At 71.0% G+C, this 56,185-nt stretch carries 51 protein-coding genes, 2 tRNA genes and 2 pseudogenes (1 of these 55 cut by a window edge); 22 read left to right on the forward strand and 33 right to left on the reverse strand.

Annotation, left to right across the window (positions count from 1 at the left end):
- Positions 1–44: 44 nt before the first annotated feature.
- Complete coding sequence (locus B079_RS0130435; protein ID WP_018549640.1) at positions 45–1,430, reverse strand: DUF445 family protein; 1,386 nt, start codon at positions 1,428–1,430, stop codon at positions 45–47.
- 196 nt (positions 1,431–1,626) lie between these two features.
- On the opposite strand from B079_RS0130435, the gene B079_RS0130440 reads away from it, so the two are divergent.
- Positions 1,627–2,961 carry an SGNH/GDSL hydrolase family protein gene (locus tag B079_RS0130440; RefSeq protein ID WP_018549641.1) on the forward strand — a complete coding sequence of 445 codons (1,335 nt, stop codon included), beginning with the start codon at positions 1,627–1,629 and terminating at the stop codon, positions 2,959–2,961.
- Between the two features lie 147 nt (positions 2,962–3,108).
- Complete coding sequence (gene rdgB / locus B079_RS0130445; protein WP_018549642.1) at positions 3,109–3,711, forward strand: RdgB/HAM1 family non-canonical purine NTP pyrophosphatase; 603 nt, start codon at positions 3,109–3,111, stop codon at positions 3,709–3,711.
- A gap of 49 nt (positions 3,712–3,760) precedes the next feature.
- On the opposite strand, the gene B079_RS0130450 is transcribed toward rdgB, so the two are convergent.
- The 4 genes from B079_RS0130450 to bcp form a co-directional block, all read right to left on the reverse strand.
- Positions 3,761–3,843 (reverse strand) — tRNA-Leu (locus B079_RS0130450).
- Positions 3,844–3,857: 14 nt separating this feature from the next.
- Positions 3,858–4,520: an HNH endonuclease gene (locus B079_RS0130455; RefSeq protein WP_026249234.1), complete on the reverse strand. Its 663-nt coding sequence runs from the start codon at positions 4,518–4,520 to the stop codon at positions 3,858–3,860.
- The gene (locus B079_RS0130460; RefSeq protein ID WP_018549644.1) at positions 4,517–5,170 is read right to left on the reverse strand and encodes an HNH endonuclease signature motif containing protein; all 654 of its coding nucleotides are present in this window, start codon (positions 5,168–5,170) and stop codon (positions 4,517–4,519) included. Before B079_RS0130460 ends, B079_RS0130455 begins: the two co-directional genes overlap by 4 nt.
- 147 nt (positions 5,171–5,317) lie before the next feature.
- A complete protein-coding gene (bcp, locus tag B079_RS0130465) occupies positions 5,318–5,785 on the reverse strand; it encodes a thioredoxin-dependent thiol peroxidase (protein WP_018549645.1) in 468 nt (155 codons plus the stop codon).
- Positions 5,786–5,889: 104 nt separating this feature from the next.
- Here bcp and B079_RS0130470 point away from each other — a divergent pair, with 104 nt between their 5' ends.
- Positions 5,890–6,222, forward strand: a complete 333-nt coding sequence (locus B079_RS0130470) for a DUF3618 domain-containing protein (protein WP_018549646.1) — start codon at positions 5,890–5,892, stop codon at positions 6,220–6,222.
- Between the two features lie 81 nt (positions 6,223–6,303).
- Complete coding sequence (locus B079_RS0130475) at positions 6,304–6,606, forward strand: GroES family chaperonin (RefSeq protein WP_420705810.1); 303 nt, start codon at positions 6,304–6,306, stop codon at positions 6,604–6,606.
- 119 nt (positions 6,607–6,725) lie between these two features.
- On the opposite strand, the gene B079_RS0130480 is transcribed toward B079_RS0130475, so the two are convergent.
- A complete protein-coding gene (locus B079_RS0130480) occupies positions 6,726–9,413 on the reverse strand; it encodes a transglycosylase domain-containing protein (RefSeq protein WP_037802379.1) in 2,688 nt (895 codons plus the stop codon).
- Between the two features lie 1,396 nt (positions 9,414–10,809).
- Here B079_RS0130480 and B079_RS0130485 point away from each other — a divergent pair.
- The 4 genes from B079_RS0130485 to B079_RS33115 are packed head-to-tail and all read left to right on the forward strand — an operon-like array spanning position 10,810 to position 14,194.
- Positions 10,810–11,610, forward strand: a complete 801-nt coding sequence (locus B079_RS0130485; RefSeq protein WP_026249235.1) for an ABC transporter permease — start codon at positions 10,810–10,812, stop codon at positions 11,608–11,610.
- Complete coding sequence (locus tag B079_RS0130490) at positions 11,603–12,448, forward strand: ABC transporter permease (protein WP_018549650.1); 846 nt, start codon at positions 11,603–11,605, stop codon at positions 12,446–12,448. The genes B079_RS0130485 and B079_RS0130490 overlap by 8 nt, the downstream gene beginning before the upstream one ends.
- Before the next feature lie 3 nt (positions 12,449–12,451).
- Positions 12,452–13,420 carry an ABC transporter ATP-binding protein gene (locus B079_RS0130495; RefSeq protein WP_018549651.1) on the forward strand — a complete coding sequence of 323 codons (969 nt, stop codon included), beginning with the start codon at positions 12,452–12,454 and terminating at the stop codon, positions 13,418–13,420.
- Positions 13,421–13,429: 9 nt separating this feature from the next.
- Positions 13,430–14,194, forward strand: a complete 765-nt coding sequence (locus B079_RS33115; RefSeq protein ID WP_018549652.1) for a DUF1707 SHOCT-like domain-containing protein — start codon at positions 13,430–13,432, stop codon at positions 14,192–14,194.
- Between the two features lie 21 nt (positions 14,195–14,215).
- Here B079_RS33115 and B079_RS0130505 read toward each other — a convergent pair whose 3' ends face one another.
- The 3 genes from B079_RS0130505 to B079_RS0130515 form a co-directional block, all read right to left on the reverse strand.
- Positions 14,216–14,611 (reverse strand): hypothetical protein, encoded by a 396-nt coding sequence (locus B079_RS0130505; RefSeq protein ID WP_018549653.1) that lies wholly within the window; start codon positions 14,609–14,611, stop codon positions 14,216–14,218.
- 128 nt (positions 14,612–14,739) lie between these two features.
- Complete coding sequence (gene rph, locus B079_RS0130510) at positions 14,740–15,477, reverse strand: ribonuclease PH (protein WP_018549654.1); 738 nt, start codon at positions 15,475–15,477, stop codon at positions 14,740–14,742.
- Positions 15,478–15,585: 108 nt separating this feature from the next.
- Entirely contained in the window at positions 15,586–15,819 is a 234-nt protein-coding gene (locus tag B079_RS0130515) for a glucose PTS transporter subunit EIIB (RefSeq protein ID WP_018549655.1), read from the reverse strand.
- Positions 15,820–15,995: 176 nt separating this feature from the next.
- On the opposite strand from B079_RS0130515, the gene B079_RS0130520 reads away from it, so the two are divergent.
- Complete coding sequence (locus tag B079_RS0130520; RefSeq protein WP_018549656.1) at positions 15,996–17,243, forward strand: PTS transporter subunit EIIC; 1,248 nt, start codon at positions 15,996–15,998, stop codon at positions 17,241–17,243.
- An 87-nt stretch (positions 17,244–17,330) separates the two neighbouring features.
- On the opposite strand, the gene B079_RS0130525 is transcribed toward B079_RS0130520, so the two are convergent.
- Complete coding sequence (locus B079_RS0130525) at positions 17,331–18,083, reverse strand: MBL fold metallo-hydrolase (protein WP_018549657.1); 753 nt, start codon at positions 18,081–18,083, stop codon at positions 17,331–17,333.
- A 219-nt stretch (positions 18,084–18,302) separates the two neighbouring features.
- On the opposite strand from B079_RS0130525, the gene B079_RS0130530 reads away from it, so the two are divergent.
- Positions 18,303–18,794: a type II toxin-antitoxin system PemK/MazF family toxin gene (locus B079_RS0130530; RefSeq protein ID WP_018549658.1), complete on the forward strand. Its 492-nt coding sequence runs from the start codon at positions 18,303–18,305 to the stop codon at positions 18,792–18,794.
- A gap of 98 nt (positions 18,795–18,892) precedes the next feature.
- Here B079_RS0130530 and B079_RS0130535 read toward each other — a convergent pair whose 3' ends face one another.
- The 8 genes from B079_RS0130535 to clpS form a co-directional block, all read right to left on the reverse strand.
- On the reverse strand, positions 18,893–19,345 hold the full coding sequence (locus B079_RS0130535; protein ID WP_018549659.1) for a hypothetical protein: 453 nt from the start codon (positions 19,343–19,345) through the stop codon (positions 18,893–18,895).
- A 142-nt stretch (positions 19,346–19,487) separates the two neighbouring features.
- Positions 19,488–21,302 (reverse strand): S53 family peptidase, encoded by a 1,815-nt coding sequence (locus B079_RS0130540; RefSeq protein WP_018549660.1) that lies wholly within the window; start codon positions 21,300–21,302, stop codon positions 19,488–19,490.
- 305 nt (positions 21,303–21,607) lie between these two features.
- Positions 21,608–22,558 carry a PLP-dependent cysteine synthase family protein gene (locus B079_RS0130545; protein ID WP_018549661.1) on the reverse strand — a complete coding sequence of 317 codons (951 nt, stop codon included), beginning with the start codon at positions 22,556–22,558 and terminating at the stop codon, positions 21,608–21,610.
- A 16-nt stretch (positions 22,559–22,574) separates the two neighbouring features.
- The gene (locus B079_RS0130550) at positions 22,575–22,853 is read right to left on the reverse strand and encodes a MoaD/ThiS family protein (protein ID WP_018549662.1); all 279 of its coding nucleotides are present in this window, start codon (positions 22,851–22,853) and stop codon (positions 22,575–22,577) included.
- A 175-nt stretch (positions 22,854–23,028) separates the two neighbouring features.
- The gene (locus B079_RS0130555; RefSeq protein ID WP_018549663.1) at positions 23,029–23,451 is read right to left on the reverse strand and encodes a Mov34/MPN/PAD-1 family protein; all 423 of its coding nucleotides are present in this window, start codon (positions 23,449–23,451) and stop codon (positions 23,029–23,031) included.
- Positions 23,452–23,596: 145 nt separating this feature from the next.
- Positions 23,597–25,015, reverse strand: coding sequence for an amino acid permease (locus tag B079_RS0130560; protein WP_018549664.1), 1,419 nt, complete (start codon positions 25,013–25,015; stop codon positions 23,597–23,599).
- Positions 25,016–25,383: 368 nt separating this feature from the next.
- Positions 25,384–25,995, reverse strand: coding sequence for a DUF2017 domain-containing protein (locus B079_RS0130565; protein ID WP_018549665.1), 612 nt, complete (start codon positions 25,993–25,995; stop codon positions 25,384–25,386).
- A 9-nt stretch (positions 25,996–26,004) separates the two neighbouring features.
- A complete protein-coding gene (gene clpS, locus B079_RS0130570) occupies positions 26,005–26,370 on the reverse strand; it encodes an ATP-dependent Clp protease adapter ClpS (RefSeq protein ID WP_051095398.1) in 366 nt (121 codons plus the stop codon).
- Positions 26,371–26,378: 8 nt separating this feature from the next.
- On the opposite strand from clpS, the gene B079_RS0130575 reads away from it, so the two are divergent.
- Positions 26,379–27,725, forward strand: coding sequence for a nicotinate phosphoribosyltransferase (locus B079_RS0130575; RefSeq protein ID WP_018549667.1), 1,347 nt, complete (start codon positions 26,379–26,381; stop codon positions 27,723–27,725).
- Positions 27,726–27,820: 95 nt separating this feature from the next.
- Positions 27,821–28,414 (forward strand): isochorismatase family protein, encoded by a 594-nt coding sequence (locus tag B079_RS0130580; RefSeq protein ID WP_018549668.1) that lies wholly within the window; start codon positions 27,821–27,823, stop codon positions 28,412–28,414.
- A gap of 186 nt (positions 28,415–28,600) precedes the next feature.
- On the opposite strand, the gene B079_RS0130585 is transcribed toward B079_RS0130580, so the two are convergent.
- Together B079_RS0130585 and B079_RS0130590 are read right to left on the reverse strand one after the other, a co-directional pair.
- Complete coding sequence (locus B079_RS0130585; protein ID WP_018549669.1) at positions 28,601–28,921, reverse strand: hypothetical protein; 321 nt, start codon at positions 28,919–28,921, stop codon at positions 28,601–28,603.
- A gap of 121 nt (positions 28,922–29,042) precedes the next feature.
- A complete protein-coding gene (locus B079_RS0130590) occupies positions 29,043–31,388 on the reverse strand; it encodes an immune inhibitor A domain-containing protein (RefSeq protein ID WP_018549670.1) in 2,346 nt (781 codons plus the stop codon).
- A gap of 360 nt (positions 31,389–31,748) precedes the next feature.
- Here B079_RS0130590 and B079_RS0130595 point away from each other — a divergent pair, with 360 nt between their 5' ends.
- Positions 31,749–32,045 (forward strand): hypothetical protein, encoded by a 297-nt coding sequence (locus tag B079_RS0130595; RefSeq protein WP_018549671.1) that lies wholly within the window; start codon positions 31,749–31,751, stop codon positions 32,043–32,045.
- A gap of 118 nt (positions 32,046–32,163) precedes the next feature.
- On the opposite strand, the gene B079_RS34500 is transcribed toward B079_RS0130595, so the two are convergent.
- Together B079_RS34500 and B079_RS34780 are read right to left on the reverse strand one after the other, a co-directional pair.
- Entirely contained in the window at positions 32,164–32,925 is a 762-nt protein-coding gene (locus B079_RS34500) for an RDD family protein (protein ID WP_078496141.1), read from the reverse strand.
- 71 nt (positions 32,926–32,996) lie between these two features.
- Positions 32,997–33,608 (reverse strand): annotated as a pseudogene (locus tag B079_RS34780) (RDD family protein); the annotation flags it as partial.
- Between the two features lie 1,399 nt (positions 33,609–35,007).
- Between B079_RS34780 and B079_RS36240 the strand changes: the two are divergent.
- Positions 35,008–35,199 carry a hypothetical protein gene (locus B079_RS36240; protein WP_018549674.1) on the forward strand — a complete coding sequence of 64 codons (192 nt, stop codon included), beginning with the start codon at positions 35,008–35,010 and terminating at the stop codon, positions 35,197–35,199.
- Here the strand turns inward: B079_RS36240 and B079_RS36245 are convergent.
- Positions 35,187–35,282: pseudogene (locus tag B079_RS36245) on the reverse strand (DUF2510 domain-containing protein); the annotation flags it as partial. The gene B079_RS36240 and the pseudogene B079_RS36245 overlap by 13 nt on opposite strands.
- Before the next feature lie 284 nt (positions 35,283–35,566).
- Between B079_RS36245 and B079_RS0130610 the strand changes: the two are divergent.
- Complete coding sequence (locus tag B079_RS0130610; protein WP_018549675.1) at positions 35,567–35,980, forward strand: SsgA family sporulation/cell division regulator; 414 nt, start codon at positions 35,567–35,569, stop codon at positions 35,978–35,980.
- Positions 35,981–36,003: 23 nt separating this feature from the next.
- Here B079_RS0130610 and B079_RS0130615 read toward each other — a convergent pair whose 3' ends face one another.
- Positions 36,004–37,413 carry an FAD-binding oxidoreductase gene (locus B079_RS0130615; RefSeq protein ID WP_018549676.1) on the reverse strand — a complete coding sequence of 470 codons (1,410 nt, stop codon included), beginning with the start codon at positions 37,411–37,413 and terminating at the stop codon, positions 36,004–36,006.
- A gap of 97 nt (positions 37,414–37,510) precedes the next feature.
- Here B079_RS0130615 and B079_RS0130620 point away from each other — a divergent pair, with 97 nt between their 5' ends.
- Positions 37,511–38,986, forward strand: a complete 1,476-nt coding sequence (locus B079_RS0130620; protein WP_018549677.1) for a tetratricopeptide repeat protein — start codon at positions 37,511–37,513, stop codon at positions 38,984–38,986.
- 58 nt (positions 38,987–39,044) lie between these two features.
- Here B079_RS0130620 and hppD read toward each other — a convergent pair whose 3' ends face one another.
- On the reverse strand, positions 39,045–40,190 hold the full coding sequence (gene hppD, locus B079_RS0130625; protein WP_018549678.1) for a 4-hydroxyphenylpyruvate dioxygenase: 1,146 nt from the start codon (positions 40,188–40,190) through the stop codon (positions 39,045–39,047).
- A 122-nt stretch (positions 40,191–40,312) separates the two neighbouring features.
- Here hppD and B079_RS0130630 point away from each other — a divergent pair, with 122 nt between their 5' ends.
- Complete coding sequence (locus tag B079_RS0130630) at positions 40,313–40,789, forward strand: Lrp/AsnC family transcriptional regulator (RefSeq protein ID WP_018549679.1); 477 nt, start codon at positions 40,313–40,315, stop codon at positions 40,787–40,789.
- Here the strand turns inward: B079_RS0130630 and B079_RS0130635 are convergent.
- From B079_RS0130635 to B079_RS0130650, 4 genes are all read right to left on the reverse strand, one after another.
- The gene (locus B079_RS0130635; RefSeq protein ID WP_026249237.1) at positions 40,786–41,577 is read right to left on the reverse strand and encodes a S16 family serine protease; all 792 of its coding nucleotides are present in this window, start codon (positions 41,575–41,577) and stop codon (positions 40,786–40,788) included. The genes B079_RS0130630 and B079_RS0130635 overlap by 4 nt on opposite strands.
- A 417-nt stretch (positions 41,578–41,994) precedes the next feature.
- Entirely contained in the window at positions 41,995–42,636 is a 642-nt protein-coding gene (locus B079_RS0130640) for an IclR family transcriptional regulator (protein ID WP_018549682.1), read from the reverse strand.
- A 565-nt stretch (positions 42,637–43,201) separates the two neighbouring features.
- On the reverse strand, positions 43,202–44,992 hold the full coding sequence (locus tag B079_RS0130645; RefSeq protein ID WP_018549683.1) for a DEAD/DEAH box helicase: 1,791 nt from the start codon (positions 44,990–44,992) through the stop codon (positions 43,202–43,204).
- Between the two features lie 263 nt (positions 44,993–45,255).
- Positions 45,256–46,683, reverse strand: coding sequence for an MFS transporter (locus B079_RS0130650; protein ID WP_018549684.1), 1,428 nt, complete (start codon positions 46,681–46,683; stop codon positions 45,256–45,258).
- Between the two features lie 234 nt (positions 46,684–46,917).
- Here B079_RS0130650 and B079_RS0130660 point away from each other — a divergent pair.
- A tRNA-Cys gene (locus B079_RS0130660) sits at positions 46,918–46,989 on the forward strand.
- Between the two features lie 131 nt (positions 46,990–47,120).
- On the opposite strand, the gene B079_RS35395 is transcribed toward B079_RS0130660, so the two are convergent.
- On the reverse strand, positions 47,121–48,746 hold the full coding sequence (locus B079_RS35395) for a HEPN domain-containing protein (RefSeq protein WP_158685074.1): 1,626 nt from the start codon (positions 48,744–48,746) through the stop codon (positions 47,121–47,123).
- 479 nt (positions 48,747–49,225) lie between these two features.
- On the opposite strand from B079_RS35395, the gene B079_RS0130675 reads away from it, so the two are divergent.
- The 4 genes from B079_RS0130675 (at position 49,226) to B079_RS35400 (ending at position 51,079) form a co-directional block, all read left to right on the forward strand.
- Complete coding sequence (locus B079_RS0130675) at positions 49,226–49,468, forward strand: hypothetical protein (RefSeq protein ID WP_018549688.1); 243 nt, start codon at positions 49,226–49,228, stop codon at positions 49,466–49,468.
- The gene (locus tag B079_RS0130680) at positions 49,440–49,964 is read left to right on the forward strand and encodes a DUF6879 family protein (protein WP_018549689.1); all 525 of its coding nucleotides are present in this window, start codon (positions 49,440–49,442) and stop codon (positions 49,962–49,964) included. Before B079_RS0130675 ends, B079_RS0130680 begins: the two co-directional genes overlap by 29 nt.
- Positions 49,965–49,979: 15 nt before the next feature.
- Entirely contained in the window at positions 49,980–50,828 is an 849-nt protein-coding gene (locus B079_RS0130685; protein WP_026249238.1) for a helix-turn-helix domain-containing protein, read from the forward strand.
- Between the two features lie 110 nt (positions 50,829–50,938).
- Positions 50,939–51,079 carry a hypothetical protein gene (locus tag B079_RS35400; RefSeq protein WP_018549691.1) on the forward strand — a complete coding sequence of 47 codons (141 nt, stop codon included), beginning with the start codon at positions 50,939–50,941 and terminating at the stop codon, positions 51,077–51,079.
- 144 nt (positions 51,080–51,223) lie between these two features.
- On the opposite strand, the gene B079_RS0130695 is transcribed toward B079_RS35400, so the two are convergent.
- The 3 genes from B079_RS0130695 to B079_RS0130710 form a co-directional block, all read right to left on the reverse strand.
- Positions 51,224–52,402, reverse strand: coding sequence for an SUKH-4 family immunity protein (locus B079_RS0130695; RefSeq protein ID WP_026249239.1), 1,179 nt, complete (start codon positions 52,400–52,402; stop codon positions 51,224–51,226).
- Between the two features lie 354 nt (positions 52,403–52,756).
- Positions 52,757–55,066 carry a xanthine dehydrogenase family protein molybdopterin-binding subunit gene (locus B079_RS0130705; RefSeq protein WP_018549693.1) on the reverse strand — a complete coding sequence of 770 codons (2,310 nt, stop codon included), beginning with the start codon at positions 55,064–55,066 and terminating at the stop codon, positions 52,757–52,759.
- On the reverse strand, positions 55,063–56,185 hold the 3' portion of the coding sequence (locus B079_RS0130710) for a 2Fe-2S iron-sulfur cluster-binding protein (RefSeq protein WP_018549694.1). Its footprint extends 632 nt past the window's final position; only the last 1,123 of its 1,755 coding nucleotides appear in the window; its start codon lies beyond the right edge, outside the window; it ends in the stop codon at positions 55,063–55,065. Before B079_RS0130710 ends, B079_RS0130705 begins: the two co-directional genes overlap by 4 nt.

Here is a 56,185-nt window from a genome sequence, read left to right on the forward strand (position 1 = left end):
CCCCCGTCCCACCGCACCCCCACCCCGCTGAAGCGGCGCAGCCCCTACGCCCCAAACCCCCGCGACACCGCGTAGATCACCAGCCCCGCCAGCGACCCCACCACCGTGCCGTTGATCCGGATGAACTGCAGGTCCCGCCCGATGTGCGCCTCGATCTTCCGGGTCGTGTGCTCCGCGTCCCAGCCCGCCACGGTGTCGGTGATCAGGGAGGTGATCTCGGCGCGGTAGGTGGTGACGACGTGCACCGCCGCGCCCTCCACCCAGCTGTCCACCTTCTCCTGCATCTTCGGCTCGGTCGCCATCCGCGTCCCGAGCGAGATCAGCCCCGCCCGCACCCGCAGCCGCAGCTCGCTGCGCTCGTCCTCCGCCGCCGCGACGATCATGGACCGTACGGCCGTCCACGCGGACGCGATCAGGTCCTGCACCTCGCTGCGGCCAAGGACCTCGCTCTTGAGCCGCTCCACCCGCGCCCGGGTCTCGGTGTCGGACTGGAGGTCGGAGGCGAAGTCGGTGAGGAAACGGTCCAGCGCGCCGCGCGCCGGATGGGTCGGCATCTCCCGCATCTCGGTGACGAAGCGCAGCAGCTCCTTGTAGATCCGCTCACCGACCTTGCGGTCCACGAACCGCGGGGTCCACCCCGGCGCACCGCCCTCCACCGCGACCATGACGTCGTCCCGGTGCCGTACCAGCCAGTCGTGGGCGCGGGAGACCACCAGGTCCACGACCCGCCGGTGACCGCCGTCCTCGACGATCCGGTCGAGCAGCTTGCCCACCGCCGGGGCGATCTCGCGGGAATCGGCCCGACGGGTGATCGCCTCGCCCACCACCGCCTGCACGTCGGAGTCGCGCAGCACGGTCAGCGCGCCGCGCAACGCGGTCGCCAGCTCGGCGGTGACCCGGTCGGCGTTCTCCGGCTCCGCGAGCCACGCGCCCAGCCTGCTGCCGATGCCGACCGCGCGCAGCCGCTGCCGTACGACGTCCTGGGAGAGGAAGTTCTCCCCCACGAACTCGCCCAGCGACACCCCGAGTTGGTCCTTCTTCGTGGGGATGATCGCGGTGTGCGGGATGGGCAGGCCCAGCGGATGGCGGAACAGCGCGGTCACCGCGAACCAGTCCGCCAGCGCGCCCACCATCCCCGCCTCGGCCGCCGCCGCGACATACCCCGACCAGGGGCCCGCGCCCGCGTGCTCCGCCCAGGTGGCCAGGACGTAGACCACCGCGACGAACAGCAGCATCCCGGTCGCGGTGAGCTTCATGCGCCGCACGCCGCGCTGCCGTTCCTCGTCGGCGGGGGTGAAGGCGGTCATGGTGCGGTACGACGCCGCGCCGCCGCCCGGCCGCCGCCGGCCGCCCGCGACAGGCGTACCGCCCGCAGCACCGCCCCTCTCGCCACCCGTGCCGTCCGGCCTGTCCTCTTCCGCGTGTTCCATCTCGCTCCACCCGTCCGGTGATCCCGCACACACATTGTCCCTTCCAGGGGACTTCCGGAACGGAACAGGGGTTCCTCACGTCTGTCTCAGGGGTGGTACGGGCAGGGTCCTGTCAACCCCGTCGGTCCCATGGCCCATCATGGGATCTTTGGAAGCGGAGCCCCCGGCTCCAGGCCCCGAGGAGATCAGCACCAGCGTGACCAAGCGCCACGGTTATGCCCTGCTCAGTGCGCTCGCCGCACTCGTCGTGATCCTGTCCGCCGTCATCTACGTCACGACGACACGCGGTGAGAGCACCGCACGCGGCACGGTCGCCGACAACGGCCCCCACCACGGCTCCACCGTCGCCCCCGCCTCGGCGGGCACCTGGGTCGGAGCCTGGTCCGCCGCGCCCGCGGGCGCCGAGCCGGGCACCGAGACCCTGGGCATGGCGGGCCGCTCGGTGCGCAACGTGATCCACGTGGGCACCGGCGGCACGAGCGCCCGCATCACGCTGTCCAACCTCTACGGCCAGACCCCGCTCACCCTCACGCACGCCTCGCTCGCCGTCTCCGCGGGACAGAACACCGCCGCCGCCCGTGCGGAAACGATGCGGCGGCTCAGCTTCAACGGCGCCGCGAGCGTCGTGATCCCGGCGGGCGAGCAGATCACCAGCGACGCCGTGCGGGTGAACATCCCGCACGACACGGACGTGCTGGTCACCACGTACTCCCCCACCCCGTCCGGTCCCGTCACCTACCACCCGCGCGCACGGCAGCTGTCGTACGTCGCGGCGGGCGACCGGACCGAGGACGCGACGGGTACGCCGTTCACCGCGCAGACCCCCTTCTGGCGGTACCTGACCGCGCTGGACGTGATCAGCCACGAGGCGGACGGCACGGTCGTCGTGTTCGGCGACTCCATCACCGACGGACTGACCTCCACGATCGGCGCCAACCGGCGCTGGCCCGACGTGCTCTCCCAGCGGCTGCGCGCGGCCGTGGAGAGCGGGGACCAGCTGCCCCGGTACACCGTCGTCAACGAGGGCATCAGCGGCAACCAGGTCCTCGCGGACGGCCTCGGACGCCCCGCCGACAACCCCAGCGGCCTCGGGCGCTTCGGGCGGGACGTGCTCGGCCGCCCCAACACCAAGGTCGTGATCATCGACCTCGGCATCAACGACATCCTGCGCAACCCGCGCCGGGCCGACCCCAACAAGATCACCGACGGTCTGCGCACGCTGGTCCGCCAGGCGCACGCCCGCGGCCTGAAGGTCGTCGGCGCCACCCTGATGCCGTTCCAGGGCCACCTCGGCTGGACCCCCTCGCGCGAGATCGTCCGCGAACAGGTCAACGCCCAGATCCGCTCCGGCAACGTCTTCGACGCCGTCGTCGACTTCGACACCGCCCTCCGCGACCCCTACGCCCCCCACCGCCTCCGCCCCGAATACGACTCCGGCGACCACCTCCACCCCAGCGACCTGGGCTTCCACAAGATGGCGGAAGTTTTTGACCTGCGGACGCTGCGGGGGGCGGGGCAGACCGAGCTTTAGCCCTCCGGGCGGTCCGGGGGTTTGAGGGTTCAGGGGGGCTGAGGGTGCGGCTCCGGGTGCAGGCGCCGTCCTACGGCCGTCCAGACGGAGCACCCGAGCCGCAGGGGGCCGGACGGACCTGCCGCCGGGGGCGTGAATACTGGCCCCATGACCCGCTTGATCCTTGCCACCCGTAACGCCGGAAAGATCACCGAGCTGAGGGCGATTCTCGCCGAGGCCGGACTGACTCATGAGCTGATCGGCGCCGATGCCTTTCCCGAGGTGCCGGACGTCAAGGAGACCGGTGTGACGTTCGCCGAGAACGCGCTGCTCAAGGCGCACGCGCTCGCGCAGGCCACCGGTCTGCCCGCCGTCGCGGACGACTCCGGCCTCTGTGTGGACGTACTGAACGGCGCGCCCGGCATCTTCTCCGCCCGCTGGGCAGGACGCCACGGCGACGACCGGGCCAACCTGGACCTGCTCCTCGCCCAGCTCTCCGACATCGCGGACGAACACCGCGGCGCCCACTTCGCCTGCGCCGCCGCCCTCGCCCTGCCGGACGGCACCGAGCGCGTGGTGGAGGGGCAACTCCGCGGCACCCTGCGCCACACCCCGGCCGGCACGAACGGCTTCGGCTACGACCCGATCCTCCAGCCGGAGGGCGAGACGCGGACCTGCGCGGAGCTGTCGGCCGACGAGAAGAACGCGATCAGCCATCGGGGGAAGGCGTTCCGGGCGCTGGTGCCGGTGGTACGGGAGCTGCTGGGCTGAGCACGGCGAAGGGCCGCCTTTTCCAAGGCGGCCCTTCGATTCCCAGACGTGCGGCCGATGGGAGTCGAACCCACATGGGCAAATGCCCCGAGGCACCTAAAACCTCTGCTTATACCATTCAGCAACGGCCGCGTGTCCCGCCCATGCTACCGGGCTGTCCACGGCTTTCGGTCTCCCCCTCGGCACCATGTGCTGGTGGTGGCGTGACAGTTGGGGCACAGCAGCCGCAGGTTCTCGCGCCGGTCGTCGCTCCAGTTCCCGTCGATGTGATCGACCTCCAGCGTCATGGGCAGACCGAGCCATTCCGGACCCACACCGCACTCCGCGCACTCCTCGGGCACCCCCACCTCGCGCAGCGCACGACGGAGCAGATGACTCCGTGTCCGGCGCTTGCCGTCGTGACGCACCAGGATGTCCTCGGCGCGCCTGACCGGGGTGGTGCCCTGCTTCCCTCGCTGATGGGCCTGGCCCAGGAAGTGTGACGTCGTGAGGTGATCCTCGGCTGTCCACCGGCGCAGCAGCGCACGCTGACTGCCGTTGTCCGGGCGGCCGAGTCGACGAAGCACCTCTGCGACGGAGATCGACTCGGCAACCGCCGTACGCAGTTCCTCAGGCGTGGGACGGGGCGGCCTGCCGATGGGCTCGAAGTGCGAGATGTCGATCCCGAAGTGGGCGAAGCGCCTCATCAGGTAGCGATCGAGGTTGTCATACGCGTGGGTGCCGAAGAAGGCGACGACTTCATGGAAGCTGGAGCACTCCCCGGCCGCCCGCGTCAGCAGCTCCCGCGTGTACCGCACACCGCCGCTCATCCGACTCCCCCCTCGGCGCGCCCCTTGCCCCGCCCCCGGTAACTGTCCGTCGTCGAATGGCAGTTGGGGCAGAGGAACCGGAGGTTCTCGATGCGGCTGTCCCGCCAGTCACCGTCGACGTGATCGACCTCCAGCGGGAGAGGGCGCCCCCGCCAGACGGCTTCCGTGCCGCAGAGCGCGCATTGCTCCCGTACGCCCATGGCGACCATCGCCCGTTTGAGCCGGTCCCCCGGGATGCGCCGGGCGGTGCCGACGGGCTGCTGGACGAGCAGCGCCTCCGGGGTCCGGGGGCGCCGGGGCTGCCCTCGCCGTCCCGGCCGCCGGAAGTGCGAGGTGTCGATCCCGTACGCCTTGATCCGGCGGCTGATGTGCGTGTGGTGGCCGCCGACGACCTCCAGGCCGAGGTGCCGCAGCACGTCGCACATGGTCGTGGAGGCCCGGACCGCCTGCTCAAGGATCTCCCGCGTCCACTTCACCCCCTCCCGCTCGAAGTGCGAGACGTCGATCCCCAGCTTCTTCAGCCGTCCCCGCACATACCGCCGAGTCGAACTCGCCGGGTCCACCCCCAGCCGCTCCAGCGCCTCCGACAGGTTCCGCGCGCCCCGAGCCGCCTCCTCCAGTCGCTCTCGGGTGTACACGCTGGCTGGCATCGAACCCCTCCGTCCCGGCCGCACGTTCGTCGCCCGCATGGAGTAACGAACCGGTTATCGGACGGTCACGCGCGGAAAGCGGGGAGCCGGTGAAGGAACGGCCCGCGCCGGAAGGTTCCGGGGCGGGCCGCTCAAGAGCAGAAGGGGTCAGATGCCCAGGTCCTTGATGATCTTGGCTACGTGGCCGGTGGCCTTGACGTTGTAGAGGGCCCGTTCGACCTTGCCCGCTTCGTCGACGATCACCGTGGAGCGGATGACGCCGACGACCGTCTTGCCGTAGAGCTTCTTCTCGCCGTAGGCGCCGTACGCCTCCAGGACCCGCTTGTCGGGGTCGGCCAGGAGGGTGATCTTGAGGGATTCGGCCTCGCGGAACTTCGCCAGTTTCTCCGGCTTGTCGGGGGAGATGCCGATGACGTCGTACCCGGCACCCGCCAGCAGCTCCAGGTTGTCGGTGAAGTCGCACGCCTGCTTGGTGCAGCCGGGGGTAAGCGCCGCGGGGTAGAAGTAGACGATGACCTTGCGGCCCTTGTGGTCCGCCAGGGACACCTCGTTGCCGTCGGCGTCGGGGAGGGTGAAGGCCGGGGCGGTGTCCCCGGGCTGGAGTCGCTCGCTCATCCCGCCAGCCTAATCGGCCGCACCGGGGCCCCTCGCCGTGCGGAGCGGCCAGGAACTGACAGACTGTTCACCACAAAGCATCAGCAGACTTCGGAGGCCGTACGGTGGCGGAGACGTCGGACACCAGAACACCGGCGCAGATCGAGGCGGACATCAAGCGCCGTCGTGAAGTGCTGGCCGAGACGCTCGACGAGATCGGGGTGCGTGTGCACCCCAAGACGATCGTCGGCGATGCCAAGGCGAAGGCCGTCGCCAACCTCGACCATGTCTTCGGCCAGGCCTTCGTCACGGCCAACCGGGTGATGACCGAGGTACGGGACCAGTTCGTGGACGACGACGGCGCCCCCCGCATGGAGCGGATCGTGCCGGCCGCGCTGATCGTGGCGGGCGCGGTGGGTCTCGTGGTCCTCGGCGCGACCCGGCGGCGCAGGCGCTGAGCCCCGGCAGGTAGGTTCGGGGGCGTGAGCGCCAACAGAGACGAGCAGAGCACACCCCACCACGACAAGCTGCCCATCCGGATGCTGCACGACCGGGTGCTCGTGCGGCAGGAGACCGGTGAGGGCGAGCGGCGGTCGGGTGGTGGCATCCTGATCCCCGCCACGGCGGCGGTCGGGCGCAGGCTGGCCTGGGCGGCGGTGGTCGCGGTCGGGCAGAACGTGCGGACCGTGGAGCCGGGCGACCGGGTGCTGTTCGACCCGGAGGACCTGGCCGAGGTCGAGGTGCGGGGCGTGGCGTACGTGCTCATGCGCGAGCGTGATCTGCACGCCGTGGCCGCCGACCGCTTCGAGGGGTCGCAGGACTCCACGGGGCTGTACCTCTGAGACCCCTGAGATCTCCGGGACCTCCGGGACCTCCGGGACCTCCGGGACTTCTGCGGACGATACGGCGAAGGGGCTGGTGACCTGGTCACCAGCCCCTTCGCCGTGTGCGCGGCGGGCCGTCAGTCGCGGCGGCCGTTCAGCGCCGGGCCGCCGAGCCCGGCCGGGAGGCCGCCCCCGTCGGCTCCCCCGCCGCCCGTGGCGTCCCCGCCGGTCGCGCCGCCCGGCGTGCCGCCGGTGGCCGCGCCGCCGTTCGCCCCGCCGGGGGTGCCGCCGGTCGCGGCCCCGCCGGTCGTGGGGGCGCCGCCGGTGGCGGCCCCGCCGTCGGTCGGGGTGCCGCCGGTCGCGCCGCCGTCGGTGGGCGTGCCGGTGGCCGCGCCGCCGTCCTGGCCGCCGTCGGTCGGCGTGGTGCCCTGGCTGGGCGTGCCGGTGGCGGTGCCGCCGTCCTGGCCCGCGTCGGTGCCGGGCTCGGTGGGCGACAGGGTGGCCGGGGCCTCGACCTCGGCGCCCTGCTGCAGCTCCAGGTCGAAGGCGGCGGCGGGCTTCCCGCTGAGCGCGTCCTTGGTGTACTGCGCCCAGATCTGGGTGGGCGGGCCGCCACCGTTCATGCGGGGCTGGCCGAGCGCGCCGTAGAGCGGCTGGTGCTGTGCGGTGACCGGGTCCTGGCCCATGACCGCGACGACGGTGGCCAGGTCGGGGGTGTACCCGGCGAACCAGGCGGCGGTGTCGCGCTCGGCGGTGCCGGTCTTGCCCGCGGCCGGGCGGCCCGCGGCCTTGGCGGCCATGGCGGTACCGGTCTCGACGACGCTCCGCAGCACGGAGGTGGTGGTGTCGGCGGCCTCACGGCTGACGACCTGCTTGGACTGGCCGCCGGGGAGGGTCACCGGGATGCCGCCCTTGGTGACCTTGTCGATGAGGGTGTACCTGCCGTGGCGGCCGTGGTTGGCGAGGGTGGCGTACGCCTCGGTCATCTCCAGGACGCTGGCGTTGGCGGTGCCGAGCGCGATGGACGGGGACGGGTAGAGGTCCGGGGTGTCGGAGGGGATGCCGAGGTCGATCGCGGTCTTCTTGACCTTGTCGGAGCCGACGTCGGCGGCCATCTGCGCGTACACCGAGTTCACGGAGAGGTCGGTGGCCTTGCGGACGGTGATCTTGCCGTACGACTTCTGGTCCTCGTTCTCCGGGGCGTAGGCGCCGCCGCTCCAGCCCTGTACGGGGCGCTTGTTGGTGCCGTCGTAGTAGGTGTTGGGGGAGATCGGCTTGCCGTCCTGGGTGGTGGAGCCGTTCTGGACCGCCGAGGTGAACACGAACGGCTTGAAGGTGGAGCCGACCTGGAAGTCGCCTCGGGTGGCGCCGTTGGTGTACTGCTTCAGGTAGTCGATGCCGCCGTACAGCGCGACGACGCGGCCGGTCTTGGGGTCGATGGACGCGCCGCCCGCGCGGACGTACGTGTCGGCCTTGCGGTTCTTGTCCAGCTTGGAGATCAGCTGGTCGTCGACGGCCTTGACGAAGTCGTCCTGCTTGTCCTTCTGGATGGTGGTCGTGATGCGGTAACCACCGCGCGTCATCTGCTCCTTGGTGAGGATGTGGTTGCCGGTGAGGTAGTCCTTGACCGCCTCGACGAGGTAACCGCGCTGGCCGGACAGGCCGGTGGAGATGGTCTGTTCCTTCGGCATGGGGAACTTCAGGCCGGTGCGCTCGGACTGCGACAGCCAGCCCTTCTTGACCATGCCGTCCAGGACGTAGTTCCAACGGGCCACGGCGGCGGGCTTGTTCTCGGGGTGGGCGACGACGTCGTACTCGCTGGGCGCGTTGACGAGCGCGGCGAGGTAGGCGGCGTGGGCGGCGTCGAGCTTGACGGCGTCCTGGCCGTAGTACGCCTGGGCGGCGGCCTGGATGCCGTAGGCGCCGCGGCCGAAGAAGCTGGTGTTGAGGTAGCCCTGGAGGATCTCGTTCTTGGACTTCTCGCGGCCGAGCTTGACCGAGATGAAGAACTCCTTGGCCTTGCGGGTCAGGGTCTGTTCCTGGGCCAGGTAGTAGTTCTTCACGTACTGCTGGGTGATGGTGGAGCCGGACTGCTTGCCCTTGCCGGTGGCCATGTTCCAGCCCGCGCGGAGCATCGCCTTGGGGTCGACGGCGGGCTCGGTGTAGAAGTCCCGGTCCTCGGCGGCGAGTACGGCGTGCTGGGCCTGCTTGGAGACCTCGGCGAGGTTGACGTTCTCGCGGTTGACCTGGCTGTCGCGGGTGTCGCGGGCGAGCTGGGAGCCGTCGGCGTAGAGGTAGACGTTGCTCTGCTTGGTGGCGAGGGCGTTGGCGGGCGGGATCTTCACCATCGAGTAGCCGAGGAAGAAGAGGCCGATGAGCAGCAGGGCGCCGACGACGACGGTGCCGAGGACGAGACGCCAGCCGGGGACGAAGCGGCGCCAGCCGGTGCGCTTGGGCTTTTTGCCGTTGCCGTTTCCGCCGTTTCCGCTGCCGCTGGCTGTGGCGGTCTCCGGTCCGGTGTCCGAGGTGCGGGGGATGACGCTGGTGGCCGCGGACGCTGCCGTGCTGCCGGTGCCGCTGACGGTCGCGGCGGCGGGGCCGGCCCCCGGCTTGTCGCCCTGCCGGGGCGCGTTGACCCGCCGGAGCACCTGCGTGTGCTCGTCGGCGGGCGGCTCCCCCTTCGGGTCCTTGATCTTCCGCAGCACCTGGGTGCTCTCGGTGGCGGGCGGTTCGCCCTTGGCCCCCTGCGGCGCCTTGATCCTCCGCAACACCTGCGTGCTCTCGGCAGCGGGCGTCTCCTCCGCCCCGGACCGGGGCCCGGGCACGGAGGGCGACTGAGCGGCACCGGGTCCACCGGAGGACGAACGGCCGACCGGGGTCGCACCGCTGGACTGAGCGGCCTGACCACCCTGCCCCGGACGCGACGCACCGCCGGTCTGACCACCCTGACCGGGACGGCCTGCTCCGCCGGACCGGGACGCGGATCCAGCCTGCCCGGAGCGGTCACCACCGGCGCCCTGGGGGGCCTGGCCCTCCTGCGCGGAGCGGGACGCGGCACCGGACGGGCCGGTCTGACCGGGACGGCCTGATCCGCCGGACTGGGATGCCTGACCGCCCTGGCCCGGACGACCCGTACCGGCGCCCTGGGGCGCCTGGCCGGTCTGACCCGGACGGTCGGCGGTACGGCCCGCGTCGGCGGCCTGGCCTACTCGGTCGGGACCGGCTCCCTGCCCCTGCGGGGCCTGCCCACCGGAACGCGCGCGGTCCGCACCGGCGGACTGAGCGGCACCCTGGCCGGGACCACCCGTACCGGGGCCCTGCGGGGCCGCACTGCCCGAAGGCGTACGGCCCGAACGGTCAGCGGTCTGACCACCCTGCGCCGGGCGCCCCGGACCACCGGCTTGAGCACCCTGCCCCGGACGGCCCGCCCCAGATGCCTGACCCGGGCGGTCACCCCCGGCAGCCTGGTTCGGCTGACCACCCCGACCCGCACCAGCGGGCTGACCCGCCTGAGCGGCGCCCTGGCCGGGACCACCCGCACCGGAACCCTGCGGAGCCTGACCGCCCGAAGGCGTACGGCCCTGGCCGTCCCCCGCGCCAGCGGCCTGGCCACTCTGCGCCGGACGCCCCGGGCCACCGGGCTGAGCGCCCTGCCCCGGACGGCCGGAACCAGAAGCCTGACCCGCCTGCCCACCCGAACCCGGACGGCCGGGACCGGAACCCTGGCTCGCCTGACCGCCCGAACCCGGTCGGCCTGCACCGGCCGACCGGCTCGCAGGGGTGGCATCGGGGCTCTGGTCGGGGCGACCCGTCTCCCCCGGTGCGGGGCGACCCGTCTCGCCCCCCGGCGTCGACGCAGTGCCCCCTGGGCCCGGGTCGCGGCGGGAATCGTCGGCGCTCCCGGGGGTCCGGGGGGCCGGCTTCGCCTGGTGGCCCGGGGTTTCGGGCCCCTCAGCCGGCTGCGGTGCGCCAGGCGCCCCGCCCTCGGTCGGCCGATGCGGCTGCTCGTCGCTCATCTCGTGCACGGACTCCTGTTTCGCGTCGTACGTTTCCGTACGCCTCGTACGCCTACCTGCGCCCCCAGTTTGAAGACTCTCGCACCTGGCGTTCCGTTCCCGGATTCAGGCACGCTTCCGGCACGGAAAACGCGTGGCCGGCCGCCGGGCCTCCGGACTAGGCTCCTGCGCTTCGGTGTCGAAGAGTCCGAGGAGGTGGACCGACGTGAGCGCGGGACGGTTGTACGCGGCCGTCGCAGCAGGGGGATTCAGACGGTACGCGACCTACCGGGCCGCCACTGCGGCAGGGGTGTTCACCAACACCGTCTTCGGGATCGTCTTCGTCTCCACCTACCGCGCCCTGTGGGAGGCCCGCCCGCATCTCGGCGGATACGACGAGGCGCAGGCCGTGACCTATGTATGGCTCGGCCAGGCGCTGCTGTCGACGCTGGCGATCGGGGGCGGCGGCGCCGAGGAGGAGCTGATGGAACGCATCCGTACGGGTGACGTGGCCATCGACCTGTACCGGCCAGCGGATCTTCAACTGTGGTGGCTGGCGGCGGACCTGGGCCGGGCGTTCTTCCAGTTGCTGGGCCGCGGGCTGGTGCCGTTCGCCGTGGGCACCCTGTGTTTCCCGGCGTATCTGCCCGAAGATCTCGGCACCTGGCTGGCCTTCTTCGTCGCGGTCGTGCTGGCGATGCTGGTGGGGTTCGGCATCCGCTACCTCGTCGCGCTGAGCGCGTTCTGGCTGATGGACGGGGTCGGCATGGCTCAAATGGCGTGGCTGGCCGGGGTGTTCTGCTCGGGGATGCTGCTGCCGCTGAACGTGTTCCCGGGCGCACTCGGCGAGATCGTCCGCGCGCTGCCGTGGTCCTCGCTGCTCCAGGCCCCGGCGGACGTGCTGCTGGGACAGGCGGACCCGCTGGAGACGTATCTCTTCCAGGGCGCGTGGGCGGTGGCGCTGCTGGGCGCGGGCCGCCTGCTGCAGTCGGCGGCGACGCGGCGGGTGGTGGTCCAGGGTGGCTGAGGACACCAGGGCGGCTGAGGACACCGTGGGCCGGGTGCGCGAGGGCGTCCGCGCCTACCGGCTGGTGGCGGGCATGTGGCTGCGCTCCACGATGGCGTACCGCGCCTCCTTCGCGATGACCGCGTTCGGGAACTTCGCCGCGACCTCCTTCGACTTCGTGGCGATCATGCTGATGTTCTCCCGGGTGGGGAAACTGGGCGGCTGGACGCTGCCCGAGGTGGCGTTCCTGTACGGCCTGTCGGGGCTGTCGTTCGGCCTGGCCGACCTGGCGATCGGCTCGATGGACCGGCTCGGCCGCCGGGTGCGCGACGGCACGCTGGACACCCTCCTGGTGCGCCCGGCGCCGGTCCTCGCCCAGGTGGCGGCGGACAAGTTCGCGCTGCGGCGCCTTGGCCGGGTGACGCAGGGCGCGCTGGTGCTCGGCTGGTCGCTGTCCCGGCTGGACGTGGACTGGACGGCGCCGAAGCTGCTCCTGCTGCCGCTGACGGTGGTGAGCGGGTTCGGGATCTTCTGCGCGGTGTTCGTGGCGGGGGCGGCGTTCCAGTTCGTGGCGCAGGACGCCTCGGAGGTGCAGAACGCGTTCACCTACGGCGGTACGACCCTGCTCCAGTACCCGCCGACGGTGTTCGGGCGGGAGCTGGTGCGCGGGGTGACGTTCGTGCTGCCGCTGGCCTTCGTCAACTGGCTGCCCGCCTGCTATCTGCTCGGCCGGCCGTATCCGCTGCGCCTTCCGGAGTGGGTCGCGTTCGCGCCGCTGCCGGTCGCGGTGGGCTGCTGCGCGCTGGCGGGGCTGGCGTGGCGGGCGGGACTTCGTACGTATCGGAGCACAGGGAGCTAGCGGATGGCGGACGCTGATTTCATCGCGCTGGAGCGGGTCGAGAAGGTCTTCCAGGTGCGCAGGAAGACGGGCTTCCTGAAGCGGGAGCGGCGCGAGGTGCGGGCGGTGGACTCGCTGTCGTTCACCGTGGCGCGCGGCGAGATGGTGGGGTACATCGGGCCGAACGGCGCCGGGAAGTCGACCACGATCAAGATGCTGACCGGCATCTTGACCCCGAGCGCGGGCAGGCTGCGGGTGGCCGGGATCGACCCCTCGCGGGAGCGGACCCGGCTCGCGCACCGGATCGGGGTGGTGTTCGGGCAGCGTACGACGCTGTGGTGGGACCTGCCGCTGATCGACTCGTACCGGCTGGCGCACCGCATGTACCGCGTCCCGGACGCCCGTTACCGCGAGAACCTGGAGCGCTGTGTCGAACTCCTGGAACTTGAGGACCTGTTGGACGTACCGGTGCGCCAACTCTCCCTGGGCCAGCGGATGCGCGGCGACATCGCGGCGGCCCTGCTGCACGACCCCGAGGTGCTGTACCTGGACGAGCCGACGATCGGCCTGGATGTCGTGTCGAAGGCCAAAGTCCGGGGCTTCCTCAAGGAGTTGAACACCGAGCGCGGCACGACGGTCCTGCTGACCACCCATGACCTCCAGGACATCGAGCAGTTGTGCTCGCGGGTGATGGTGATCGACCACGGCCGCCTGATGTACGACGGCCCGCTGGCCGGACTGCACGAGGCGGCGGACGGTGAGCGGACGCTGGTGGTGGACCTGGAGCGGGAGCTGCCGCCGGTGGAGGTGCCCGCCGCACGGGTGATCCGGGTGGAGGGGCCCCGGCAGTGGCTGGCGTTCCCGGCGGGGCAGTCGGCCGCGCCCCTGGTGGCTCATCTGGCGGCGGTCTATCCCCTGGTCGATCTCTCGGTGCGCGAACCCGACATCGAGTCGGTCATCGCCAAGATGTACGCGGGGAAGGTGGTCTCGTAGTCTGCTGTCATGACCGACGACGCTGTTCCGGACCTTCGTTCTTCCGATGCCGTCCCGGATCTCAGGGCCTCCGACGCGGACCGCGAGCGGGTCGCCGAGGTGCTGCGTGACGCCCTGGCCGAAGGGCGCCTGGACATGCAGGAGTTCGAGGAGCGCCTTGAGGGGGCGTACACGGCGCGGACGTACGGCGAGCTGGCCCCGCTGACCCGGGACCTTCCGGCGGCGGGGGTCTCGGCGCCGCCGCCTGTGTCGTTCGTCAAGCAGCCTGTGCAGGACGGGAGTTGGGCGTCGCGGATCACCGGCGGGGAGGGTTCCTCGACGGGTGCGGTGGCGGTGCTGTCCGGCTTCCAGCGCAAGGGGCGCTGGACGATGCCGAAGAAGTTCACCTGCTTCGCGTTCATGGGCGGCGGCGAGATCGATCTGCGCGAGGCGTACTTCGCGGACCGCGAGGTCGAGATCAAGTGCGTCGCGGTCATGGGCGGCATGGAGGTGACCGTGCCGCCGGGCGTCGAGGTGGTGGTGCGCGGCATCGGCGTGATGGGCGGCTTCGAGCATCCCGAGTGGGACGAGCCGGGCGAGCCCGGGGCACCGCGCGTGATCATCAGCGGGTTCGCGTTCTGGGGCGGGGTCGGCGTCGAGCGCAAGGTGACCCGGGCCGAGCGGCTGCGCCTGAAGGAACTGCGCCGCCAGGAGCGGGAGTTGCGCCGTCAGGAACGGCAGGACCGACGCTGCGCCCGCCGCGAGGAGCAGCGGGAGCGCCACCGGGGCCGCTGAGCCCTTGGTGGCCCAACGCCCTTACTGCGTGCAGACCTTGGTGAGTTCGCCCGCCGCGTCGGTGACGGGGGTGACGTCCGGGGTGGCGTCGCCGTCCTTGATGGCCTGGCGGACGCCCGCCACGGCGCGGTCCAGGTGGTCGACGGCCTTGTTGACGTCGGCGTCGTCGGTCTTGTCGCCGATCCGGTCGAGGTCCTTCTGGATGGCGTCCAGGGAGGCGTCGGCCTGGGTCGGGTCGTCGCTCGCGTTCTCCACGGCCTGCTGGAGGCCGGTGACGCTGTCCGCGACGGAGTCGGCGGTGCGCACGCAGTCCAGGGCCTTGTCCACCGTGCTGCAGCCGGTGGCGAGTCCGGCGGTGAGTGCGGTGGCCACCAGTGCGGCGGCGATGGCGGTGGTACGGCGGCGGCCGGCGGCCATGTCGTGCTCCTCCCCTGGTACGGCTGGCCGGGCGCACGGTCTTCCGGCCGTGCGCCCGTACCGTCACAGACGTCGTGGGGCGAGCGGGGGTTGCCTGGGGCGACCCGCTGTTTTGACCGCCGCTTTGCCTACGCGTCCAGGGTGGCTTCGAGCGCGGCCCGCTGCAGCAGGGTCAGTTCGGCGCAGCCGGTGACGGCGAGGTCGAGCAGGGCGTTCAGCTCGTCGCGGGCGAAGGGCTCGGCCTCGGCGGTGCCCTGGACCTCGACGAAGCGGCCGTCGCCGGTGCAGACGACGTTCATGTCGGTCTCGGCGCGCACGTCTTCCTCGTAGCAGAGGTCGAGCAGCGGGACGCCGCCGACGATGCCGACGGAGACGGCGCTGACGGTGCCGGTGAGTGGCTTGCGGCCGGGCTTGACGAGCTTCTTGGCCTGGGCCCAGGCGATCGCGTCGGCGAGGGCGACGTAGGCGCCGGTGATGGCGGCGGTGCGGGTGCCGCCGTCGGCCTGGAGGACGTCGCAGTCGAGGACGATGGTGTTCTCGCCGAGCGCCTTGTAGTCGATGACGGCGCGCAGGGAGCGGCCGATGAGGCGGGAGATCTCGTGGGTGCGACCGCCGATCTTGCCGCGTACGGACTCGCGGTCGCCGCGGGTGTTGGTGGAGCGGGGCAGCATGGAGTACTCGGCGGTCACCCAGCCCTCGCCGCTGCCCTTGCGCCAGCGGGGGACGCCTTCGGTGACGGTGGCGGTGCAGAAGACCTTGGTGTCGCCGAAGGAGACGAGGACGGAGCCCTCGGCGTGCTTGCTCCAGCCGCGTTCGATGGTGACCGGGCGGAGCTGTTCGGGCGTGCGGCCGTCGATGCGAGACATGGGGACGACCCTATCGGGCGCGGGCGGGGTCTCTTTCCCCCGCGGGCGCGACGAAGGGCTCCTTCCCGGTCGGGAGGGAAGGAGCCCCTGCGCGGCGAGCCGGTCGGCTCACATCATGTCCTCGATCTCCGCGGCGATCGGGTCGGCGTCGGTGCCGATGACGACCTGGATGGCGTTGCCCATCTTGACGACACCGTGGGCGCCCGCGGCCTTCAGGGCGGCGTCGTCGACCAGCGAGGCGTCGTGGACCTCGGTCCGCAGCCGGGTGATGCAGCCCTCGATCTCGTCGATGTTCTCGATGCCGCCGAGCCCGGCGACGATCTTCTCAGCCTTGGTGGCCATGTTCCTTCTCCCTGATCGAACCCATCGGAACCGCTGCTGGTCCGCAGACTGGTCTACACCACACTCCGGAGCCCCGCCAAACCCCCCGGATCTCACGGGTTCCTTATATCGACGCCATCGTGCTACAAACAGGTCTACACCACTGAGTGGTGTAGACCATCACCGATGGAGGACGTATGAGCACCGCCACCGCAGAGGCGGCCCCCGCAAAGAAGCGGGGATCGGGCCTGTTCCAGGGCCTGCAGAAGGTCGGCCGGAGCCTGCAGCTCCCGATCGCCGTGCTGCCGGCGGCTGGTCTCCTGCTCCGCTTCGGCCAGGACGACATTCACGACAAGCTGCACCTGCCCGACAAGGTCACGGCGGTCTTCGCCACCGCGGGCGGCGCGATCTTCGACAACCTGCCCCTTCTCTTCTGTGTCGGCGTCGCCATCGGCTTCGCCAAGAAGGCGGACGGCTCCACCGCGCTCGCCGCACTGGTCGGCTTCCTGGTGTACAGCAACGTCCTGAAGGCGTTCCCGGTCACCGAGGCGAAGATCCAGAAGGGCGCGGACATCGCCGCGACCTACAATAACCCCGGCGTTCTCGGCGGCGTCATCATGGGCCTGCTGGCCGCCGTGCTCTGGCAGCGCTACCACCGCAAGCGCCTGGTCGACTGGCTCGGCTTCTTCAACGGCCGCCGTCTGGTGCCGATCATCATGGCCTTCGTCGGCACCCTGGTCGGTGTCGTCTTCGGTCTGATCTGGGAGCCGATCGGCAACGGCATCTCGAACTTCGGCGAGTGGATGACGGGCCTCGGCGCCTTCGGAGCCGGTCTGTTCGGCCTGGTCAACCGTGGTCTGATCCCGGTGGGCATGCACCAGTTCGTGAACGCCGTCGCCTGGCTGCAGCTCGGTGACTTCAAGAACGCCTCCGGCGACATCGTCCACGGCGACCTCACCCGCTTCTTCGCCGGTGACCCGACCGCCGGTCAGTTCATGTCGGGCTTCTTCCCGATCATGATGTTCGGCCTCCCGGCCGCCGCCATCGCCATCGCGCACTCCGCCCGCCCCGAGCGCCGCAAGGCCGTGATGGGCATGATGATCTCCCTCGCCCTCACCTCCTTCGTGACCGGCGTGACGGAGCCCATCGAGTTCTCCTTCATGTTCATCGCGCCGGTGCTCTACGCGATCCACGCGGTGCTGACCGCCCTGTCCATGGCCATCACCTGGGCCCTGGGCGTGCACGCGGGCTTCACCTTCTCCGCCGGTGTCACCGACTACCTGCTGAACTGGCACCTCGCCACCAAGCCCTGGCTGATCATCCCGATCGGCCTGGTGTTCGCCGCGGTCTACTACGTGGTCTTCCGCTTCGCGATCACCAAGTTCAACCTGCCGACCCCGGGCCGTGAGCCCGAGGAGGAGGTGGAGGACCTCACCAAGGCGTGAGTCCTCCCCGCAGACGGCCGAAGGCCCCGGAGACCGCTCAGGTCCCGGGGCCTTCGCCATGCCGAGGGCGCTTCAGGTGCCGTGCGGCTACAGCTCGTACGTCATCCGCGGCACCGCCAGTTCCACCGGCCCCGGGTACGCCGCGCGGGCGTCCGCCAGGTTGACCTGGGGGTCGGTCCACGGGGGGATGTGGGTGAGGAGGAGGAGGCCGGCGTTCGCGCGGGTCGCCGTCTCTCCGGCCTCGCGGCCGTTGAGGTGGAGGTCGGGGATGTTCTCCTTGCCGTGGGTGAAAGCGGCCTCGCACAGGAAGAGGTCGGTGTCCCGGGCCAGCTCGTCCAGCGCGTCGCACACGCCGGTGTCGCCGGAGTACGTCAGGGACTTGCCCTCGTGCTCGATGCGGATGGCGTACGCCTCCACGGGGTGCCGGACCCGCTCGGTGTGCACGGTGAACGGGCCGATCTCGAAGGTGGACGGCTTGACCGTGTGGAAGTCGAAGACCTCGCTCATGGAGGACGCGGACGGGGTGTCGGCGTAGGCCGTGGTCAGGCGGTGCTCGGTGCCCTCGGGGCCGTAGACCGGGATGGGGGCGCAGCGCCCGCCGTCGTGCCGGTAGTAGCGCGCGACGAAGTAGGCGCACATGTCGATGCAGTGGTCGGCGTGCAGATGGCTGAGGAAGATCGCGTCGAGGTCGTACAGACCGATGTGGCGCTGCAGCTCGCCGAGGGCGCCGTTGCCCATGTCGAGAAGCAACCGGAAGCCGTCGGCCTCGACGAGGTAGCTCGAACAGGCCGATTCCGCGGACGGGAACGACCCCGAGCTGCCGACGACGGTGAGCTTCATGAAGCAGAAACCTCCGTTGGCGGGGGACGGATGGGCGGATTACGGAAGGGCGGGGCGTGCGGTTCGTCGAGCGTAAGGCGCGAAAGCACGGGTCGCTCCTCCGCCCGGCGCCGTTGTGGGCGAACTCACCTGCGGTGTCACCGGTTCGGCTGGATCGGGGGCGCGTTGGGATGCGCCAAGGGCGCGCGAGGCGTGGCGCGCGCCGGTAACGTCGTCCTCATGGACACGTCCTGGTGGCTCGCGCTCGCGGCGGTGGTGCTGCTCGCGCTGGTCGCGACGCTGGTGGACGGCTGGGGGCGCGGTCACCGGCCGCGCGGACGACGGCTGCGGCCACCCGGCCGGCCCGCGCCACGGCCCCGGCCGCGACCCCGATCCCGGGGCAGCGCAGGGACTCTGACGGACCGTCCGCAGCCCGGCGACATCTGGTGGGCCGACGTGCCCTACGAGGACCGCCCCGAGTCCAAGGACCGGCCCTGTCTGGTGCTGTCCGTGCGCGGGGACCGGGTCACGGTCGCGAAGATCACCAGCAAGTACCACGACCAGCGCGCCGGGGTCATCCCGCTGCCGCCCGGCTCGGTGGGCGACGCCCAGGGCCGCCCCAGCTTCCTGCGCACCGACGAGCTGCGCGAGGTGCGCGTGCGCGACTTCCGCCGCCGGGTGGGCGTCGTCGACCCGGCCCTGTGGGACCAGGTGCGCCACCTGGCGCGCTAGGCGGAGAACCCGCGCTGGGCGGAGGAACGCGGCCATGTCCCCACCCTTGCGGACCCGGCCGGAGTGCGCCCGGCGACCGCGCCCGGCCCGGTGGCGGACTAGCCGATCCGCACGGTGACCAGGAACTCCTGGATGCCCTTGCAGGAGACGCCGCCCGGCGAGCTGGGCTGCGCGCACAGCGGGCGGCTGGAGGTCAGATGGACGGTGCCGGTGGCGGCGGCGCGGTAGGCGGCGGTGGCGTCGCCGGGCTGAAGGACGATCCCGGCGTTGATCGCGGTCAGCGCGTGCCCGCTGGCCTTGACCGGCTCCCAGGGGCGGGACTTGGTGCCGTCGAGGGTGAGCCGCAGCTCGCCGCCCCGCTCGAGGCACACCGTCTTCCCGGCGTCGGCGGAGGTCAGCCGCAGCTGGTCCGCGCAGCCCGTGGCGCCCGGGGAGCGCGAGGGCACGGGCGACGGCTTGGTGGAGGCCGAGGGCGCGGACTCGCCCCCGCAGCCCGCGAGCAGCAGGAGCAGGGCCGTCGCCGCGAGGGCGCGGGACGTCGTACGGCGCATGGGGTCCGCCTCTCCGTCGGGGCCGGTGCCGCGACGGCACCGCTGGTGATGTGACGTACCACCGGCGCGATCGGCTCCCGGGGAACGCGCGCGTCCCGCGCGCGGACGGCTTCCGCGCGCGGGACGGGGGTGCTGGTGCGGCTCAGCTGGTGGTGACGGCGGTGTCGTCCACGACGAAGCTGGTCTGGAGGGAGGAGTCCTCCACGCCGCTGAACTTCAGGCTGACCGTCTGGCCCGCGAAGGAGGACAGGTCGAAGGTCTTCTGCGCGTACCCGGAGGCGGCGTTGACGTTCGAGTACGTCGCCAGGGTGGTCGAACCGGCGGTCACGGTCAGCTTGTCGTACGCGGTGCTGCCCGTCTCCGCGGTGTCGATGTGCAGGTAGAAGGTGAAGCTGGCCTTGCAGCCGGCGGGGATCGTCACCGACTGGGACAGCGTGTCGGTGTGCGCGGAGCCGTAGCCGTCGAGCCACGCCTTGTACGAACCGGCGTGCGCGGCCTCGCCGCTGTCGGAGTTGATGACCCCGCTGCTGGCGCTCCAGGTGGTGTTGCCGGACTCGAAGCCGGGGTTGCCGAGCAGCTGCGCCGAGGTGCAGGTGCCGCCGCCCCCGCCGCCGCTGGAGCCGCCGGAGGTGAAGGCGGCCGTGCCGTTGGGGGTGCCCCAGCCGGTCGGGCCGTCGTAACCGGCGCGCGCGGTGCAGAAGTACGAGGTGGCGCAGGAGCCGTTGTTGCCGCTGGTGACGTCGTTGAGGTTCGCGGTGTGGTTGTACGGGTACTGCGCCGGGTAGTCCGAGGCGCCCGGGGTGCCCGCAAGGGCGTAGACACCGGCGATGATCGGGGCGGAGGCGCTGGTGCCGCCGTAGACCGCCCAGCCGGAGCCGCCGTAGGTGTCGTAGACGGCGACGCCGGTGGCCGGGTCGGCGACGGCGGAGACGTCGGACTCCATGCGCTTGGCGCAGCCGGTGTCGGTCTGCCAGCTCGGCTTCGGGTCGTAGGCGGAGCAGCCGGAGCCGGTGCCCTCGGTGGAGTTGGTGTGCCAGACGGACTCGCTCCAGCCGCGGGAGTTGGCCGCGGTGGTGAGCGCGGTGCCGCCGACGGCGGTCACGTACTGCGAGGTCGCCGGGTACTCGGCGCCGTACGCCTCGTCACCGGAGGAGACGGTGATGGCGACGCCGGGGTGCTTGAAGTACTGGGTGTCCTCGGTGGTCTGGGAGGACGCCTCGGAGCCGCCCCAGCTGTTGGAGACGAACTTGGCGCCGAGCGCGACGGCCTCGTTCTCGGCCTTGCCGAGGTCGGTGTCGTTCGCGGAGCTGGCCTCGACCAGGATGATGTTGCAGTTGGGGCAGACCGCGCTGACCATGTCGATGTCCAGCGCCTCCTCACCCGCCCAGCCCTTGTCGTTGCTGGGCAGCGAGGTGGTGGAGCCGGTCTGGGAGACCTGCTTGAAGCAGCCGTTGGCCTTGGTGCAGGCGGACAGGCCGTAGGTGGAGCGGTAGGTGGCGAGGTCCGCCTCGGCGTTGGGGTCGTTGTAGGCGTCGACGACCGCGACGGTCAGGCCCGAGCCGCCGGTGGAGGGCAGGGCGTAGGCGCTGTGCAGGTTGGCCGGGGAGAGGCCGGAGGGGGTGGCGGCGGCGACCGCGGAGGCCAGCCGCTGCTTGATGTCGGTGCGCCGCTGGGCGAAGCAGGATGCCTGGCCGGGCTGCGCGGTGGCGCACAGATGGGTGGTCGGGACCTTCTCGCCGGCCTTGCCGGTGGTGTGGAAGGTCTGCCGGTCCGGGTCGGTGAGCGCCTTGTGGTTCTGGGTGACGCGGGACGCCGCCGGGGCCTGGTGGGCCGCGGGGGCGGCTCCGGCCGAGGGCGCCGCGGTCATTCCGGCGACGGAGAGGGCGAGTGCGGGGAGGGCGACGGCGAGGAGTCTGCGCAGACTCCGTCTCCGCCCGCCGGTGCGTGACTCACGCATGGGGAACTGCCTCCATGGGAAGTGGGGTTCTCGCACTGGATTGGCAGGCACGTGACGCGCGTAGCGGCGGCAGAGCGCGCGGTCATGAGCATGACACTCTCAGGCGTCCGTCACGTCGATGAGCGTGACATGACAGGTCGCGGGAGGAACGTAGCCCCGGGGCGCGGACGCCCGGCAGTACCGCACGGAATTCTTTGCCGCGCCATAGAAAGCGGTTGGCCCCCTCATAGGAGGGGGCTGACGCGATCTTGTGAGCTTCCCGGGTTTGACCGGAAGGAGCCTTACGAGGAGCGGCCGGAAAGGGATCAGGCCCAGAGCTGGCCGTGCAGGGCCTCGACCGCCTCTTCGGTGGTCGCGGCGGTGTAGACGCCGGTGGAGAGGTACTTCCAGCCGCCGTCGGCCACCACGAACACGATGTCCGCGCTCTCCCCCGCCTTGACCGCCTTGCGGCCGACCCCGATCGCCGCGTGCAGCACGGCGCCGGTGGAGACGCCCGCGAAGATGCCCTCCTGCTGGAGGAGTTCCCGGGTACGGGCCACCGCGTCCGCCGAGCCGACGGAGAAGCGGGTGGTGAGCACGGAGGCGTCGTACAGCTCGGGGACGAAGCCCTCGTCGAGGTTGCGCAGGCCGTAGACCAGGTCGTCGTAGCGCGGCTCGGCGGCCACGATCTTGACGTCCGGCTTCTGCTCGCGCAGATAGCGGCCGACGCCCATCAGGGTGCCGGTGGTGCCGAGGCCCGCCACGAAGTGGGTGACCGAGGGCAGGTCGGCCAGGATCTCGGGGCCGGTGGTGGCGTAGTGGGCGCCCGCGTTGTCCGGGTTGCCGTACTGGTAGAGCATCACCCAGTCGGGGTGCTCCGCCGCCAGCTCCTTGGCCACGCGCACGGCGGTGTTGGAGCCGCCCGCCGCCGGGGAGGGGATGATCTCCGCGCCCCACATGGCGAGCAGGTCACGGCGCTCCTGCGAGGTGTTCTCGGGCATCACGCAGACCATCCGGTAGCCCTTGAGCCTGGCGGCCATGGCGAGCGAGATGCCGGTGTTGCCGGAGGTGGGCTCCAGGATCGTGCAGCCCGGGGTGAGGCGGCCGTCCTTCTCCGCCTGCTCGATCATGTGCAGCGCGGGGCGGTCCTTGACCGAGCCGGTGGGGTTGCGGTCCTCCAGCTTGGCCCACAGGCGAACGTCGGGGGACGGCGAGAGCCGCGGCAGACGCACCAGAGGGGTGTCGCCCACCGCGGCCAGCGGGGAGTCGTAGCGCATGGAGCCCGACGACCGATCAGACCATCCCGCCGGCGACGGCCGGCAGGATCGTCACGGTGTCGCCGTCGGACAGCTTGGTGTCGATGCCGTCCACGAAGCGCACGTCCTCGTCGTTCAGGTAGACGTTCACGAACCGGCGCAACTGACCGGCGTCGACCACCCGGTCCCGGATGCCCGCGTGCCGGGTCTCCAGGTCGGCGAACAGCTCGGCGAGGGTCGCCCCGGCGCCCTCGACCGCCTTCTGGCCGTCGGTGTACTGGCGGAGGATAGTGGGGATGCGGACCTCGATGGCCATGGTTGCGGGCTCCTGTCGGAAGGGGTCGTCGGGGCTGCGGGCTCGCTACGTCGGCTGTGGACGTCGGCGGTGGGCCCACACCACGGTCAGAACCATGGGCTCATCGTATCGATTCCCGGTCCGCCGTCCGGAAGGCGTTCCCACATGCCGGACATTTTCCGACCACAGGGCGAGATCAGTACGTTTCGACGACCTTGATCTCCTCCTCGGTGACCTCGCCGTCCAGGATGCGGAAGGAACGGAACTGGAAGTCGCCGAGGCCGTCGGCGTCCGCCGTGGAGACCAGGACGTAGTGGGCGCCGGGCTCGTTGGCGTAGCCGATGTCGGTGCGCGAGGGGTACGCCTCGGTCGCGGTGTGGGAGTGGTAGACGATCACCGGTTCCTCGTCGCGGTCGTCCATCTCCCGGTAGAGCTTGAGCAGGTCCTGGGAGTCGAACTCGTAGAACGTGGGCGAGCGGGCCGCGTTCAGCATCGGGATGAAGCGCTCGGGGCGGCCGGTGCCCTCCGGTCCCGCGACCACGCCGCACGCCTCGTCGGGGTGGTCCGCGCGGGCGTGGGCGACGATCTTGTCGTACAGGTCCTGGGTGATGGTCAGCATGGTCGCCAGGATAAAAGCATGGGCCGTCCCGTACCGAGGTGCGGTACGGGACGGCCCACATGGCGGACGCCCTGAGCGGCGGCCGGCGGGAGTGCCACGAGTACTCCCGACGGCCGGGCGTCCTGGATGGTCTTGCGCGGTGGGGTCAGCCCACCTTCTCCAGCGCGGGTTCGTCGCGCTCCCCGGTCTGCGGCGTACGCGACTTCATGACGAACCAGCCGATGCCGAGGGCGACGGCCCAGACCGCCATCACGTACAGGCAGATGCGGGAGTCGGCATCGTACGCGATCAAGCCCGTGACGAAGAGCAGGAAGGCGATCGCGATGTACGAGCAGACCGAGCCGCCCGGCGCCGGGAAGGACGAGGCGGGCAGCTTGCCCGCGACGACCTTGCGGCGGTAGAGCACGTGGCTGATCAGGATCATCAGCCAGGTCCAGATGCCCGCGGCGGTGGCGATGGAGGTGACGTAGCCGAACGCCTTCGCCGGGACGACGTAGTTCAGGACCACGCCGATGCCCATGAAGAGCACCGAGACGGTGACGCCGAGCGCCGGGGTCTTGGAGGACGACAGGCGGGAGAAGATCTTCGGGGCCTCGCCGCTGTCCGCCAGGGTGCGCAGCATGCGGCCCGTGGAGTACATGCCGGAGTTGCAGGAGGAGAGCGCGGCGGTCAGGACGACGAAGTTGACGATGCCCGCACCGGCCGGGATGCCGATCTCCGCGAACGCCTTCACGAAGGGGCTGACACCCGCCGAGAACTCGGTCCACTTGACCACGCACAGGATCACGGTCAGGGCGCCGACGTAGAAGAGGGCGATGCGCCAGGGCAGCGTGTTGATGGCCTTGGGGAGGGTCTTCTCGGGGTCCTCGGACTCGCCCGCGGTCACACCGACCAGCTCGACGGCGAGGTAGGCGAACATGACGCCCTGGAGCGTCATCAGCGAGGAGCCGATGCCCTTGGGGAAGAAGCCGTCGAACGCGTAGAGGTTCGAGACGGAGGCGGTGTCACCGGCGGCGCTGAAGCCGAAGGTCAGCACGCCGAGACCGATCACGATCATGCCGATCAGGGCCGTGACCTTGACCATCGAGAACCAGAACTCCAGCTCGCCGAAGAGCTTCACGGAGATCAGGTTGACGCCGAACAGCACCACCAGGAAGACCAGCGCGGTGACCCACCGCGGGACGCCCGGGAACCAGTAGTCGACGTAGATCGCGGCGGCCGTCAGCTCGGCCATGCCGGTCACCACCCACATCAGCCAGTACGTCCAGCCGGTGAAGTAACCGAAGAAGGGGCCCAGGAACTCGCGCGAGTACTCGGCGAAGGAACCGGAGACCGGGCGGTAGAGCAGCAGCTCACCCAGGGCCCGCATGATGAAGAAGATGATCGCGCCCGCGAGGGCGTACATGAGGATCAGGCTGGGACCGGCCTTGGCGATGTTCGCCCCGGCTCCCAGGAACAGGCCGACGCCGATCGCGCCGCCGATGGCGATCATCTGGACCTGGCGGCTGCCGAGTCCCCGCTCGTACCCCTCCTCAGGGGCTTCGGTGACCTTCTCAGAGGCCATGGTGGTGCGCCTTTCTCCATGCCGATCCGTGGCCGTACAGCGGCCTCGGATCGGGTTTCGATCCCCCCCCCGGAATGATGGAGCTGGGCAGGTTGCGAGCCCGCCCTTGCCTGGCCGGCGGTCGCCGGCTCGGTGGCGCACCCGGTCGAACATGGGTGGTGTTCGCCGGGCGGTCGTGAAGATTTATCACGGCCGCAACAATGATCAAAGAGGGGCCCTGTGGCACACCACACAGGAAGAAGCGGACAAAGAGCACACGAATGGCACAAACCAGGCCGCAACGGTGACGCGATCGTTATCCGGATTTGAGCGTCCTCTGAGCGAACACAACATCCGGCGGATCGTTACAAACCACTACGGCAACGGGGTTACGGCAGCAGGGTGGTGACGAGCGTCTCCTGGAGTCCGCCGAGCCAGAGATAGGCCAGCACCATCGGTTTGCGCGGATCGTGGTCCGGGAGGTGGTAGAGCGGGTCGGTGTCGTCCTCGCCGGTGATCTCCAGGCGGGCGCCGATCGCGAGCCGCAGATCGTTGAGCGCGCTCAGCCACTGCCGGGACTCGTCCGGGGAGAGCTTCAGCACGGCCACGCCTTCGTCGGCCGCCGCCGAGGCGGGGGCGTCCAGGGTGCGGATCACCGCGAGCGCGTTCTCCCGCTTGCCCGCGCGCAGGTCGTTCTCGGTGTAGCGGCGGAACTCGGCCGAGTACTCCTCGCGCTCGGCGGCCTCCGCCGCCGTGTCCGGCTCCCGCTCGGGGTCGGTGTAGGCGTCCGGGAAGAGCCTGCGCAGCACCGGATCGGTGGGCGGCTCGCTCGGGCCCTCGGCGAACAGCCCGGCCAGCGGGTCGGCGGAGGCGTCCTCGGCGGGACCGGGGCCGATCAGCTCCAGGAGCTGGACGGCCAGGGACCGGATGATGGAGATCTCGACGTCGTCGAGCGCGACGGCCGCGCCGCCGCCGGGGAGCGGTTCGAAGTGTCCGGGCATGTGTCTGGGTTACTTCCGGTCCTGCTGGAGGGTGGCCCACAGGCCGTAGCCGTGCATCGCCTGCACGTCGCGTTCCATCTCCTCGCGGCTGCCGCTGGAGACGACCGCCCGGCCCTTGTGGTGGACGTCGAGCATGAGCTTGGTGGCCTTGTCCTTGGGATAGCCGAAGTACGTCTGGAAGACGTACGTCACATAGCTCATGAGGTTGACCGGGTCGTTGTGCACGATGGTGACCCAGGGGACGTCGGGCTCGGGTACGGCGAAGACCTCTTCCGCCGACTCGGTGCGTTCGATCTCTACGGGAGCGGGTGACGTCACACAGCAATGCTGCCACGTGCCCCAGAAATCGTCACACTGACGAAATGGGAGTACCATCGCTCCCCATGAACGCAGCGGACCTTGGGCTGCCGGTCGACGTCCCCTCGACGGCGCTCTTCACGGACCAGTACGAGCTGACCATGCTGCAGGCCGCCCTGCGGGCCGGAACGGCCGAGCGGCGCAGTGTGTTCGAGGTCTTCACCCGGCGCCTGCCGAACGGGCGCCGGTACGGAGTCGTCGCGGGCACCGGGCGGGTGCTGGACGCGGTGACGAACTTCCGGTTCGACGCCGGGATGCTCGATTTCCTGCGCGAGCGGGAGATCGTCGACGCGGCGACCCTGGACTGGCTCGCGGACTACCGCTTCCAGGGCGACATCTGGGGCTACCCGGAGGGCGAGGTCTACTTCCCGGGCTCACCGCTGCTGCGGGTCGAGGGCAGCTTCGCGGAGTGCGTGCTGCTGGAGACGGTGATCCTCTCGATCCTCAACCACGACTCGGCCATCGCGGCGGCGGCCTCCCGGATGTCCTCCGCGGCGGGCGGGCGGCCGCTGATCGAGATGGGCGCCCGGCGCACGCACGAGCTGGCCGCCGTGGCCGCCGCCCGCGCCGCCTACATCGGCGGCTTCGCCACCACCTCCGACCTCGCGGCGGGCTTCCGCTACGGCATCCCGACCGTCGGCACCTCCGCGCACGCCTTCACCCTGCTCCACGACAACGAGCGGGACGCCTTCCGCGCCCAGGTGGACGCGCTGGGGGCGGGGACGACGCTGCTGGTGGACACCTACGACGTCGCCGAGGCGGTGCGTCTGGCGGTGGAGGTGGCCGGGACCGATCTCGGCGCGGTGCGGATCGACTCCGGGGATCTGCTGCTGGTCGCGCACCGGGTGCGGCGGCAGCTGGACGAGCTGGGGGCGACCAGCACGCGGATCGTCGTCACCTCGGACCTGGACGAGTACGCCATCGCCTCGCTCGCGGCGGCCCCTGTGGACGCGTACGGGGTGGGTACGCAGTTGGTGACCGGCTCCGGGCATCCGACCTGCTCGATGGTCTACAAGCTGGTCGCCCGCGCGGAGTCCGCCGATCCGGCTTCGCCGCTGGTGCCGGTGGCGAAGAAGTCCAGCGGCGGCAAGACCTCCATCGGCGGGCGCAAGTGGGCGGCGCGGCGGCTTGACGGCTCCGGGGTCGCGGAGGCCGAGGTCGTGGGCACGGGTCCGGTGCCGGACGACCTCGTTGACCGGCAGCTCCTGGTCGAGCTGGTCAAGGGCGGCGAGGTGATCGCCCGCGAGCCGCTGGACGTGGCCCGCGACCGGCACAGCGCGGCCCGCGCGAACCTGCCGCTGTCGGCGACCCAGCTGTCCCGGGGGGAACCCGTCCTTCCGACGGAGTACGTGCACCTGGGCTCGGGTAGCTAGAGCGGGACCGCCGCAGCCGCTTCGCACGCCCTCTCCCGCCGGAGCCCGGAAGTCTCTAGGCTCGATTCCTTGGACCTCACTCGAAGGACATCACCATGCGCCGCGCCTTGATCGTCGTAGACGTGCAGAACGACTTCTGCGAGGGGGGCAGCCTCGCGGTGGCGGGGGGCGCCGACGTGGCCGCCGCCATCACCGAGCTGATCGGCCAGGCGGCGGGCTCCGGCTACCGCCACGTGGTGGCCACCCGCGACCACCACATCGCCCCCGGCGGCCACTTCGCCGACAACCCCGACTACGTCCACTCCTGGCCCGCCCACTGCGTCGCCGGCACCGAGGGCGTCGGCTTCCACCCCAACTTCGCCCCCGCGGTCGCCTCCGGCGCGGTCGACGCGGTCTTCGACAAGGGCGCCTACTCGGCGGCGTACAGCGGCTTCGAGGGGGCCGACGAAAACGGCACGGGCCTCTCCGAGTGGCTCCGCGAACGGGGCGTGGAGGAGGTGGACGTGGTGGGCATCGCCACGGACCACTGCGTACGGGCTACCGCCCTGGACGCGGCGAGGGAAGGCTTCCAGACCCACGTCCTCCTGGACCTGACAGCCGGCGTCGCCCAGGAAACAACGGACCTGGCCCTGGAGTCCCTGCGAGAAGCCGGAGTAAAGCTGACGGGCAAGCCGGTGGTCAGCGGCTGAGGACTCTGTCCCACGTGCGGGTGCGTGGTGGCTGGTCGCGCAGTTCCCCGCGCCCCTTTGGGGCGGGACCAGTGACGTCGGCCAGCAGGAGGCCCCTCGTTGCCACAGCCGACGGAACCGGTCCCACCTCAGGGGCGCGGGGAACTGCGCGATCGGCCACCACGGGCCCGCAGCCGACGACGGACCTCACCGCCCCGGCAGAGCCGCAGGTCGCAGGAGGGAGCGGATCGGGCGCCACAGGCCGGAGGCCGACGTGCCGTCCAAGGGGGCCGTGCGCCAGACCAGGCCGTCGGGATGGTGCAGGACCGCTGTGATCTCGTCCGGGGTCGGGGGCGCCGTGTTGCCCCGGAGGTACACCGCCCGGAGGCCGAGGTTGCGGAGGCGGGTCAGGGCGCGGGCGCGGTTGCGGGCGTGCACCAGGACGCGGACCCCGGCGGAGCCGTGCGGCAGGTTCAAAGCCACCACCACCGTGCCGTTCGGCAGTCTGCTGAAGCCTCCTGCGGCCATGCGGTCACATCCCCGTTCCGTCCGGTGTCAATAAGCCGTCCACAGGACGCACCTAAACACGATCGGCGGCAACCCGCCAGGGGATTGCCGCCGATACGTCCGTGACCTGCGATGATGCCGACTACTTCACCGCGCGCCCGACCTCCAGCTCGATCGTCGAGCCGTCCTTCGCCTCCTTGGTGATCTTGATCTTGGTGTTGGTGTCAGTGATCTTGACGCCACCGGTGGGGTTCGCCGGGTCGTAGTACGTGTTCGTGTGGTCGTTGAACACCGACACCCCCTTCGACGCCTTGATCTTCGTCGCGACGTCGCTCTTGTGCAGCGTGATCCCGTCCGTGCCGTAGAGGCTGAAGGGCGAGTCGTACGCCTGGATGCGGTTGCGCAGCAGCGTCCCGTCGGACCACTTCAGCGCGGCCGGGTGCGAGTCGACCGGCAGGATGAGACCCGTACCGGGGTGCCCGTTCTCGGAGTTGGTGTTGTTGTCCGCCTGGGAGGTGTCCCACTTCCAGATCAACAGGCCGTTCTGGTACGGGTAGTGCTCCACCCAGCCCGGCTTCGAGGCGAAGCCGAAGTTGTACGGACCGACCTTGAGGGTCTTGTCGTACGACACGTACTGCCGGTTCTCGGCGATGTAGTACTGCTGGTAGTCCTTGGTGAAGGACGCCCCGATCCGGGAGAAGCCGTTCGCGGTCCAACCGGCGTCCGCCGACTCGGCGTTGTCGGAGAAGACGGTGGAACTGTCGGCGGTCACCGCGATCTCGTCGGCCGCGAAGCCCTTCAGCGCGACCCCGCCGTCCGTCTGGTAGCGGAAGCGCAGCTGGATCTTCTGGCCCGCGTAGGCGTCCAGCGGGAACGACAGCTTCTGGTAGGCGTCCACCGTACCGGTGAGCGCGGGCTTGCCGGAGCCGTCCTCCGGGATGGCCGCGCCGTCCGCCGTGCCGTTGATCGCGGTCCAGTTGGCCCCGCCGTCGGTGGACACCTCGGTGTAGAGGTAGTCGTAGCCGGACTCGATGTCGTACCAGCCGTCCAGGCTCAGCGTGGCCGAGGACGTGCCGGTGAGGTCGACGGACCGGGTCAGCGTGTTCTTGAGGTCGTTGCCGCTGCCGCTCCACCACTGGGTCACGCCCTGGGCCGGGGTGACCACCTCGGTGGTGACCTCCTTGTCCGGGAGCGAAACCACCAGCGCCTGACGGTACTTGGTGTTGTACTCGGACAGGCCCAGCTTGTGCCAGGAGGAGACGCCCGCCTTGGCGGTGTCGTAGGTGAGCCAGCCCAGCTGGAGCTTGTCCCAGGCGTTCATGTCGCCGGGCAGGTCACCGATGGACTCCTTGCCGGTGCCCAGCCAGGAGCCGGAGGACATCAGGGTCCAGAAACCGGTGGAGTTGTCGCCCCCGGCGGTGTCGTACTCGTCCGGCAGCCCGAGGTCGTGGCCGTACTCGTGGGCGAAGACGCCGAGTCCGCCGTTCTCCGGCTGGATGGTGTAGTCGCCGACCCAGATGCCGGTGTCGCCGATCTGGGTGCCGCCGAGCTTGTTGTCGGACGGACCGGTCGCGCCGACGTCCGTGCCGAACGCGTACCAGCGGTGCGCCCAGATGGCGTCCTCGCCCTGCGCGCCGCCGCCCGCGGACTCGTCCTCACCGGCGTGCACGATCTGGAAGTGGTCGATGTAGCCGTCGGGCTCGTTGAAGTTGCCGTCGCCGTCGTAGTCGTAACGGTCCCACTGGTCGTACTTGGCAAGCTCGGTGCGGATCTCCTCCGCACTGTCACCGGCGGCCTCACGGTCGGCGACCCAGGCGTTGACGCCGTCCTGGACCGCGTACCAGGCGCCGGTGGAAGCCTTGTTGGAGCCGTAACGGGCCTCGTTGTAGGGGACCTTGACCCAGTCGGTGACCTCGCCGTCGACCGAGTAGCGGCCCGAGGACTGCTTCTCGTAGTACTTCTTCAGCGACTCGGTGTTCTTGCCGGTGCCGAAGTAGAGGTCCTGGTAGTGCTGCTGGTTGTAATCCTTCTGCCAGGCCGTCGAGTTGTCCTTCTTGCGGTCCGGCGCGGCGATCTGGTTGTGCAGCGGCCCGGGGGTGCCGCCGTACCGGGGGTCGGTCTTGTCGCCGAACTCCACCAGGATCGTGAAGATCTTGTCGGTCTTCTCGCGCCCCAGCTCGACGTACTTGCTGTCGCCCTTGCGGCTCTTGAGCTGGACGACCTTGGAGCCGTGGCGGTCCTGCAGCTTGGTCTTGCCCGCGATGAGCTGGGTGAGCGCCTCGCTGCGCTGGGCCTGCTGGGTCTTGCTCAGCGGACCGTCGAGGTCGTGCTCCCGCTGGGCGACGGGAGCCGGGTCGTGCCGGTTCTCGGCCGCCGACCGGGGCGCCGCGCTCGCCTCCGCGACGGCGAACGTCACGAACGTGGCGGAGGCCGCGGCGAGGGCTACCCCTATCGCCGTGGTTCTGAACGTCCAGGATCTGCTGGTCACTTGATTTCCTCCCCCGCGCCGCGCGCACGGCAGGAGGGTTCCGGTTCATGGAAGGTTCCGTGCGCGCACGATCAACGCGTGTAGTCAAGTGCCGTTATTTGACTAGAGGTTTAGGAGAAAAGACAGATCTTGACTTGTACAGGACAGGTGCACTATGCGAAGCGGGGGCCCGCTTTACGGACGGCCGCGTCCCCTCAACGGGCGCGTGCATCCGCCCAGTTGGCGAAGATCATGACTCCGTGCGCCCCCTGTGCACCGGCGCCCCGGGCAAGGCCACGCTTACCTGGCGCGTGACTCGGGCATGGACGCGGGGAGAGTCCGCTGGCACCCCCACATTCATCTTCCGAGGACACGATTGCCATGCCTCGTCCGACCGCCGCACAGCTCGCCTACGGTTCCTGCACCGTGATCTTCTCCACCCTCGCCATGCTGCTGCTGTCACAGACGAGTTCCGGCCCCGGGATCGCCGTGATCTCCCTGGCCGCACTCGCCCTCGGCGTCCTGGTGGCCATGACCGTGCCGCACCCCCGCCGGGCGCGCGCGGCCCGTCCCGAGCCCGCGCCGCAGAGCGTGCCCGCGCCCACCCGGCTGGCGAGCGCGCGGCGCGAGCCGGTGGCCGCCTCGGCCGAGCCGGTGCGGCACCGGACCGCCTCCTGACGGCGGTCCGCCCTCCGCGCCGTACCCGCGTCGTACGCGTACGAGAGGGGCGCGCCGGGGTCTCTTCTCCCCGGCCCGCCCCTCTCGTACGTGAGCGACGCCCTGTGCCCTTCGTCGGCTACCGCGTGCTGACCACCACCGTCTTGGCCGCCTTGTCGTGCAGGCCCTGCTTGTAGGGGCGGTCGAAGTAGCTCCAGCCGCCGCAGATCGCGGTCCAGATGCAGGCGCAGCAGAAGGCGAACGGCAGCCACAGCACCAGCGCGCGGACCAGGGAGGTCTGCGCGGAGGGGGTCGAGCCGTTGTCCAGGTTGGCCACGCGCATGTGGAACCACTTCATGCCGAGCGTCTGGCCGGTCCTGGCGATCAGGATCGTGTCGTAGGCGATGTAGAGGATCGCGGCGATCACCGACTGGGCGAACGACTTCCCGGCGTTCATGTTCTGGCCGTTCACGTCGTACTGGTGCACCCCGAACGCCCAGGTCACCAGCCAGACGACGATACCGACCATGATCATGTCGAGGATGCGGGCGATGGTGCGCTTGCCGCTGTCGGCGAGCGGGGGCATTCCGGCGAGGGGGTCGGCGGGGTAACCGGGCCCTCCCGGGCCACCGGGTCCTCCGTAGGGGCCGCCCTGACCGCCGTACGGGCCGCCGCCGCCCTGACCGCCGTAGGGGTTGCCGCCGGGCTGCTGGGGGCCGCCGGGGGGTGGTTGCTCACCACCGCCCGGGGGCGGGGGCTGCTGACCCCCGGCGGGAGGCTGGCCGCCGCCGTGCGGGGCGTCGTACGGCGAGCCCCACCCCTGCTCCGACGGGGGGCGCTTCCTCAGCGGATCGTCGTCGGGGGGCTGCGGGCCGGAGCCGGAGGGCGGTTCGCTGCTCATGGCCCGAGTGGACCGCGAACGACCCGGCTCCGCACCCGGCGGGCGGCCGTACGGAGTACCGTCCGGCGGCCTCAGTCCGCCACGAAGGTGTGCGCCGCCTTGTCGTGCCAGCACTGGCGCCAGGGGCGGTCGAACAGCCCCCACAGCACACCGACCGCCCCGATGCCGAGGAGTCCGGGCACGCAGTAGACCAGCCAGCGGCGCAGGGCCGCGCCGAACGTGGGCGGCTCGTGCGCCTCGATGTCCCGCACCTGGATCCCGCACAGCCGCTTGCCGAGGGTACGGCCCCACTTCGCGGTGGGCAGCACCTCGTAGGCCACGCCGAAGAGGATCAGTACGGCGAGGACGACGGCGAGGTAGGTGCCGGTGGTGCCGTCGATCAGCCAGACGGTGACGGTACGGCCGGACAGCCGGGCCGCCTCGATCTTGTGCCGGAGGTGGTCGACGGCGCGGACGCCCAGGGGTACGGCCGCGGCGGCGGTGACGGCGCCGACGAAGAGGCTGTCGATGAGCCGGGCGGCGAACCGCTTGCCGAGCCCGGCGGGGCGCCCCGCCGCCTGCCGCCGGGCCGCCGCCAGGAACGGGTCCTCCACCACCGGCTTCCACGGCGCGACCGTCTGCTCCTCCCCTCCCCCGGCCAGCTGCTGCACCTGCTGAGCCCACGACGCCTGCCCGCCCCCCGCCTGCCCACTCCGCGCCCCGGGCACCACTCCCCCGAACCCACCCAGCGGCCCACCGGGCCCAGGAGTGGCGACGACGTCGAACCCCCGAGGAGCGGCGGTCCCTGCGGGGCTTTGCGCACCGGGCCGGTTACCGGCGTCGGCCGGACCCCCTACGGCTGCGCCGGACCCTGCGGGGGCCTGAGGACGGTTACCGCCGTCGGCAGGAGCCTGCCCACCGAAGCCACCAGCAGCTGCGGCGGGGCCGCGTGCCCCTGCGGGGGCCTGAGCACCCGGGCGGTTACCTCCGTCGGCGTGCGCCTGCCCGCCAAAACCCCCTACGGCTGCGCCGGGCCCTGCGGGGGCCTGCACGCCGGGAGCGCCGGGGCCGTTCGCCCCGCCGGGGGCACCGGCTGCGGGGCCGCTTGCCCCGCCCGGGGCACCGGACGGAGCCCAACTCCCCGCCTCCGGGCCACCCGTCCCTGCGGGGGCCTGTGTACCGGGAGTGCCGAAGCCGGTGGCCGCTGCGGCGGGGCTCTGCCCGGCGTGGCTGCGGTTCGCCCCGCTGGGGGCACCGACTGCGGGGTCGCTTGCGCCGCCAGGGGTGCCGGACGGAGCCCAACTCCCCGCCCCCGGGCCACCCGTACCGCCCTGACCCTGCGTGCCCAGGCGGTTGCCGCCGTCGGCGGAAGCCTGCCCGCCGAAGCCACCGGCAGCTGCGCCAGGGCCTCCCGTCCCGGCCGGGGCCTGTGCGCCGGGAGCGCCGAAGCCGGTGGACGCTGCGGCGGGGCTCTGCCCGCCGGGGCCGTTGTTCACCCCGGCCGGGCTCTGAGCGCCGACCCCGCCGGAAGCACCGGGGACACCGGCTGCTGCCGGGCCGCTTGCCCCGCCGGGGGTGCCGGGTGGAGCCCAACTCCCCGCCTCCGGGGCGCCCGTACCGCCCTGGCCCTGTGCGCCGATCCCGCCGGACGCGGCCCCCTGGGCGCCGGGGCCGCCCGCGCCCTGACCGTCCACGCCGCCGCCCGCCCCGGGCGTCCCCCAGCCTCCGGCCCCCTGGGCGGCGAACTGGCCGCCGGAGGCGACGGGAACACCCTCACCCCGCGCACCCGGAACACCCGCACCCCCCTGAGGGGAAGCCCCTACGGGCCCCTGCGCCCCGAACCCGGAGCCGTCCGCGCCCTGCGCACCGCCGCCGAACCCCGAGCCCCCCGCACCGGGGTGGGCAGCCGAACCCGGCGCGCGGCCCGCCGCACCGGCCCCGTGCCCCTGAGCACCCCCCGCATCCGAACCCGCGCCGTGCCCGAACGGGACCGCACCGAACCCGGCACCCCCCACCGCACCCACGCCCTGCGCAGCAGAACCCGAACCCCCCTGCTGAACCGGCGGAGCACTTGGTCCCGGCGTAGGCCGGCGGCTCAAGAACGTGTCCGCCGGGGACGCGGACGTGTCCCAGGCCGGGCTCCCCGTAGGGGGTTCCTCGTCGAAGAAGTGGGGGCCCGTCTCCTCGACCACCGCGGGGGTGGCGGGGCGGGTGCCCGGGGGCGGGGTGAGCGGTTCGCCGTCGGCGGGGGCGGGGCGGCTGGTGCCGGGCATCCAGGCCGCGCCGTTCCAGTAGCGGACGTAACCGGGGATGGACGGGTCCGGGTAGTAGCCCTCGCGGGGCCTGTCGTCACCGTGGGCCGGCGTAGGGGCGCTCATGTCCGTCCCGTATCTGCTCGGAGGTGGGATAGGAACCCCCACATCTATCAGACCCGGGCATCCGGCACCGCCAGTCCGGCCGGACCCACCCTTTCCGGGCGATGCCGGACCCCTGCGCGACGTACCGATGGGGTAGCGGCGACCGTACGGAGGACGCACCGGCGGGGCCCGCGAGAAACCCGGAAAAAAACTTTCCCGAACCCGCGTAATGCCCGGGCCCCTTCCCCCTCTCCCTTCCCGTGGGCCCGCCCAGGAGGCCCCGGTGAAGAGAGGAAACGCAGGTCATGGAGCACACGGTGGTGGAGCGGGAACTGGAGCTCAAGCTCATCCTTTCGCCCGAGCGGAGCATCCCCGTCCCGGCCCGGCTGAGCTACCGCTCGGACGACCCCTACGCGATCCACATCACGTTCCACATCAACTCCGACTTCCCCGTCAACTGGACGTTCGCCCGCGAGCTGCTGGTGGAGGGCGTCTTCCGGCCGTGCGGGCACGGTGACGTGCGGGTGTGGCCGACGAAGGTGAACGGCCGCAGTGTCGTGCTGATGGCGCTCAGCTCGCCCGACGGCGACGCCCTGTTGGAGGCGCCGACGCCGCAGGTCTCGGCGTGGCTGGAGCGGACCCTGCGCGCGGTGGCGCCGGGTGCCGAGGCGGAGCAACTGGGCATCGACGCCGCGCTCGACCAGTTGCTCGCCAGGTGAACGGCCGGGCACCCGACGGGTGTTCAGAAGAGCTTGCCGGGGTTGAGGATGCCGAGCGGGTCGAAGACCCGCTTCACCGCGCGCTGCATCTCGACCCCGACGGGCCCGATCTCCCGCGCCAGCCACTCCTTCTTCAGCACCCCCACCCCGTGCTCCCCGGTGATGGTGCCGCCGAGTTCGAGCCCGAGCGCCATGATCTCGTCGAAGGACTCGCGGGCGCGGCGCGACTCGTCGGGGTCGCGGGCGTCGAAGCAGACGGTGGGGTGGGTGTTGCCGTCGCCCGCGTGCGCGCAGAGCCCGATGGTGAGGTCGTATGTGGCGGCGATCCGCTCGACCCCGGCCAGCATCTCGCCGAGCCGGGAGCGGGGCACGCACACGTCGTCGATCATCGTCGTGCCCTTGACCGCCTCCAGCGCGGTCAGCGAGAGCCGCCGGGCCTGGAGGAGGAGTTCGGACTCGGCGGCGTCCTCGGCGGGCACCACCTGGGTGGCGCCCGCCTCCGCGCACAGCGCGCCGAGGGCGGCGAGGTCGGCGGCCGGGTCCGGGGTGTCGAAGGCGGCGAGCAGCAGCGCCTCGGTGGTCTCGGGCAGGCCCATCCGGGCGAAGTCGTTGACCGCCTTGACGGTCGTACGGTCCATCAGCTCCAGGAGGGACGGCACATGCCCTCCGGCCATGATCCGGCACACCGCGTCGCAGGCGTCGGCCGCCGAGGCGAACTCGGCGGCCAGCACGAGCTGTTGGGGCGGCTTGGGGCGCAGGCCGAGCACGGCCCGGACGACGATGCCGAGCGAGCCCTCGGAGCCGACGAACAGCCGGGTGAGGTCGTATCCGGCGACGCCCTTGGCGGTGCGGCGCCCGGTGGACATGAGGCGCCCGTCGGCGAGGACGACCTCGAGCCCGAGGACGTACTCGGCGGTGACCCCGTACTTGACGCAGCACAGCCCGCCCGAGGCGGTGCCGATGTTGCCGCCGATGGTGCAGGTCTCCCAGCTGGAGGGGTCCGGCGGGTAGTACAGGCCGTGTTCGCCGACCGCGCGGGAGAGCGTGGCGTTGACGACGCCGGGCTCCACGACGGCGACCCGGTCCACGGGGTTGATCTCCAGGATGCGGTCCATCTTGGTGAGGGACAGCACGACGCAGCCCTCGGAGGCGTTGGCCGCGCCGGACAGACCGGTGCGCGCCCCCTGCGGGACGACGGGCACGCGCAGCTCGGTGGCGGTGCGCATGACGTGCTGGACCTGTTCGACGGTCCGGGGCAGGACGACGACGGCGGGTGTCCCGGCCGGGCAGAAGCTCGCCATGTCGTGGGCGTAGGAGACGGTGACCTCGGGGTCGGTCAGCACGGCCTCGGCGGGCAGTCCCGCGAGCAGCCGGTCGACGAGGCTGCTCGCGGTCACGGTCTCGTCGTCGCGGGGCGCTTCGATACGGCTCATGATCCGAGCGTCGCACTCGGGGCCATCGGTGTGAACCCCGCACGCGCCGCCCTTGAGCCACCCGGATGCGCTTGTCATATTGACGCACAGTTGCCGCATGGAGAAGCGACAGTACGGACCGGCCGGGCCCGGTACGTCCCTGGTGGCCGAGTCCACGCCACGCCGTCCCCGGCGCTGGCCCCGGCGGCTGCTGGCCGTCGCGCTGGTGAGCGGGGCGGCGGCGGGCGCGGTCCTCGCCCTGCCGCCCACCGGTCCCCGGCCCCCCGAGCGACGGCCCCCGGCCCCGGCACCGGGCCCGCGCGCGATGGCGCTGACGGCGGTCACCACCGGGCTGCCCGCCGCGCTGCCCCAGCTGACGGAGCTGATCGCCCGCCAGGAGAGCGCGGTGCGGCAGCGGCCCACCGACGCGCGGGCCTGGGCGGCGCTGGGCGCGGCGTATGTGACGCGCGGGCGGCAGACGGCCGACGCGGCGGACTTCCCGAAGGCCGAGCGGGCGCTGACCAGCTCGCTCCAGGCGAAGGCCACGGGCAACGCGGAGGCGCTGGGCGCGCTCACGGCGCTGGCCAACGCGCGCCGGGACTTCCCCGCGGCGAAGCGGTACGGCGAGCAGGCGCTGAAGCTGACGCCGAAGAGCTGGTCGGCGTATCCGCCGCTGATCGACGCGTACAACGGGCTCGGTGACTACACGAAGGCCCGGGCCACCCTCGACAAGCTGATGGCGCTGCGCACGGGACCGGCCGAGCGGCCCGCCGTGATGGCGCGGGCGGCGGCCGTCTACCGGGACCGGGGCTGGCGCGAGGACGCGGTGGCCCAGCTGACGGACGCGGCGGCGGCTGCCGGTACGCCCGCCGAGCAGGCGGCCTGGCTGGCCGGGGTCGGGCAGCTGGCCTGGGAGCGGGGCGACCGGGACGACGCGCTGCGGCACTTCGAGGCGGCGCTGAAGCTCGACCCGGCGCAGGGCGCGGCGGCGACGGGCCGGGCGCGGACGCTGGCCGCGCTGGGCCGCACCGACCAGGCGCTGACGGCGTACGACCAGGCGCTGACCCAACAGCCGGACCCTCGAACCGCCCTGGAACTGGGCGAGTTGTACGAGTCGCTGGGCCGCACGCAGGACGCCGAGAAGCAGTACGCGCGGGTGCGGACGCTGGCCGCGCGGGCCGCCTCCGGCGGGGTCGACGAGGAGTTGCTGCTCGGCCGCCTGGAGGCGGACCACGGTGACCCGGACGAGGCGGTGACCCGGCTGCGCGCGGAGTGGAAGCGCCAGCCCGGCATCGAGGTGGCCGACGCGCTCGGCTGGGCGCTGCACCTGGCGGGCGACGAGGAGGAGGCGCTGAAGTACGCCGTCATCGCGACCGACAAGGCCAAGGGCGGCGGGGTGCGCAGCGCGCTGCATGCCTTCCACCGGGGCATGATCGAGCGGGAGTTGGGCCATGTCGGTCCCGCGCGGCGGCAGCTCTCGGACGCGCTGCTTGTGAACCCGTACTTCTCGCCGGTGTGGGCGCCCGAGGCGCGGGAGGCGGTGGCGGGGCTGGGGGATCCGGAGGACGGGACGCTGCCGGAGGACGCGCTGTAGACAGCTGGGCGGAAACGTCGAAGAGGGGGCCGACCGCTGAAGTCGGCCCCCAACTCACCTACAGGTTCCCGCGCTTGGCCTGCTCCCGCTCGATCGCCTCGAACAGGGCCTTGAAGTTGCCCTTGCCGAAGCCCATCGAGCCGTGCCGCTCGATGAGTTCGAAGAAGACGGTCGGCTTGTCCTGGACCGGCTTGGTGAAGATCTGCAGCAGATAGCCGTCCTCGTCGCGGTCGGCGAGGATCTTCAGCTCGCGCAGGGTCTCGATCGGCACGCGGGTGTCACCGACCCACTCGCCGAGGGTGTCGTAGTAGGAGTCCGGGGTGTCGAGGAACTGGACTCCGGCCTCGCGCATGGTGCGGACGGTGCGCACGATGTCGTTGGTGTTCAGCGCGATGTGCTGGACGCCCGCGCCGCCGTAGAACTCCAGGTACTCGTCGATCTGGGACTTCCGCTTGCCGACGGCGGGCTCGTTGATCGGGAACTTGACCTTGAGGGTGCCGTCCGCGACCACCTTGGACATCAGCGCGCTGTACTCGGTGGCGATGTCGTCGCCCACGAACTCCTTCATGTTCGTGAAGCCCATGACCTTGTTGTAGAACTCCACCCACTCGTTCATACGGCCGAGTTCGACGTTGCCGACGCAGTGGTCCACGGCCTGGAAGGTGCGCTGGGCGGGCGGCGCGACGATGGGCTCGGCGGCGGTGTACCCGGGCAGGTACGGGCCGTCGTAGCCGGTGCGCTCGACCAGGGTGTGGCGGGTCTCGCCGTACGTCGCGATGGCGGCCAGGACGACGGTGCCGTGCTCGTCCTTCACCTCGTACGGCTCGGCCAGCGGGCGGGCGCCGTGCTCGACGGCGTAGGCGAAGGCGGCGCGGGCGTCCGGGACCTCGATGGCGAGGTCGACGACGCCGTCCCCGTGCTCGGCGACGTGCTGGGCCAGGAACTCGCCCCACGGGGTGCTGGGCTTGATGACCGAGGTGAGCACGAAGCGGGCGGAGCCGTTCTCCAGGACGTAACTCGCGGTCTCCCGGCTGCCGTTCTCCGGTCCGGAGTAGGCGACCAGGGTCATGCCGAAGGCGGTGGAGTAGTAGTGCGCGGCCTGCTTGGCGTTGCCCACGGCGAAGACGACCGCGTCCATTCCCTTGACCGGGAAGGGGTCGGCCTGCCGGGCGGTGTCGGGAGTGTGGTCTGTGGTCTGCGTCATAGCCGAAGAGTGGCTCCGCTCCGCAAGGTGCGCAATAGTTCGCGTATTGACTGGGCAGTCTGTTCAGCCGTACGGCCGTACCGGCGGACTTTCTGTACAGGATGACCATCCGGGGAGGTGCCGTGGCGATCGATCAGCTGGACGGCCGGATCATCGTGCTGCTCGCCGAGGAGCCGCGCATCGGTGTGCTGGAGATGTCCCGCCGTCTCGGGGTGGCCCGGGGTACGGCGCAGGCGCGTCTGGACCGGCTGCGGGCGAGCGGGGTGATCCGCGGCTTCGGCCCCCAGGTGGACCCGGCGGCCCTCGGCTACCCGGTCACGGCTTTCGCGACGCTCCAGATCCGCCAGGGCCGGGGGCCGGATGTACGGGCCCACCTCGCGGGCGTGCCCGAGGTCCTGGAGCTGCTGACCACGACGGGCACCGGCGACATGCTGTGCCGCCTGGTCGCCCGCTCCAACGCCGATCTGCAGCGGGTGATCGACCGGGTGGTGGGGTTCGAGGGGATCGAGCGGGCGTCGACGACGATCGTGATGGAGACGCCGGTGCCGCTGCGGATCATTCCGCTGGTGGAGCAGGCGGCGGGGGAAACCCCTGGCTAGCAGCTGGGGATCTTCCCGGTGCCCTTCTCCAGGGCGACCAGGGAGTTCACAGCACCCTTCAGGTCGGTGACCGGGACGAGCCGCAGCCCCTTGGGCAGCTCCGCCTTGGCGTCCGCGCACTCGGCCTTCGGCACCAGGAAGACGGTGGCCCCGTCGCGCTGCGCGGCCCGCGTCTTCAACGGCACCCCGCCGACCGCGCCGACCTTCCCGTCCGCGTCGATGGTGCCGGTGCCCGCGACGGTACGGCCCCCGGTCAGATCCCCGCCGCTCCCGTCACCGTCCAGCTTGTCCACGATGCCGAGTGTGAAGAGCAGTCCGGCGCTGGGTCCGCCGACGTTGGCGAGCCGCAGGTCGACCTTCACGCGGCTGGCGTCCAGGTGCAGATAGTTCAGCGCGGCGTCGGTGGCCGCGTTCTGCGACTCCTGCATCTGCGCGGAGTTGTGCTTCTCGATCTCCTTGAGGGTGTTGCCGGTCGGGTAGACGGAGCCGTACGGCATGACGGCACGATCGGTCCGGAACCAGTTGTCCACGACGTCCCCCAGCGAGACGTGCGCGTTCGGCGCGGTCGCCTCGATGGTGGTCATCCGCAGCTCACCACTGGTCTTCCTGACCGGCGCCCCCGACACCGTGATCACCGGCGTCCCCCGGTTCTCCCCCAGCACATCCGCCGTCATCCCCGGCTGCGCCACCGCGAACGGCAACGGCACGACAGCCACCGTGACCATCAGCCCGACCACGGGCACCGCACACACGGCAACGGCCTGAAAACGCGAGAGACGAGAAAACACGCCCACAATCTAACGCGGCGCCCCGCCGGGGGTGGAGCGGGGAGACCCGAAGCGGATGACGGAACGGGGGCGGGGCGGGGCGGGGCGCGGGCGCGGCGGCCGAGGCCGCTCGGCGGATCTGCCGGGCGGCGGGACACCGGGACGAACGACGCCGGACGCACGCCGCAAGAGCACCCGGACCCGGGGGTGGAAGTCGGCACAGCTCGGCCACCTACCGGGCCGCAGGGCCCCTGGACCGGCAGGCCGGAGCGAAGGACGTGCGGGAGGCTGGAACCGGCGCGTGAATCCGGGACGCTGCGCACACACCTGCCGGGCAGGCGGACTGGATCAGGTGACGCGCGTCCGGGGCGCTCAGTACGTCTGGCAGGCGGACAGGGCCCCGGACGCCACAGGTCGAACCGCGCGGCGCGACCCGCGTCAGCGCAGCGCCTCGGAGATTTCCTGGGCCGCTTCCAGGACGCGGGGGCCGACGCGGTCGGGGATGGCGTCGGTGAGCATGACGACGCCGACGCTGCCTTCCAGGCCGGTGACGCCGACCAGGGGAGCCGCCGCGCCGCTGGCGCCCGCTTCGAGTTCGCCGTGGGTGAGGGTGTAGCCGGGGTCGGCGGCGCGGGAGTGGCGGGCGGCGAGGATGGCCTTGCCTGCGGCGCCTCGGTCCAGGGAGTGGCGGAAGCCCGCGCGGTAGGCGACGTGGTAGTCGGTCCAGGTGGGCTCCACCACGGCGACGGCCAGCGCCTCCGTGCCGTCCACCAGGGTCAGATGGGCCGTCGCCCCGATGTCCTCGGCCAGCGAGCGCAGCGCGGGCAGCGCGGCCTCCCGTACGAGCGGGTGCACCTGGCGGCCGAGACGCAGCACCCCGAGCCCGACCCGGGCCCGGCCGCCGAGGTCGCGCCGTACCAGGGCGTGCTGTTCGAGCGTGGCGAGCAGGCGGTACACCACCGTCCGGTTCACTCCCAGCCGGGTGGACAGCTCGGTGACGGTCAGCCCGTGGTCCGTGTCGGCCAGCAGCTTGAGGACGCGCAGTCCACGGTCGAGCGTCTGGGAGGTCTCCGCGGTCACGACGCCCACTCCTTCGGCGGTGAGGTCGACGCCTCCGCACGGCGACCGGCGCCGGGCGGATCCCGTCGGCGACGCGCTACGAGGGCGCCGATCGGCAGGACGGCCCGGCGGCTCCGGACCCTGTCGCTTTCACGGCTGCGCTCCGCGGCGGCACTGCCACGGGGCGTATGCGTAGCGGGACAGTAGCGAAGCGGGTTCGCTCAGCGGAAGCCTTCGTCCACAATCCGGGCGGGGGGTGGGGGGTTTGCCCGGGTACGGGAGGCGGAGCGGCCGGGAGCGGGGGCGGCAGGGGACTTGGACGGGCCCTACGGGGGCGGGGCGGGAGCGAGACGAGACGGGCCCAGCGGGAGTCCGGTGCGGAGCCCCGCGAGGCCCACTTGCCAGCTGACCGAGACAGGGGCCCCACGGGGTCCAGGGCCGGAGGTGAGACGGAGCCAACGGGGTCCGAGGCGGGAGCAGCACGAGCCGGACCAACGGGGTCCGGGGCAGAGCCCCGTGAGGGTCGCTTGTCAGGTGACCGAGACGGGTGGGCGGGTGGGCGAGTTCGGCTGAACCCAGCGGAGCGTCACCTCATCCGCGTAGCCCACTCCTGCACCTTCTCGATCCGCTGCCTCAGCTGCCCCGCCGTGGCCTCCGCACTCGGCGGCCCCCCGCACACCCGCCGCAGCTCGGTATGGATCACCCCGTGCGGCTTGCCACTCTGGTGCACATACGCGCTCACCATCGTGTTCAGCTTCTTACGGAGCTCCATCATCTCCTTGTGGCTGACCACGGGCCGCCGCTCGGCAGGCAGCTCCAGCAGATCCGCCTCCGCGTCCGGCTTCTTCCGGCTGTGCGCGATCTGCCGGGCCTGCCGCTTCTGGAGCAGCAGCTGCACCTGCTCCGGCTCGAGAAGCCCCGGGATACCGAGGTAGTCCTGCTCCTCCTCGCTCCCCGGATGCGCCTGCATACCGAACTCGGCACCGTCGTACAGCACCCGGTCGAAGACCGCCTCGGACTCCAGCGCCTCGAAGGAGAACTGCTCCTGCTCCCCGGTGTCCTCGTCCTGCTGCTTGTTCGCCTCGTCCATCTCCTTCTCGGACTCGGCGTACGGATCCTCCTCGCCCTGCTTCTTCGGCTTGTCGAGGGCGTGGTCCCGCTCCTTCTCCATCTCGTTGGCGAAGGTCAGCAGATCGGGCACGGTCGGCAGGAACACGGACGCGGTCTCCCCGCGCCGCCGGGACCGTACGAAACGCCCGACGGCCTGCGCGAAGAACAGCGGCGTCGAGATCGTCGTCGCGTACACCCCCACCGCGAGCCGCGGCACGTCGACCCCCTCGGACACCATGCGCACCGCGACCATCCACCGGTCGTCGCTCGCGCTGAAGTCGTCGATCCGCTTCGAGGCGCCGGTGTCGTCCGACAGGACCAGCGTGGCCTTGCTGCCGGTGATCTCGCGGATGAGCTTGGCGTAGGCGCGGGCGGACTCCTGGTCGGAGGCGATGACCAGCGCACCGGCGTCCGGGATGGCCTTCCTGACCTCGGTCAGCCGCTTGTCGGCGGCCTGCAGCACGCTCGGCATCCACTCACCGCGCGGATCGAGCGCGGTGCGCCACGCCTGGCTGACCGCGTCCTTGGTCATCGGCTCGCCGAGCCGGGCCGCGATCTCGTCGCCCGCCTTGGTGCGCCAGCGCATCTGGCCGCTGTAGCTGAGGAAGATCACGGGGCGGACGACATGGTCCGCGAGCGCGTTGCCGTAGCCGTAGGTGTAGTCGGCGGCCGAGCGCCGGATGCCGTCGTTGCCCTCCTCGTACGTCACGAAGGGGATCGGGTTGGTGTCCGAGCGGAACGGCGTACCGGTCAGGGCGAGCCGCCGGGTCGCGGGCTCGAACGCCTCCAGGCACGCCTCGCCCCAGGACTTGGAGTCACCGGCGTGGTGGATCTCGTCCAGGATCACCAGCGTCTTGCGCTGCTCGGAGCGGTTGCGGTGCAGCATGGGGCGCACCCCGACACCGGCGTACGTCACGGCGACGCCGTGGTAGTCCTTGCCGACGGGGCCCGCGCTGTACTCCGGGTCCAGCTTGATCCCTATCCGGGCCGCGGCCTCCGCCCACTGCTTCTTCAGGTGCTCGGTCGGCGCGACGACGGTCACCTGCTGCACGACATGGTGGTGCAGCAGCCAGGAGGCCAGCGTCAGCGCGAAGGTCGTCTTGCCGGCGCCGGGGGTGGCGACGGCGAGGAAGTCACGCGGCTGCTCCTGGATGTACTTGTCCATCGCCCCCTGCTGCCAGGCACGCAGCTTGCTGGCGGTGCCCCAGGGGGCACGGCCGGGAAAGGCCGGGGACAGGTTGTGGGAGGCGGCTGAAGTGGCGGACATAGGCGTGGGCCCGAAGGGCCCTCCGTTGAGGGCGGTGGCGGGCGACGGGCGGGAGGTAGTCACGGTCTCCGGGGTGGGGGCTTGGGGCGGCTCGACTACGAAGAACAACCGGGCCACCCTACCGGCGCGGGACCGCCCGCCGAGGGCGGACGAGGCGGACGCCGGTCCGGTTGGGACCGACGTCACAATCACCTCGCGCAGAGGGCGGAGGACGGCTCACGCTCGGTCACGATCTTGAAGTTTTCGCACGACACATCCCGTTGTCACCCGGTTTTTTCGTGGGCAGAGGCGGCGGATTCCTCGTGGGCGGAGCTGTCGGACTCGGGCTCCCGCACCCGTGTCGTCACCCACGCCCCCACCACCGCCACCCCCGCCATCGGCAGGAAGACGACCGCGAAGGCGGCGGGGTGGGAGACGGTGGCGTGCGCCGCCGCGGAGGCCGCCGTACTGCCGCCGCCCAGCGCCGCGAAGGCCGCGCCCGCCACCGCGAGCAGGACGACGTTGGACAGCGCGTCGGAGATCTGGAGCGCGGCGGAGTTGGCCCCGGCCTCCTCGGGCGCGGAGAGCTGGAGCAGCAGCACGCTGGTGGAGCTGATCACGAGCCCCATCCCGAAGCAGCCGAACCCCCAGGCGACCGCGACGACCCACACCGGCACGGCGGCCACCAGCACGCTCGGCGCGGCGGCGATCGCGCCCGCGACCAGCAGCATCCCGAACGTCATCAGCCGCTCGCGGTACGGCGCGGTCGCGGGCCGGGACTGCACCCACGAGGCGAGCGCCCAGGTCGCCCCGCCCGCGGCCAGCGAGAACCCGGCGAGGGTCGGCGAAAGACCCCGCTGGGTGACGAGCATCAGCGGCACGAACGATTCCGCGGCGATGAAGGACCCGGCGGACAGCCCGCGCAGCAGGACGACGGCGGGCAGCCCGCGCGCGGCGCGATAGGTGCCGCGTGGCAGCAGCCGGAGCGTGGCGGGCACGAGCAGCGCGGCACCGGCGAGCCCGGGGAGTACGGACAGGGGCCGCAGGTCCTGGGCGGCGTACTGGAGCAGCCCGGCGCCGACGGAGACGGCGAGCGCGAGGCGGATGCGGCGCCGGTCGAGCGAGGGGGCGTCCCGGCTCCCGACCGGACCGCCCGCCCGGCGCCGGATCTGGGGCAGGGCGAGGGCGAGCGGCAGCACGACGAGCGCCGGGATGCCGAGGAACACCCACCGCCACCCGAGGTGTTCGGTCACCGCGCCGGAGGCGAGCGGCCCGACGATCGACGGCACCACCCACGCGGCGGCGAACGCCGCCATGATCGCGGGCCGCAGCCGCGCGGAGTACGCGCGCCCGACGACGACGTACAGCGCGACGATCACCAGCCCGCCGCCGAGCCCCTGCACCGCCCGCCCGAGGATGAACACCCACATCACCTGCGCGGTCCCGGCCACCACGAGCCCACCCGCGAACGCCCCGATCCCCGCGCTCAGCGCCCCCAGCGGCCCCCGCCGGTCCGCCCACTGCCCGGCGAGCACCATGCCGGTGAGGCTGGTCGTGAAGTACCCGGAGAACGCGAACGCGTACAGCGCGACCCCGTCCAGCTCCCGCGCGGCAACCGGCATCGCGGTCCCGACGGCGGTCGCCTCGAAAGCGATGAGCAGCACCACGGACACGACCCCGACACTGAGCGCCCGATGAGCCCGCCCCAGCACGCCACCCTCATGCGGCTCGGCACCTACATCCACCACGGCCCGATCGGGCTGCTCAAGAGCGGTCATGCGGGCCAGCGTAAGGCCCGTTCCCCCCTTTGACCCCTGTCCAGAGCCCCACCACCCCTAGTCCCTTGGCCCTACTCCCCCGCGCCCGCTCATGAACGCCCCATGACAGTCACATTGCACCCCTTGCCCCACCCTCGACCCCCCGCCTACGTTCATTCCACGACACACGGCCGTGTGCCCGAGTGGCTCAGGGACTCGCCTGCAAAGCGAGTTACGCGGGTTCGATTCCCGCCACGGCCTCTTCCAGAATAGCTAGGTAGAAATAATTGCCGTGTTGCCCACGGCGAGGACTGCATGCCTCAAGGATTTCTCACCGTGAACCCTTGACCCGTAAGCCGAACAGGGATTTCAGGGTCTAGCCCTTTACCTACTTACGCCGGACCAACAATCAGATGAAGGCTTCGCTCTGTACCAGTGCGCTGAGCGAGGACATCCTTGCGATCACGCAGCAGGACCCTAAGGGCCTCGATCGCAATATTCAGCGCTTCATAACAGGCGGCAAATTGCGCCTGCTCCTTTAGGGCAGACGTGCCGTGCACGACATCACTCCGCAGTGCATAAATCTTTCCAAGCTTGGTTCGAAGCTTGCGTCTCGCTGACGGATTCCCCTCAAGCAGCAAAGCGAGTGACGCAGTAACCCGTAGCGTCGGTTCACCATCTTTACTACCGAACAAATTCTCCCAGGCGATCACGGAATCGATCAGAACATCAGAGGGCTCACGACGCTCTGATACTGCGCGTATCACGCGAGACAGAGCCAGCTCAATATGCTCCGCATGAGGATTACCGAGCAGTTCGAACCATTCCTGCCACGCTTCGACCTCAGGCTTGGTCAATTGAGTAGGCATCAAACCCACCGCCTGCGTGGAGTCATTCCAGCTCAGGCAGTAACCGCTATCAAAGGGGTCTTCATAGAATTGCCAAGAAGGTACCAGTTGAACTCTTTGATCGCGCTGGACGGCAATTAGAAGACTCAAGCGCAAACGGTTTGTTATGCGACTGATGAGACTCGAGGAGAGGTCATCAAAATCTGGGCTCGCATCCTCGATTGGCTCCGAAGCAACCTTGACTCTATAAGGATATTTACACTCAACCACAACATCGCCATCATAGTTGATGACGGTGGTCTCACCCGCCGAGTCTGTATGAGCGAGCTGGCGCTTGAGCGACTCGGGCGCTCGCTCGCGATCCCTCTCGGTCACCTCGCGCACCACGATACCTTCGCCCGCATTCCAGACCAATCCGGAAGGTAGGCGAACCCCGGCGAAGGCTTGGTATGCCTTTACGGTTACCGACTCACCAGCCAACGCAGAACGCATGAAATGAAGCTGCTGTTGAGCACGATCACAGAACTCTTCTACCGACGAGGGGTGCCCCAGATCCCCTTTCCATGCATTCCCAAGAATAATACCCGCCAGCATAGATAGCTGGACGGTACCACCCCGCAACGTACTCCGATATAGAGTCACATGCCGACCAACGTGTTGATTATCTTCACCGAAGACCGCACTGAAGTGCGGATCGGAAATAATAGCGTCTTGAAAAGCCTTGTTTCCGGGGTGGCGGAAAATCGAGCCCGCCACATGGGGGCTCTCCCGAGGCCCCAAGAACCCGATGGACTCATCTGGCGGAAGTAGAAACACAGGAAATGTATCACGCGCAAGGTCCCGGATTAGCTGATCCGGCGAGCCGTCACCGCTTGAATTAGGAAAAGTTCCACCAAATTCTAGGCGCATCTTGTTGGCTAGTGGCTGCCCAAGCTTACTCGTGTCAGTCAGAGAAAATCTGAGCATTTCGTGCAGTTGTACCTGCTCATACTGCTCGGCAGCCGGACCAGTGAGTACACCATCCAGCTCCCGGATGAACTCCGACTGACCGTCCGAAAAGTCACCGGCGACTGCGGAGTCGAGGATCACATTTAGCGTGTATCCCAACAACGCCTGACCAATGGCTGTCGCGATTCGTTCCAGCGCCTCACTACCGGGGGTTTGCGTCATGCTGCGAATTATGCGATCACTTGCAGGACGAAGCAAGCCCTACTCAGAATGTTACCCACGCGGTTCACCTCTGATTTCCGTGCTGGCCGTTGTGCTTCCTGACAGCCGACTCGCTGTCCCCCTGGAAGGGCGTGAGGCGCGACTCATTTGTGCGCGTCACGACGAGCTCGTAGCCCACCAAACCTGGGACAGGGCGAGTAGACGATGGCGCGGCTCCCAGAGATCCGTGCACCGGCATGCCATCGCCAAACTCTCGACTCAGAAGGGCAACCAGCATTGGTTGGACGAGATGGCGAGTATTCGCTCCTCGGAGTGCTCGACTCTTAGGCTCCTGTTCTGATGTGGGTTCCGGGAGGCATCACCAAGCGTTGCCAGCCCAAGCATCATTGGCCTGAAATGCCCCCTTGCCCCGGTCCCACAAGCCCCAGGATGGTTCACACATAGAAGTATGTGCAACCCACATAGCCCAGGAGGCCCCTGTGTCGCTACGGTTCATCGCCAAGGACCCGAACACGGACGGGGCCAACTGCCCCACCGTGTGGATCGACGAGGAGAAGCAGGAGATCGTGCTGCAAGGGTGGGTGGCGGACGAGGCGACGCGGGCCGAGTGCCTGAAGGCCGGTCCCATTCCTGGCAGCGAGACCGTCGTCCGGCTGCCTGCGCGCATGGTCGCCGCCATCAGGGAGGCTTGTGATGCCGCAGACGGCTCCGCCGTTCAGTGAGCTGCTGGCGAACTGCCGCCGGTCCGCCGTGCATCTCGAGATGCGCGACTCGTACGACGACCCCGACGAAGCCCCGCGTGTGGCCGCCTGGAAGGCCGGGCACCGGCCCGACCCGGGTGACCGGCCATCATGGTGGCGTCCTTGGCTCGACATGGTGTCGGAGGCGGTCGCACGTGGCGTCGTCATCCGCAGGGCCCGCATCGTCTCCGAACCGGTGAGCGAGTACACCCGGTACCTCTACGACGGCACCTTCACCAATGTCGCCGCAGGTGAGCAGATCCGTTGGCTTCCCCGCCGGAACGCCTCCGACTTGGCGCTCCCCGGAAACGACTTCTGGTGCTTCGACGACCGCCTGGTGAGGTTCGGTCACTTCTCCGGTGAGGGCGCCTACCTGGGCGACGAGGTGGACGACCGTCCCGAGGTGGTCGAGCTCTGCGCCACGGCCTTCGAAGCCGTCTGGGACCGAGCCGTTCCCCACGACCAGTACAGGATCTGAGAACTTACAGCGCGCATGCCCCATTCCCCCTCGTCCAGCGTCCAGGCAGCACGTGAAGCGATAGCCGCGCGCCTTCGCGACATCCGTCTGAACGCCGGCCTGAAAGCACGCGAAGTGGCCGTGGCGGCCGGTTGGCACCCGTCGAAGGCGAGCCGACTGGAGAACGCCGTCACGCCGCCGTCGGACGCGGACATCCGTGACTGGTGCCGCATCTGCGGCGCCGACGACCAGGCCCCCGATCTGATCGCAGCATCCCGCTCCGCTGAGTCGATGTACGTCGAATGGCGACGGCTCCAGCGGACCGGATTGCGGCGGCTGCAGGAGTCGTACACACCGCTCTTCGAGCGCACCCGCAGCTTCCGGATCTACTGCTCCAACGTGGTGCCCGGTCTCCTCCAGACCCCCGCGTACGCGTCCGCGCTGCTCACCGAGATCACCGACTTCCGGCAGACACCCAACGATGTCGCGGAGGCTGTGACCGCCCGGATGGACCGGGCGCGCATCCTGCGCGAGGGCGATCACCGATTCGCCATACTCGTCGAAGAGGCCGTCCTGCGGTACCGCATGGGTGACGCCGACGTCATGGCCGGACAACTGGGGCACCTGCTGTCCATCATGTCCTTGCCTGCGGTCTCCCTCGGGGTGGTGCCGTTCACCGCCACGCGGCGCATGTGGCCCCTGGAGACCTTCTCCGTCTACGACAACACCCAGGCTCAGGTGGAACTCCTCACTGCGGCCGTGAATGTCACAGCGCCTTCGGAGATCGAGCAGTACGCACGGGCCTTCGAACGGTTGGCTGAAGTATCCGTGTACGGAGGTTCGGCACGAACTCTGATCACCCAGGCGATCGAGGCGCTGCACTGATCCGCGTGCAATTCCATAGAACTTCATAGAGCCCCGAACTGGCCCGTTTCTAACGTGGTCACGTGACCGAAGAAGGCGTGGTCACGTGACCGAGGAAGGGGCGAGCATCCATGGCAAGCGAGGCACGGGCACGGCTGTCCGAAGCGTTCGAACTGTTCGGCATCGACGGCGTGTTGGTGGTCTTCCACGACCCCAACGATCCATTGGGGGTGACAGCCGAGGGGCGGACGCCCCACCTCATTCGGGTGTGACCCACTCACAATTGCGCGATCGAGTCGCAGAAGCGAATGCCCGGAGCCGCGGCGAGCGCCTCTGACGCCGCCCTACCGGCACCTGGAGCCGCAACACCCGTGCAGGTAAGCAAGGTTGAGAAGCTTGCACAGCGCCGAACGGCGTCAGAGCGCTCCGCCCGCCTCGTCCTGGAACAGTTCCGTCCAGTAGTGCCACTCCGTCGACGGGTCGGTGCCGGTGGGGTCGAGGGAGGCCAGGGTGGCGAGCATCGTGGCGGCCAGTTGGTCGTAGGCGGCGGTCGTCAGCTCGTGGGAGAGGTGGTCGTCGATCGTGCGCTCGTGGTGGAGGAGCCAGAGGGTGTAGGCGAGGGTGGAGGTGTCGGTGTTGAGGGGGTGGAGGGTGCCGTCCGGTTCGGCGTAGCTGAGGACTTCGCCGGTGCGGCCGTCGAGCACCAGGCTGGTGTCCTCCACCAGGTGGCCGAGGCGGATCAGATGGTCGGCGTGGGCGGGGAGGAGGTCGAGGGGGTAGTCCTCGGCGGCCTCCTCCGTGAAGTACTCGGTGAGCGTGCGCAGCGGGCCGTCCGCGTCCGCGTGGAACAGCACCGCCTCCTCCGGCAGCCCCGTCTCCCGCAGGAAGCGGCGCGTCGGCTCGTGGGTGAGCGTGCGCGGGAAGTCCACCTCCTCGAAGCGGACCACCCGGCCCGAGCCGAACTCCTCCTCCAGGAGCCGCCCGGGCAGGTCGAGAGTCAGTCCGCCGGAGCGGCCCGGCGCGGCCACCAGGGACAGCGGGCGGATCAGGGCCGCGACCTTCCAGTAGGCCGGGACGGCGCCGTCCGTGCCCTCCTCGAAGAGCGCGAGGAGTCTGCGGGACGCCTCGGCCGCCGTCTCCGTGCCGTACCGCCCGCGCAGCCCCGCGAACCGGCCGCGCAGGCCCGCCAGTTCCTCGGTGACCGCCGCGAACCGCAGCAGGGTGGCGAGGGAGGGGGCGAAGGGGTGCGCGGCGGCCGGGTCGTACAGATACGCCGTCGTCAGCTCGCCCGTCACCCCGTCGAGCAGGATCGACCGCTGCTCGAGCCCGGCCGGGCCCAGCAGTTCGCCTATCACCAGCCGGTCCCGCAGCTCCTCCGCGAGCCGGAGCGGACCGTCGGCGGTGCCGGGGACGTCCGCCGCGTCGGCCAGGCGGCGCAGTCCGTGCGTGCGCAGGGGCGCGAAGGTCAGCAGGCCGGTGTCCTCGGGCAGTCCGGGGTCGGTGAGCAGGCCGCGCGTGGGTGCGTGGGTGACGTAGCGGTCCAGCTCGGCCTCGGTCAGTGTGATCGCCGTGACCTCGGTCTCGGTCGTGCTCATCGCTTCCCCCGCGATCTTCATCGGTACGTCGGTACGTCGTCGTACGGCTTCCCTGGAGACGGGACGCGTCCGGGCTCACCCGCAGCACGCGGCCGGGACACCCACCGCCCGGAACATTACGCCGCGCCACTGACAACGGCCCGTCAGTAAAGACGCCCCGCCACCGCCGCACGTTGCGTCACGGCGTGAGAAAAGGACGTGACGTACGAGACACCCCGCGCACCGGGCGCCGTCCCCCGCCTCAGGTGAAGTAGATCCCGCCGAGGACCACGACGATCGCCGCCACGATGAACAACAGCACCCACAGGAACAACTTGCCCACGCTCGGGGCGGGTTCGTAACGAGGTTCGTCTGTCACTGCGAGGTCACCACTGCTGCTTGAGGCCGGATCGGAAGGCGGTTGACCGGGCGGCCGGTGGCCGCGCGGACGGCGGAGGCGACGGCGGCCGGGGCCGTGACCACCGGCACCGCCGAGACCGACTTGGCGCCGAAGGGCGCGACCACGTCCCGCTCCTCGACGAGCTTCACGATACGGATGTCCGGCGCGTCCAGCGACGTCGGCAGGGCGTACCCGGTCAGGTCGGGGTGGCGCACCAGTCCGCGCGCGGTGCGCAGGTTCTCGGTGAGCGCGATGCCCACGCCCTGCGTGACCCCGCCCTCGATACGGGCGCGCAGCTGGGCCGGGTTGAGCACCCGGCCCACGTCCTGGGCGACGGCCAGCTCGACCACCCGGACCGCGCCCAGCTCCACGTCCACGTCCACCACCGCGCGGATCGCGCAGAAGGCGAGGCCGACGAACGCGTCGCCCTGTCCCGCGCCGTCCAGCGGCTCGGTCGGATGCGGGCGGCACTGCGCCGTGGCCCACAGCTCCTTGCCCTCAAGGGCCTCCGCGACGGTGGTCGAGAGCACCCCGTCGTACGAGGTGATCTTGCCGTCGGTGATCTGAAGCAGCTCGGTGGACATGCCGAACTTGTGCGCCAGCGGCTGAAGCAGCTGGGTGCGGACCATCTTGGCCGCGCGCTCCACCGCGCCACCGGAGACCCAGGTGTGCCGTCCCCGGCAGCCGGGGCCCGCCGAGGGCTGGTCGGTGTCGACGGGCGCCACGTGCACCTCGTCCACGCCCAGGGTGTCCTGGACGATCTGCCGGGCCAGCGTGGTGAAGCCCTGCCCGGACTCCACCGCCGCGCACAGCACGGTCGCGACGCCGTCGTGGACCTTGACGGTGGCCGTGGACACCTCGTCCGCGCCCTCGGCGCCGAGCATGTGGACCATGCCGAGGCCGTAGCCGACGCCCCGGCGCACCGCGCCCGGCTCGCCCGCGCCCTCGGGGCCGCCGGGCAGCAGCCAGTCCTCCTCGGGGGTGTCCTTGGGCAGCGTCGGCAGCGGGAAGTCCCGTACGGCTTGCAGGAGTTCGGCCACCGGCGCCGGGCAGGTCACGGTCTGCCCGATGGGCAGCACATCCCCGGTCGCGAGCGCGTTGCGCAGCCTCAACTCGGCCGGGTCCAGGTCGAGTTTCCTGGCCAGCTTGTCCATCTGCGCCTCGTAGGCGGCACACACCTGCATCGCGCCCTCGCCGCGCACATGGCCGGAGGGCGGGTTGTTGGTGCGCACGGCCCAGCCCTCGATGAAGGCGTTCGGGACGACGTACGGTCCGCAGGCGAAGGAGACGGCGGCGGCGAGCGCGTCGGCCGAAGTGTCCGCGTAGGGGCCGGAGTCGAGCAGGATCTGCGCCTCGACCTTCACCAGCTTGCCCTCGGCGTCCGCGTGGTGGCGGTAGCGCAGCAGGGTGGGGTGGCGGTGGGTGTGCCCGAGGAAGGACTCCTCGCGGTTCGCGGCGAGCTTCACCGGGCAGCCGGTCTTCAACGCCAGCAGGCCGAGCGGGAGTTGGAAGCCCTGGTCCTCGCGGTCGGCGGTGGCGCCCGGCACCCCGGTGACGACGATCTTCACGCGGTCCGCGGGCAGGCCGTAGCAGGCGGCGGCGGTGTTGCGGTCGGTGTGCGGGTCGGTGGAGGCCAGATACAGCTCCACCCCGCCGTCGGGACGCGGCACGGCGAGCCCGGCCTCGGCGCCGATGGGCGCGGGGTCCTGGCGGCCGATGCGGTACAGCCCCTCGACCACGATCTCGCCCGCCGCCTCCGGGTCGCCGTGGCGCAGCGGGATGTGCCGGATCAAGTTGCCGTCGGGGTGCAGGGGTTCGGCCTCGAACGCCTGCTCGGGGTCGGTGACCGGGTCGAGGAGTTCGTACTCGACGATCACGGCCGCGGCGGCCATCCGCGCGGTGTCGGGGTGGTCGGCGGCGACGGCGGCAATGGGCTCGCCGTGGTGGCGTACGACCTCGGAGGCGAACACCGGACGGTCGGGGGTGCCCCGGCCGTGCCGGGGGGTGCCGGGCACGTCCTCGTGGGTGATGACGGCGCGGACGCCGGGCATCTCGCGCGCGTGGGTGGTGTCGATGGACACGATGCGCGCGTGCGCGTGCGGGGAGCGCAGCACGGCCGCCCACAGCAGGCCCTCGGCCCACAGGTCGGCGGCGTAGGGGAAGGTGCCCTCGGTCTTGGCGCGGGCGTCGGCGTGCGGCAGGGAGGCGCCGAGGCCGTGCGGCAGCGGCTCGGGAGCGGGGGCCGCTTCCGCCGCCGGGGTCGCGGTGGCGGCTTCGTTGCTCACGCCTGGCCTCCGTCCTGGCCGTAGTGCGGGTCGTGCGGTGCGTACGGGTCCTGCGGGGCGTACGGATCCTGCTCGTGCGGGGCGTACGGGCCCTGCGGGTACTGCCGGTGCTGGTCCCCGGGCGTGTCGAAGGCGCCGGGCGCCTCGAAGGCCGAGGGGTTGACGCCTCCGGCGCCGGGGGGCGCCTGGTGCGGGATGCGGGCGGTGTCGCCGTCCGCCCCGGCCTCGGCCTCGGCGGCGGCGTGCGCCTCGCGCTCCGCGACGACCTCCTGCACGGCGTCCAGGACACCCCGGTAGCCCGAGCAGCGGCACAGGTTGCCGCACAGGGCCTGCCGGGTCTCCAGGTCGGTGGGGGCCGGGTTGCCCTCGAGGAGGTCGTGCAGGGTCATCGCGATGCCGGGCACGCAGAAGCCGCACTGCACGGCGCCGCACCGGGCGAGCGCGCGCTGCACGTCGGAGGGGTGTCCGTCGGCGGCCAGGCCCTCGACGGTACGGACCTCGCTGCCGGCCGTGGTGACCGCCGGGACCAGGCAGGAGGCGACCAGGCGGCCGTCCACCTGGACGTTGCACGCCCCGCACTCGCCCTGCGAGCAGCCGTCCTTGGCGCCCGCGAGGCCCAGCCGCTCGCGCAGCACGTACAGCAGGGACTCGCCGATCCAGGCGTCGGTCACGGGGCGGTCGGCGCCGTTGACCCGCAGGACGTAGGAGGCGAGGGGGTGGTCGTCGTGGGGCGGCCGGGGCTCGGCGCCCTGGTCCTCGCCCGCGTCCGGGTCGTCGGCCGCGTCCGGGCCGTCGGCCCCGGGTTCACGGTGTGCCTCCGGCTCGGCCCCGTCGGCGTTCTCCGCCTCCTCGGAAGGCGGGGCGGTTCCGGTGGCCGCGCCGGGCGCTGCCGGACCGTCGGCGGGGCCCTCAGGGGCTTCCTCGGGGGCGTCGGCGGTGTCGGTGACCTCGGGGCCGTAGGCGTCCTCGCCGTCGCCGCCCGCGTACGTCTCCTCCGGCAGGGGCGTGCCCTGCGCCGGGGTGTGTCCCTCGGGCTCCTGCGGACGGCCCCAGGGGTCGCCCGCGGGCTCGGTCGCCCAGGGCGCCGCCGCGCCGCCGGGCAGGGTCGCGGGCACGCCG

The sequence above is a fragment of the Streptomyces sp. LaPpAH-108 genome (assembly GCF_000373625.1).
Taxonomy (GTDB): Bacteria; Actinomycetota; Actinomycetes; order Streptomycetales; family Streptomycetaceae; genus Streptomyces.

Bases quoted from the DNA above. Each gene is read 5' to 3' on its own strand.
- B079_RS0130460 (WP_018549644.1), bottom strand. From the start codon at position 5,170: ATGCCAGCCAGCGTGTACACCCGAGAGCGACTGGAGGAGGCGGCTCGG.
- B079_RS0130575 (WP_018549667.1), top strand. From the start codon at position 26,379: ATGAACGCAGCGGACCTTGGGCTGCCGGTCGACGTCCCCTCGACGGCG.
- B079_RS0130535 (WP_018549659.1), bottom strand. From the start codon at position 19,345: ATGCGCCGTACGACGTCCCGCGCCCTCGCGGCGACGGCCCTGCTCCTG.
- B079_RS0130505 (WP_018549653.1), bottom strand. From the start codon at position 14,611: ATGGCCGCCGGCCGCCGCCGTACCACCGCCATCGCCGCCGCACTGGTG.
- B079_RS0130525 (WP_018549657.1), bottom strand. From the start codon at position 18,083: ATGAAGCTCACCGTCGTCGGCAGCTCGGGGTCGTTCCCGTCCGCGGAA.
- B079_RS0130560 (WP_018549664.1), bottom strand. From the start codon at position 25,015: ATGGCCTCTGAGAAGGTCACCGAAGCCCCTGAGGAGGGGTACGAGCGG.
- B079_RS0130615 (WP_018549676.1), bottom strand. From the start codon at position 37,413: ATGAGCCGTATCGAAGCGCCCCGCGACGACGAGACCGTGACCGCGAGC.
- rdgB (WP_018549642.1), top strand. From the start codon at position 3,109: ATGACCCGCTTGATCCTTGCCACCCGTAACGCCGGAAAGATCACCGAG.
- B079_RS33115 (WP_018549652.1), top strand. From the start codon at position 13,430: ATGACCGACGACGCTGTTCCGGACCTTCGTTCTTCCGATGCCGTCCCG.
- B079_RS0130595 (WP_018549671.1), top strand. From the start codon at position 31,749: ATGCCTCGTCCGACCGCCGCACAGCTCGCCTACGGTTCCTGCACCGTG.
- B079_RS0130685 (WP_026249238.1), top strand. From the start codon at position 49,980: ATGCCCCATTCCCCCTCGTCCAGCGTCCAGGCAGCACGTGAAGCGATA.
- B079_RS0130435 (WP_018549640.1), bottom strand. From the start codon at position 1,430: ATGGAACACGCGGAAGAGGACAGGCCGGACGGCACGGGTGGCGAGAGG.
- B079_RS0130475 (WP_420705810.1), top strand. From the start codon at position 6,304: ATGCTGCACGACCGGGTGCTCGTGCGGCAGGAGACCGGTGAGGGCGAG.
- B079_RS0130610 (WP_018549675.1), top strand. From the start codon at position 35,567: ATGGAGCACACGGTGGTGGAGCGGGAACTGGAGCTCAAGCTCATCCTT.
- B079_RS0130550 (WP_018549662.1), bottom strand. From the start codon at position 22,853: ATGGCCATCGAGGTCCGCATCCCCACTATCCTCCGCCAGTACACCGAC.
- B079_RS0130545 (WP_018549661.1), bottom strand. From the start codon at position 22,558: ATGCGCTACGACTCCCCGCTGGCCGCGGTGGGCGACACCCCTCTGGTG.
- bcp (WP_018549645.1), bottom strand. From the start codon at position 5,785: ATGAGCGAGCGACTCCAGCCCGGGGACACCGCCCCGGCCTTCACCCTC.
- B079_RS0130620 (WP_018549677.1), top strand. From the start codon at position 37,511: ATGGAGAAGCGACAGTACGGACCGGCCGGGCCCGGTACGTCCCTGGTG.
- B079_RS0130695 (WP_026249239.1), bottom strand. From the start codon at position 52,402: ATGAGCACGACCGAGACCGAGGTCACGGCGATCACACTGACCGAGGCC.
- B079_RS0130580 (WP_018549668.1), top strand. From the start codon at position 27,821: ATGCGCCGCGCCTTGATCGTCGTAGACGTGCAGAACGACTTCTGCGAG.
- B079_RS35400 (WP_018549691.1), top strand. From the start codon at position 50,939: ATGGCAAGCGAGGCACGGGCACGGCTGTCCGAAGCGTTCGAACTGTTC.
- B079_RS0130540 (WP_018549660.1), bottom strand. From the start codon at position 21,302: ATGCGTGAGTCACGCACCGGCGGGCGGAGACGGAGTCTGCGCAGACTC.
- B079_RS0130455 (WP_026249234.1), bottom strand. From the start codon at position 4,520: ATGAGCGGCGGTGTGCGGTACACGCGGGAGCTGCTGACGCGGGCGGCC.
- B079_RS0130645 (WP_018549683.1), bottom strand. From the start codon at position 44,992: ATGTCCGCCACTTCAGCCGCCTCCCACAACCTGTCCCCGGCCTTTCCC.
- hppD (WP_018549678.1), bottom strand. From the start codon at position 40,190: ATGACGCAGACCACAGACCACACTCCCGACACCGCCCGGCAGGCCGAC.
- B079_RS0130680 (WP_018549689.1), top strand. From the start codon at position 49,440: ATGCCGCAGACGGCTCCGCCGTTCAGTGAGCTGCTGGCGAACTGCCGC.
- B079_RS0130565 (WP_018549665.1), bottom strand. From the start codon at position 25,995: ATGCCCGGACACTTCGAACCGCTCCCCGGCGGCGGCGCGGCCGTCGCG.
- B079_RS0130585 (WP_018549669.1), bottom strand. From the start codon at position 28,921: ATGGCCGCAGGAGGCTTCAGCAGACTGCCGAACGGCACGGTGGTGGTG.
- B079_RS0130495 (WP_018549651.1), top strand. From the start codon at position 12,452: ATGGCGGACGCTGATTTCATCGCGCTGGAGCGGGTCGAGAAGGTCTTC.
- B079_RS0130520 (WP_018549656.1), top strand. From the start codon at position 15,996: ATGAGCACCGCCACCGCAGAGGCGGCCCCCGCAAAGAAGCGGGGATCG.
- clpS (WP_051095398.1), bottom strand. From the start codon at position 26,370: ATGGTACTCCCATTTCGTCAGTGTGACGATTTCTGGGGCACGTGGCAG.
- rph (WP_018549654.1), bottom strand. From the start codon at position 15,477: ATGTCTCGCATCGACGGCCGCACGCCCGAACAGCTCCGCCCGGTCACC.
- B079_RS35395 (WP_158685074.1), bottom strand. From the start codon at position 48,746: ATGACGCAAACCCCCGGTAGTGAGGCGCTGGAACGAATCGCGACAGCC.
- B079_RS34500 (WP_078496141.1), bottom strand. From the start codon at position 32,925: ATGAGCAGCGAACCGCCCTCCGGCTCCGGCCCGCAGCCCCCCGACGAC.
- B079_RS0130555 (WP_018549663.1), bottom strand. From the start codon at position 23,451: ATGCTGACCATCACCCAGGACCTGTACGACAAGATCGTCGCCCACGCC.
- B079_RS0130530 (WP_018549658.1), top strand. From the start codon at position 18,303: ATGGACACGTCCTGGTGGCTCGCGCTCGCGGCGGTGGTGCTGCTCGCG.
- B079_RS0130515 (WP_018549655.1), bottom strand. From the start codon at position 15,819: ATGGCCACCAAGGCTGAGAAGATCGTCGCCGGGCTCGGCGGCATCGAG.